General features: G+C 45.3%; 53 protein-coding genes and 1 riboswitch. Of the genes, 17 read left to right on the top strand and 36 right to left on the bottom strand.

Going from position 1 to position 54,108, the window contains the following annotated elements; genetic code table 11:
• Nucleotides 1–523 precede the first annotated feature (523 nt).
• Complete coding sequence (locus R7P64_RS22625) at nt 524–979, top strand: RNA-binding protein (RefSeq protein ID WP_017636066.1); 456 nt, start codon at nt 524–526, stop codon at nt 977–979.
• On the opposite strand, the gene murI is transcribed toward R7P64_RS22625, so the two are convergent.
• Genes murI through btuB form a run of 3 tightly spaced genes read right to left on the bottom strand, consistent with a single transcriptional unit; the run spans nt 942 to nt 4,364 of the window.
• Nucleotides 942–1,745, bottom strand: a complete 804-nt coding sequence (gene murI / locus R7P64_RS22620; RefSeq protein WP_005389694.1) for a glutamate racemase — start codon at nt 1,743–1,745, stop codon at nt 942–944. The two genes, R7P64_RS22625 and murI, sit on opposite strands and share 38 nt — an antisense overlap.
• Nucleotides 1,746–1,776: 31 nt before the next feature.
• Nucleotides 1,777–2,469, bottom strand: a complete 693-nt coding sequence (locus R7P64_RS22615) for an ATPase (RefSeq protein WP_005389693.1) — start codon at nt 2,467–2,469, stop codon at nt 1,777–1,779.
• A gap of 59 nt (nt 2,470–2,528) precedes the next feature.
• Nucleotides 2,529–4,364 carry a TonB-dependent vitamin B12 receptor gene (gene btuB, locus R7P64_RS22610; RefSeq protein ID WP_005389692.1) on the bottom strand — a complete coding sequence of 612 codons (1,836 nt, stop codon included), beginning with the start codon at nt 4,362–4,364 and terminating at the stop codon, nt 2,529–2,531.
• 55 nt (nt 4,365–4,419) lie between these two features.
• Nucleotides 4,420–4,620: riboswitch (cobalamin riboswitch) on the bottom strand.
• 184 nt (nt 4,621–4,804) lie between these two features.
• On the opposite strand from btuB, the gene trmA reads away from it, so the two are divergent.
• Nucleotides 4,805–5,914, top strand: a complete 1,110-nt coding sequence (gene trmA, locus R7P64_RS22605) for a tRNA (uridine(54)-C5)-methyltransferase TrmA (RefSeq protein ID WP_053304467.1) — start codon at nt 4,805–4,807, stop codon at nt 5,912–5,914.
• A gap of 62 nt (nt 5,915–5,976) precedes the next feature.
• Here the strand turns inward: trmA and R7P64_RS22600 are convergent, their stop codons facing one another.
• Nucleotides 5,977–6,342: a YijD family membrane protein gene (locus tag R7P64_RS22600; protein WP_005378634.1), complete on the bottom strand. Its 366-nt coding sequence runs from the start codon at nt 6,340–6,342 to the stop codon at nt 5,977–5,979.
• Nucleotides 6,342–6,983: an HTH-type transcriptional repressor FabR gene (gene fabR, locus R7P64_RS22595; protein WP_005378632.1), complete on the bottom strand. Its 642-nt coding sequence runs from the start codon at nt 6,981–6,983 to the stop codon at nt 6,342–6,344. Before fabR ends, R7P64_RS22600 begins: the two co-directional genes overlap by 1 nt.
• Before the next feature lie 263 nt (nt 6,984–7,246).
• Here fabR and sthA point away from each other — a divergent pair, with 263 nt between their 5' ends.
• Nucleotides 7,247–8,677 carry a Si-specific NAD(P)(+) transhydrogenase gene (gene sthA / locus R7P64_RS22590; protein ID WP_132937312.1) on the top strand — a complete coding sequence of 477 codons (1,431 nt, stop codon included), beginning with the start codon at nt 7,247–7,249 and terminating at the stop codon, nt 8,675–8,677.
• A 57-nt stretch (nt 8,678–8,734) separates the two neighbouring features.
• On the opposite strand, the gene dinF is transcribed toward sthA, so the two are convergent.
• The 3 genes from dinF to lexA all read right to left on the bottom strand — a co-directional run bounded on the left by dinF (nt 8,735) and on the right by lexA (nt 11,739).
• The gene (gene dinF, locus R7P64_RS22585) at nt 8,735–10,084 is read right to left on the bottom strand and encodes an MATE family efflux transporter DinF (RefSeq protein WP_318123999.1); all 1,350 of its coding nucleotides are present in this window, start codon (nt 10,082–10,084) and stop codon (nt 8,735–8,737) included.
• A 55-nt stretch (nt 10,085–10,139) separates the two neighbouring features.
• On the bottom strand, nt 10,140–10,934 hold the full coding sequence (locus R7P64_RS22580) for a class I SAM-dependent methyltransferase (protein WP_005393777.1): 795 nt from the start codon (nt 10,932–10,934) through the stop codon (nt 10,140–10,142).
• Nucleotides 10,935–11,118: 184 nt separating this feature from the next.
• Nucleotides 11,119–11,739 carry a transcriptional repressor LexA gene (gene lexA, locus R7P64_RS22575; protein ID WP_005378682.1) on the bottom strand — a complete coding sequence of 207 codons (621 nt, stop codon included), beginning with the start codon at nt 11,737–11,739 and terminating at the stop codon, nt 11,119–11,121.
• A 368-nt stretch (nt 11,740–12,107) separates the two neighbouring features.
• Between lexA and plsB the strand changes: the two genes are divergently transcribed.
• The gene (plsB, locus tag R7P64_RS22570; RefSeq protein WP_262580197.1) at nt 12,108–14,534 is read left to right on the top strand and encodes a glycerol-3-phosphate 1-O-acyltransferase PlsB; all 2,427 of its coding nucleotides are present in this window, start codon (nt 12,108–12,110) and stop codon (nt 14,532–14,534) included.
• A gap of 64 nt (nt 14,535–14,598) precedes the next feature.
• On the opposite strand, the gene ubiA is transcribed toward plsB, so the two are convergent.
• Together ubiA and R7P64_RS22560 are read right to left on the bottom strand one after the other, a co-directional pair.
• Nucleotides 14,599–15,453 (bottom strand): 4-hydroxybenzoate octaprenyltransferase, encoded by an 855-nt coding sequence (gene ubiA / locus R7P64_RS22565; protein WP_137282439.1) that lies wholly within the window; start codon nt 15,451–15,453, stop codon nt 14,599–14,601.
• Complete coding sequence (locus R7P64_RS22560) at nt 15,454–15,993, bottom strand: chorismate lyase (RefSeq protein WP_005378686.1); 540 nt, start codon at nt 15,991–15,993, stop codon at nt 15,454–15,456.
• A 161-nt stretch (nt 15,994–16,154) separates the two neighbouring features.
• Between R7P64_RS22560 and R7P64_RS22555 the strand changes: the two genes are divergently transcribed.
• Entirely contained in the window at nt 16,155–16,565 is a 411-nt protein-coding gene (locus R7P64_RS22555) for a flagellar basal body-associated protein FliL (RefSeq protein WP_137282440.1), read from the top strand.
• Nucleotides 16,566–16,628: 63 nt separating this feature from the next.
• Here the strand turns inward: R7P64_RS22555 and glpG are convergent, their stop codons facing one another.
• The 6 genes from glpG to ftsY all read right to left on the bottom strand — a co-directional run bounded on the left by glpG (nt 16,629) and on the right by ftsY (nt 22,194).
• Nucleotides 16,629–17,471, bottom strand: coding sequence for a rhomboid family intramembrane serine protease GlpG (gene glpG / locus R7P64_RS22550; protein ID WP_031781355.1), 843 nt, complete (start codon nt 17,469–17,471; stop codon nt 16,629–16,631).
• A complete protein-coding gene (glpE, locus tag R7P64_RS22545) occupies nt 17,471–17,791 on the bottom strand; it encodes a thiosulfate sulfurtransferase GlpE (protein ID WP_005378691.1) in 321 nt (106 codons plus the stop codon). The genes glpG and glpE overlap by 1 nt, the downstream gene beginning before the upstream one ends.
• A gap of 493 nt (nt 17,792–18,284) precedes the next feature.
• Nucleotides 18,285–19,142 carry an RNA polymerase sigma factor RpoH gene (gene rpoH, locus R7P64_RS22540; protein ID WP_005378693.1) on the bottom strand — a complete coding sequence of 286 codons (858 nt, stop codon included), beginning with the start codon at nt 19,140–19,142 and terminating at the stop codon, nt 18,285–18,287.
• Between the two features lie 176 nt (nt 19,143–19,318).
• Nucleotides 19,319–20,287 carry a permease-like cell division protein FtsX gene (ftsX, locus tag R7P64_RS22535; RefSeq protein WP_005378695.1) on the bottom strand — a complete coding sequence of 323 codons (969 nt, stop codon included), beginning with the start codon at nt 20,285–20,287 and terminating at the stop codon, nt 19,319–19,321.
• Nucleotides 20,277–20,951, bottom strand: coding sequence for a cell division ATP-binding protein FtsE (gene ftsE / locus R7P64_RS22530; protein ID WP_005378697.1), 675 nt, complete (start codon nt 20,949–20,951; stop codon nt 20,277–20,279). The genes ftsX and ftsE overlap by 11 nt, the downstream gene beginning before the upstream one ends.
• A gap of 22 nt (nt 20,952–20,973) precedes the next feature.
• The gene (ftsY, locus tag R7P64_RS22525; protein ID WP_318123995.1) at nt 20,974–22,194 is read right to left on the bottom strand and encodes a signal recognition particle-docking protein FtsY; all 1,221 of its coding nucleotides are present in this window, start codon (nt 22,192–22,194) and stop codon (nt 20,974–20,976) included.
• Between the two features lie 230 nt (nt 22,195–22,424).
• On the opposite strand from ftsY, the gene rsmD reads away from it, so the two are divergent.
• Together rsmD and R7P64_RS22515 are read left to right on the top strand one after the other, a co-directional pair.
• Complete coding sequence (gene rsmD, locus R7P64_RS22520) at nt 22,425–23,024, top strand: 16S rRNA (guanine(966)-N(2))-methyltransferase RsmD (protein WP_318119249.1); 600 nt, start codon at nt 22,425–22,427, stop codon at nt 23,022–23,024.
• Between the two features lie 25 nt (nt 23,025–23,049).
• Nucleotides 23,050–23,316, top strand: coding sequence for a DUF1145 domain-containing protein (locus R7P64_RS22515; RefSeq protein ID WP_005378704.1), 267 nt, complete (start codon nt 23,050–23,052; stop codon nt 23,314–23,316).
• Nucleotides 23,317–23,373: 57 nt separating this feature from the next.
• Here the strand turns inward: R7P64_RS22515 and R7P64_RS22510 are convergent, their stop codons facing one another.
• From R7P64_RS22510 to R7P64_RS22495, 4 genes are all read right to left on the bottom strand, one after another.
• Nucleotides 23,374–23,958, bottom strand: a complete 585-nt coding sequence (locus tag R7P64_RS22510) for a YhgN family NAAT transporter (protein WP_005389671.1) — start codon at nt 23,956–23,958, stop codon at nt 23,374–23,376.
• Nucleotides 23,959–24,064: 106 nt separating this feature from the next.
• The gene (locus R7P64_RS22505; RefSeq protein WP_005378711.1) at nt 24,065–24,286 is read right to left on the bottom strand and encodes a YecH family metal-binding protein; all 222 of its coding nucleotides are present in this window, start codon (nt 24,284–24,286) and stop codon (nt 24,065–24,067) included.
• A gap of 69 nt (nt 24,287–24,355) precedes the next feature.
• Complete coding sequence (locus R7P64_RS22500) at nt 24,356–24,976, bottom strand: lysoplasmalogenase (RefSeq protein WP_005389670.1); 621 nt, start codon at nt 24,974–24,976, stop codon at nt 24,356–24,358.
• Nucleotides 24,977–26,057: 1,081 nt separating this feature from the next.
• Nucleotides 26,058–26,426 (bottom strand): hypothetical protein, encoded by a 369-nt coding sequence (locus tag R7P64_RS22495; protein ID WP_005378717.1) that lies wholly within the window; start codon nt 26,424–26,426, stop codon nt 26,058–26,060.
• Between the two features lie 328 nt (nt 26,427–26,754).
• Here R7P64_RS22495 and R7P64_RS22490 point away from each other — a divergent pair, with 328 nt between their 5' ends.
• Nucleotides 26,755–27,084 carry a DUF2500 domain-containing protein gene (locus R7P64_RS22490; RefSeq protein ID WP_005389668.1) on the top strand — a complete coding sequence of 110 codons (330 nt, stop codon included), beginning with the start codon at nt 26,755–26,757 and terminating at the stop codon, nt 27,082–27,084.
• Here the strand turns inward: R7P64_RS22490 and R7P64_RS22485 are convergent.
• From R7P64_RS22485 to rhtB, 7 genes are all read right to left on the bottom strand, one after another.
• Nucleotides 27,081–28,094: an acyltransferase gene (locus R7P64_RS22485; RefSeq protein ID WP_017636080.1), complete on the bottom strand. Its 1,014-nt coding sequence runs from the start codon at nt 28,092–28,094 to the stop codon at nt 27,081–27,083. The genes R7P64_RS22490 and R7P64_RS22485 overlap by 4 nt on opposite strands.
• Nucleotides 28,095–28,377: 283 nt before the next feature.
• Entirely contained in the window at nt 28,378–29,595 is a 1,218-nt protein-coding gene (gene arsJ, locus R7P64_RS22480; protein WP_017636081.1) for an organoarsenical effux MFS transporter ArsJ, read from the bottom strand.
• A gap of 254 nt (nt 29,596–29,849) precedes the next feature.
• A complete protein-coding gene (locus R7P64_RS22475) occupies nt 29,850–30,344 on the bottom strand; it encodes a cyclin-dependent kinase inhibitor 3 family protein (RefSeq protein ID WP_005383629.1) in 495 nt (164 codons plus the stop codon).
• Nucleotides 30,345–30,357: 13 nt separating this feature from the next.
• Nucleotides 30,358–31,359, bottom strand: a complete 1,002-nt coding sequence (locus R7P64_RS22470; RefSeq protein WP_005383630.1) for an ArsJ-associated glyceraldehyde-3-phosphate dehydrogenase — start codon at nt 31,357–31,359, stop codon at nt 30,358–30,360.
• Nucleotides 31,360–31,401: 42 nt separating this feature from the next.
• Nucleotides 31,402–31,737, bottom strand: a complete 336-nt coding sequence (locus R7P64_RS22465) for a metalloregulator ArsR/SmtB family transcription factor (protein ID WP_005378730.1) — start codon at nt 31,735–31,737, stop codon at nt 31,402–31,404.
• A gap of 154 nt (nt 31,738–31,891) precedes the next feature.
• The gene (locus tag R7P64_RS22460) at nt 31,892–33,115 is read right to left on the bottom strand and encodes an EAL and HDOD domain-containing protein (RefSeq protein WP_053304474.1); all 1,224 of its coding nucleotides are present in this window, start codon (nt 33,113–33,115) and stop codon (nt 31,892–31,894) included.
• A 24-nt stretch (nt 33,116–33,139) separates the two neighbouring features.
• Complete coding sequence (gene rhtB, locus R7P64_RS22455) at nt 33,140–33,757, bottom strand: homoserine/homoserine lactone efflux protein (protein WP_054729573.1); 618 nt, start codon at nt 33,755–33,757, stop codon at nt 33,140–33,142.
• Nucleotides 33,758–33,822: 65 nt separating this feature from the next.
• On the opposite strand from rhtB, the gene R7P64_RS22450 reads away from it, so the two are divergent.
• Entirely contained in the window at nt 33,823–34,833 is a 1,011-nt protein-coding gene (locus tag R7P64_RS22450; RefSeq protein WP_213973545.1) for an alpha/beta fold hydrolase, read from the top strand.
• 244 nt (nt 34,834–35,077) lie between these two features.
• Complete coding sequence (locus tag R7P64_RS22445) at nt 35,078–35,902, top strand: Cof-type HAD-IIB family hydrolase (protein WP_213973546.1); 825 nt, start codon at nt 35,078–35,080, stop codon at nt 35,900–35,902.
• 50 nt (nt 35,903–35,952) lie between these two features.
• On the opposite strand, the gene R7P64_RS22440 is transcribed toward R7P64_RS22445, so the two are convergent.
• Nucleotides 35,953–36,423: an EVE domain-containing protein gene (locus R7P64_RS22440; protein WP_047103997.1), complete on the bottom strand. Its 471-nt coding sequence runs from the start codon at nt 36,421–36,423 to the stop codon at nt 35,953–35,955.
• A gap of 47 nt (nt 36,424–36,470) precedes the next feature.
• Here R7P64_RS22440 and R7P64_RS22435 point away from each other — a divergent pair, with 47 nt between their 5' ends.
• Nucleotides 36,471–38,021, top strand: coding sequence for a COG3650 family protein (locus R7P64_RS22435; protein WP_213973547.1), 1,551 nt, complete (start codon nt 36,471–36,473; stop codon nt 38,019–38,021).
• Nucleotides 38,021–38,617: a tRNA-uridine aminocarboxypropyltransferase gene (locus R7P64_RS22430; protein WP_031780839.1), complete on the top strand. Its 597-nt coding sequence runs from the start codon at nt 38,021–38,023 to the stop codon at nt 38,615–38,617. The genes R7P64_RS22435 and R7P64_RS22430 overlap by 1 nt, the downstream gene beginning before the upstream one ends.
• Nucleotides 38,618–38,699: 82 nt before the next feature.
• Here the strand turns inward: R7P64_RS22430 and R7P64_RS22425 are convergent, their stop codons facing one another.
• The 7 genes from R7P64_RS22425 to lptM form a co-directional block, all read right to left on the bottom strand.
• Entirely contained in the window at nt 38,700–41,186 is a 2,487-nt protein-coding gene (locus R7P64_RS22425; RefSeq protein ID WP_318119251.1) for an EAL domain-containing protein, read from the bottom strand.
• Between the two features lie 138 nt (nt 41,187–41,324).
• Nucleotides 41,325–42,041 carry a 5-amino-6-(5-phospho-D-ribitylamino)uracil phosphatase YigB gene (gene yigB / locus R7P64_RS22420; protein ID WP_053350826.1) on the bottom strand — a complete coding sequence of 239 codons (717 nt, stop codon included), beginning with the start codon at nt 42,039–42,041 and terminating at the stop codon, nt 41,325–41,327.
• A gap of 8 nt (nt 42,042–42,049) precedes the next feature.
• Complete coding sequence (gene xerC, locus R7P64_RS22415; protein ID WP_182039483.1) at nt 42,050–42,982, bottom strand: tyrosine recombinase XerC; 933 nt, start codon at nt 42,980–42,982, stop codon at nt 42,050–42,052.
• A complete protein-coding gene (locus R7P64_RS22410) occupies nt 42,948–43,679 on the bottom strand; it encodes a DUF484 family protein (RefSeq protein WP_017636089.1) in 732 nt (243 codons plus the stop codon). Before R7P64_RS22410 ends, xerC begins: the two co-directional genes overlap by 35 nt.
• Nucleotides 43,673–44,503 carry a diaminopimelate epimerase gene (gene dapF / locus R7P64_RS22405; protein ID WP_005383396.1) on the bottom strand — a complete coding sequence of 277 codons (831 nt, stop codon included), beginning with the start codon at nt 44,501–44,503 and terminating at the stop codon, nt 43,673–43,675. Before dapF ends, R7P64_RS22410 begins: the two co-directional genes overlap by 7 nt.
• A 10-nt stretch (nt 44,504–44,513) precedes the next feature.
• Nucleotides 44,514–45,767, bottom strand: coding sequence for a diaminopimelate decarboxylase (lysA, locus tag R7P64_RS22400; RefSeq protein ID WP_033907276.1), 1,254 nt, complete (start codon nt 45,765–45,767; stop codon nt 44,514–44,516).
• Between the two features lie 61 nt (nt 45,768–45,828).
• A complete protein-coding gene (gene lptM / locus R7P64_RS24855; protein WP_005378746.1) occupies nt 45,829–45,945 on the bottom strand; it encodes an LPS translocon maturation chaperone LptM in 117 nt (38 codons plus the stop codon).
• Between the two features lie 74 nt (nt 45,946–46,019).
• Here lptM and cyaY point away from each other — a divergent pair, with 74 nt between their 5' ends.
• Nucleotides 46,020–46,334 (top strand): iron donor protein CyaY, encoded by a 315-nt coding sequence (gene cyaY / locus R7P64_RS22390; RefSeq protein ID WP_005383391.1) that lies wholly within the window; start codon nt 46,020–46,022, stop codon nt 46,332–46,334.
• A gap of 69 nt (nt 46,335–46,403) precedes the next feature.
• On the opposite strand, the gene R7P64_RS22385 is transcribed toward cyaY, so the two are convergent.
• Nucleotides 46,404–48,932, bottom strand: coding sequence for a class I adenylate cyclase (locus R7P64_RS22385; protein ID WP_213867412.1), 2,529 nt, complete (start codon nt 48,930–48,932; stop codon nt 46,404–46,406).
• 346 nt (nt 48,933–49,278) lie between these two features.
• Between R7P64_RS22385 and hemC the strand changes: the two genes are divergently transcribed.
• The 4 genes from hemC to R7P64_RS22365 are packed head-to-tail and all read left to right on the top strand — an operon-like array spanning nt 49,279 to nt 53,358.
• Entirely contained in the window at nt 49,279–50,217 is a 939-nt protein-coding gene (hemC, locus tag R7P64_RS22380) for a hydroxymethylbilane synthase (protein ID WP_005383388.1), read from the top strand.
• Nucleotides 50,218–50,219: 2 nt separating this feature from the next.
• Complete coding sequence (locus R7P64_RS22375; protein WP_005383386.1) at nt 50,220–50,948, top strand: uroporphyrinogen-III synthase; 729 nt, start codon at nt 50,220–50,222, stop codon at nt 50,946–50,948.
• Between the two features lie 17 nt (nt 50,949–50,965).
• Entirely contained in the window at nt 50,966–52,177 is a 1,212-nt protein-coding gene (locus R7P64_RS22370; protein WP_005378751.1) for a uroporphyrinogen-III C-methyltransferase, read from the top strand.
• Nucleotides 52,177–53,358 carry a heme biosynthesis protein HemY gene (locus tag R7P64_RS22365; protein ID WP_017635979.1) on the top strand — a complete coding sequence of 394 codons (1,182 nt, stop codon included), beginning with the start codon at nt 52,177–52,179 and terminating at the stop codon, nt 53,356–53,358. Before R7P64_RS22370 ends, R7P64_RS22365 begins: the two co-directional genes overlap by 1 nt.
• Nucleotides 53,359–54,108 lie beyond the last annotated feature (750 nt).

Raw genomic sequence — 54,108 nt, 5'->3', positions numbered from 1 at the left:
CATTACATAAAGTAATGTTTGAATTGACTGTGCTGAATCTTTCGATTCAATGGTCACTTCGTTTCATTGAAACCTAATTTGATACCGAAGTATCTAATTGGATTATCATCAACGAGTGCCCACACAGATTGATAGGTTCTTATTTTTAAAGAGCTTTTCTAACATTTTCAGCAACTTAGTTGCTCGTCGTTAGGGGTGCGTATCTTACTTCACACCGTGAGAGAGTCAAGCATTTTTTCAAATTCTTTTTTCTCTCTTCCCGACTCGCTGTGTGACTTTCGTCTCACTCCGTGTCGGTGGATGCGCAGTATAGGGAGTTGAGAAATTAGTACAAGTGTTTTTTGCAAATAAAAAACCAACCGGTCACAAATTAGCCAAAAGTGCGATATTTGCATATTTCTTCGTCACATTTGAGACATATCACAGCAATTGGTTGGAAAAACACCAACCATATACGTAAGATTCATGTGTCTATTCTGTTAATGGACAATCGATCTCTTTATCACTATGTGTAGTAATTAAAATGACGTCTAAAAAAAATCTGATTTTATGTGTTGGGCTGGCCATCGTTGGGGGAATCATCTTCTCTCAATTCATCATCCCACCAGCCTTGAGCTTCCTCATTGGTGTTATCGCTACTGCTTTTCTTTTTTCATTTTCTAGCAAAACACCTGTTCTTCAATCTTCGGATCCTGATCCTTCAACTAAAACGCTGTATGTCGGCAACCTTCCTTATAAGGCCAATGAGAGTCATGTTCGCGATTTGTTTGCTGAATATGGACAGGTCTATGCGGTACGCTTAATGAAAGATAAGCGTACTGGAAAAAGAAGAGGGTTTGGTTTTGTAGTGATGGCTGCGGCAGATGCCAAGCCAGCTATCGCTAAACTTAATGAAAAGGAATATATGGAGAGAACGCTAAAAGTGAGAATTGCGAACGATCCTAAACATCCGGATGGTGGTAAACCTGAACAGGATTAAAACCTAGCTTCTTTAAACAAATGTTCAGTGCATCTTCCTGCCAAGGAGTTGCACTGGCATAAATCGACTTACTTCCCTCTTCTGTATCCTCAATTTCATCACTTAATAGCAATGCTTTTACTCGACGTGCAATCGCTGCGCCTGAATCAATTAAAGTAACGTCCCCACCCAAAGCTTGATGAATCTCCTCTTTGATTAAAGGGAAGTGAGTACAACCGAGCACCGCAACATCGACTTTATCGCGAAGGGGAAGCAGGATATTTGTCAGTTCGTCGAGAGAAACGCTGTTGCCTCGCAACTTCTCTTCGGCCATATCTACCAAGCGAGTTGATCCCACCAGCTCAACTGGTTTACCTTGCGCAAAGTCCCGTATTAACTCGTGAGTATATTGGCGTGTTACTGTCGCCGGAGTGGCGATCAGCCCTACCCCTTTTGATGCTAAAAGCGATGCGGGTTTAATCGCAGGGACAACACCAACAACGGGAATCGATAAATTTTCGCGTAAGGAAGGAAGCACTATGGTGCTCGCCGTGTTGCAAGCAATGACAACAATGTCGACTTGGTGTTCTTCGACTAATGAAGAGACCAGTTGGTTAACTCGTGAAATGAGTACAGCCTGATCGAGTTCACCATAAGGGTAAGCCTGATTATCGAATAAGTATAAGTAGTCTAGCTGGGGCAATAGGCGATGTATCTCTTGGAATACAGAAAGGCCACCAACACCGGAGTCAAAAACTAGGACTTTTTTCTTACTTGCTACTCGCACGAGCCTTACCTAAAGAACAGAAACGTTGCGATCATACTGCGTAGATTTGTTTTGGCAATGCTTTAGCATGGTATCTTTGATGGCTGAATCTATCTCCAGATTCTACATCTCGCTTCGTCAACTCGATATGTCCTTGAAAAGATGGCGAAGACGTGACCAATGTGTGAAATTCACCATTTTCCCCACAGGGATCAATTTGACTTGGTAATGACTCTATTAGGGCTTTGTCATACCAGCGACCACACCATTCTGGAGGGAGAACTCTTCCGTCGATGGTGATTAACATCGTTTGAATACCACGCTCTATGATTTCCATCGCTAGTTTTTCGCTGCTCTCCCCTAATAGAGGAAAGACGCATTCCCAGCCAACAGGTTCAATATAGCTGCGTCGGTAATCGGCAATGCCATTGCAAAACATATCACCAAATGCGACAGCTTCTATGTTCAGACCACTACTTTGTAATGCATTAACGATGGTTGATTGATAAATTTCGTTACTCGGAAAGACTTCAGGCAGTTCGATAGTAATGAGCGGAAGCGCAAGTAAGTCTGCTTGCATTTGTACAACCTCAAGCGGAGTTGCTTGAAAAGGGACTTCTTTTCCTACGTAAGTCGTGTACAAACCGACAACTTGATAATTTGGATTCTCGTTAAGGCGCTCAAGCGTTAATGTCGAATCTTTACCGCTGGACCAACTGATCACCACTCGCTTGGGTTTCTTCATTCGATTTTCCACCACAAAATATTAAAAACCGCCCGAAGGCGGTTTGTGCTCATTCACGATTAGAATTCGTAGCCAACGTTGAGATAGTACGCTCGCTCTGCAGCAGGGTAACCTTTTGCCATCTCATACTCTTCATCAAGTAGATTATCGATACGAGCGCTAATAGAGGTCGACTCATTCGGATAGTAAGTCACCGCCGTATCAACCAACGAGTAAGAAGAAAGTGTAATATCTTGTGAAGGCCAAGTGCTGTAATCCACATCTGGACGCTTACCGACGTACTGATAGCTAACCGACCAATCCACTTTATCGAAGCTCACTAAAGCATTCCACTTATACATTTCTTTAGCGCGGCGCTGCAACTGATGCCCTTTATCGTCTTCGGCATCTTTGTAATCTGCACTCAACTGGTGCTGCACAATCCCTGTATCAAACTCAGCAACAAGCTCCACACCTTGGATATGTGTTTCACCATCGACATTCAAATATTTGTATGTGGTTGGATGGTAATCGATAAGATTCGTGATTTTATAGTCATAACCCGTTACGGACCAAAAAACGCCTTGGACATCACCGCTGAATGCTAACTCCCAAGCATCTGACTCTTCCGGCTTCAGATCTTTCTCACCGTATGTTGGGTCATACTGTTGATATAGGTTTGGAGCCTTAAACGCAGTACCAAAAGAGGCTTTAACCCCAAACTCTGGTACAAACTGGTAACCAGCCGCTAAACTGTAAGTGAACTCACTACCGTATTCTTCGTTATCATCAAGGCGAGCACTGCCCTCAAGCATTGCTTTATCAATACTGGTGGTTGCCATACCAAACAGAGCGCCATTGGTACGATCAAACGTTTTATTCGCACTCTTGTCTTTATAAGACTCGTTGCGCCAATCAATACCACCAGCCAACGTCGTATTGTTGTTTAGCAAGTAACTGTTGGTCCACTGGACATTTTGCTGCTCAAGTTCATCTTCAGTACCTGAGTGTTTGCCTTTTGCTTGCTCATAGTTCCAAGACTTCTGTTTCTGTGCTGTTACTTGTAGTTCTGACATCACATTATCAGACTGATACTTACCGCCCAGAGTGACAGAAAGATCGTCTTTTTCTGCTTCGTAGTAACCGCGACTGCCGTAGCTGCTGTCATATTGATAAACATTTTCGTAAGCACGTAGGTTACCAAATGCAGACCACTGGTCATTGAAGTTGTGCACGTAACCTAGCAGACCATTCTTTGTATCAAAGCCATGGCGATCGCCGTCATTAACTCCCGGTACAGGACGAACGTTATAACCATCATCACTTTCACTACCAAGCGCGATATTTAGCTGGCCGCTCTCTGTGACTTTAATACCAGATGCCACACTCAATTCCTGGTAATCTAAGCTGCCTAAACCCGCACTTAACTTCGTTCCTTCTTCGTCAGCACGCGCAATGGTGATGATATTGATCACGCCACCAATCGCTTCTGAGCCGTAAAGTGACGCACGCGCACCACGCACGTACTCAATACGTTGAACGTAAGTAAGTGGGATTTGGTTAAAGTCCACAGCGCCCTTCGCTGCTCGTGCAAAACGTACGCCATCAACCAGTACTAAAACTTGGTCGGAACTGGTTCCACGAACAAATAAAGACGCTAACTGACCACGACCACCATTTTGTGAAACTTGAATTCCGGTAAGGCGACGCAATACATCTGGTAGGGTTTTCGCTTGAATGCGATCGATGTCTTGTCGAGTAACTACTTCGACATCTGCCAACGTACGGCTTTCGGCTTGCTCAAAACGGTTTGCAGTAACAACGATGGTTTCGTCAGTGGAGGTTTCTTGGGCCTGTAGATAAGAGACAGGTGAAAGCAGCGATGCCAAAGTGATCGCCAGTGCGGATTTTCTCATTGTCTTGTCCTAAATCGCGTAATTCCTTCCGAGCCCTGTCATCATGACAGTCCAGTGCTGTGGCTCAGTTGTTGGCAGGTATTCGGACTCAAGAGCACGGGTGTACCGCCTACTTGCTCGACTTCCCACATAAACTAATGCAGTGTCTGATGAGCGTTCGTTCTCTTTTACCGCTGCGCGTCAGTTCTGGATTCACACCAGATTCCCATTTCAGCCATCTAGATTGCTAGATAGCACCAACTTGAGGCAAATATTATTCAGCTATTGATTATTTGTCCAGCCAATATTGCCCTTAGAAGTTGTAACGTTTTGATTGATTTTGCTTTCTACTCTGCCTGTACGCACTATCTTTAAATCAATTCCAGTACAAAACTGGACATCCTATTGAGATTGAATAAAATCTGCGCTCTTAAATTGAATGCACCATAAAAGGTAAGATCATGGCTACTCTTGATGTCAACCCACAACGCTACCAAGAACAACTGGCTGAAAAAGTCGAACGTCTCACGGATATGTTCGCGCCATACAACATGCCAGAACTGGAAGTGTTTGAATCACCAGAGCAGCACTACCGCATGCGTGCTGAGTTCCGTGTTTGGCATGAAGGCGAAGATCTTTACTACATCATGTTCAACCAAGAAACTCGTGAGAAATACCGAGTTGACCAATTCCCTGCAGCAAGCCGTCTGATCAACGACCTGATGCCGCTATTGGTTGAAGCGATGAAAGACAACGACTCGCTACGTCGTAAACTGTTCCAGGTGGATTTCCTGTCGACGCTAAGCGGTGAGATTCTGGTTTCACTCCTTTACCATCGCCAACTTGATGAAGAGTGGATTGAAAACGCGAAAGCCCTTAAACAGCGTTTAAATGATGAAGGCTTTAACCTAAACATCATTGGTCGCGCTCGTAAGATGAAGATTGTCCTAGACCGCGACTACGTGATCGAGAAGCTCGATGTAAATGGTCAAAGCTACATCTACCAACAAGTGGAGAACAGCTTCACTCAGCCGAACGGCAAAGTCGCAGAGAAGATGCTGGAATGGGCGGTCGACTGTACCCAAGAAAGCACTGGCGACCTACTAGAGCTTTACTGTGGTAACGGTAACTTCTCGCTGGCGTTGGCACAGAATTTCGACCGCGTACTGGCAACTGAGCTAGCGAAGCCATCGGTTGTATCTGCACAGTACAACATCGCCGCCAATAAGATTGATAACGTACAAATCTTACGTCTATCAGCCGAGGAATTTACTCAAGCGATCGAAGGTAAGCGTGAATTCCGTCGTCTACAAGATGCAGGTGTAGATCTGAAGAGCTACAACTGCAATACGATTTTTGTCGACCCACCACGTGCTGGGATGGATGTCGATACTTGTAAGATGGTGCAAGGTTACGAGCGCATCATGTACATCTCTTGTAACCCTGAGACTCTAAAAGAGAACTTGGACATTCTATGCGAAACACACAACGTGACGCGTTTTGCTCTGTTTGACCAATTCCCTTATACCCACCACATGGAAGCGGGAGTGCTATTGGAACGCAAAGTGTAACCCACGGCGTCAAATACAAAAAGCGAGCTCAATGGCTCGCTTTTTAATTTGATTCGTTTTGCTTATTCCGCAGAAGTCTTCTTGCTGACAAAACCTAGCTTCTTACCAATCCATGCGAGTAAGATCATTGAAACCATGATCGCAAAGAAGTTTGAGCCTGCTTCTGGGTATTGCGCTTTAATAAACGCAGAGTGACCAAACGCACCTACGAAGAAACACGCCAAGCCAACTAATGGGATATCTTCTGATACCGGATTATTTAGGTACTCTTGGTAAAGAGCTTGTACAGCCAGTACGAGTGCAATCAATGGGAAGATTGAAAAAGACACTTCACTCATGGTCAACCATGACAACAAAGCATCACCACACATACCTGCAACCAGTGCCAAAATCAGCGTTTTCTTTTCAGATTTATTTCCATTCGACATTATTCTATCCCGCCTTTTAATCGGTTACGTTCACGTTCTTTGCGATACCAATAGGCCCCTTTGGCTATCATTCGCAATTGCATGATCAATCGCTCGGCGAGTTCATCGCGCTCACGTCGATCTAAATCTAAAGCTTCAGCTCCCGAACTGAAAACCAAAGTCACAGACGCTTCTGCTTGAGTATACGCCTCTTCTCTGGTCACGCCGGTGCTCATTAAATACTCGGTTAATTCTGCCGCAAAATGCTGGATTTCTCGAGCAACAGCGGTACGAAATTCAGCAGAAGTGCCGGAGCGCTCACGCAACAACAAACGAAAAACGTTCGGACTACTTTCAATGAATTCCATAAAGGTTTCGACCGAGGTACGAATTACGCTACCTTCTTTCACAATACGTTGACGCGCCTGACGCATCAGTTGACGTAGTAGCAAACCGCCTTCATCAACCATGGTTAAGCCTAGCTCATCCATATCTTTGAAGTGACGGTAAAAAGAAGTCGGTGCAATCCCTGCCTCTCGGGCGACTTCTCGCAAGCTAAGGCTGGAAAAGCTGCGATCCGCACTTAATTGACTAAATGCCGCATCGATCAATGATCGACGTGTCTTCTCTTTTTGCTGTGCGCGGATTCCCATCGATTTCATTCTTAACTTGCTCTTTTTCTGTAGGGTACAAGAGCCTCAATATAACGCAATTTGCTCCTACGGAGAAAGATATGTTGCTTCGCTCGCTCTGAGCGCCGAGAACGTTACTATTGGCATGCATCTAATTGCAATGTTCTCGATGCAATTTATAGACATACAACATACCAAATCACCCTTTTGGTCGATTCTGCGTGATCACTTCCACTCTCTAACAGGCATTACGTGTACCAATAGAGTAAATGAGTTAAAATCGCGCTAAAGCAATGTTAAGCAAATATAACAAGGAAGGCATCATGGCGCATGTTAATCACTATGACGTGATCGTAATCGGTAGTGGCCCTGGCGGAGAAGGGGCTGCAATGGGATTAACCAAAGCGGGACTGAATGTTGCCATTGTCGAGAAAGAAAGCAGTGTCGGCGGCGGTTGTACTCACTGGGGAACTATTCCATCTAAAGCACTGCGTCATGCCGTTAGCCGCATCATCGAATTTAATAGCAACCCGCTATTTTGTCGAAACAACACTAGCGTTCATGCAACATTTTCTGACATTTTAGGTCATGCTAAATCGGTCATTGATAAGCAAACTCGACTTCGTCAGGGCTTTTATGACCGTAACTCATGCACACTTTTGTTCGGAACCGCGCGATTTATCGATAACTACTCAATTGCAGTGATGCAAAGCGACGGTACAGAAGAAATCTATTCAGCGGATAAGTTTGTCATCGCGACGGGTTCTCGCCCGTATCAGCCTGACGACGTAGATTTCTTGCATGAGCGCATCTACGACAGTGATTCCATTTTGAGCCTGAAACACGACCCTCGCCATATCATCATTTACGGTGCGGGCGTTATCGGTTGTGAATACGCTTCTATCTTCCGCGGCCTTGGAGTGAAAACCGACCTTATCAATACCCGCGACCGCTTGTTGGAGTTTTTGGATAACGAAGTGTCAGATGCGCTGTCTTACCACTTCTGGAACAGTGGTGTGGTAATTCGTAATGATGAGACCTATGAAAAAATCGAAGGCACAGAAGATGGCGTGATTATTCACCTACAATCTGGCAAGAAGATGAAGGCAGACTGCTTGTTGTATGCGAATGGTCGAACAGGTAACACCGATAAGTTGAATTTGGGTGCAGTGGGTCTGGAAGCGGACTCTCGCGGACAACTAAAAGTAAACCGTAACTACCAAACCGATATCGAACACATTTACGCTGTAGGCGATGTCATCGGTTACCCTAGCCTTGCAAGCGCCGCTTATGACCAAGGGCGATTTGTCGCACAAGCCATTACGAAAGGTCAGGCAGAAAACTACCTGATTGATGATATTCCAACGGGTATCTACACCATCCCAGAGATTAGCTCTGTGGGTAAAACCGAGCAAGAGCTAACAGCTGCGAAAGTACCGTATGAAGTAGGACGCTCTTCGTTCAAGCATCTAGCTCGTGCACAGATCGCAGGGAAAGACATCGGTAGCTTGAAGATATTGTTCCATCGTGAAACCAAAGAAATCTTAGGGATTCACTGTTTTGGCGAACGTGCCGCGGAAATTATCCACATCGGTCAAGCCATTATGGAGCAAAAAGGCTCAGCGAATACCATCGAGTATTTCGTCAATACCACCTTCAACTATCCAACAATGGCCGAAGCGTATCGTGTCGCTGCGTTGAATGGTTTGAACCGCTTGTTCTAATCGATGCTTCTTGATAGCAGACAGAAAAACAGCAGGCTTGGACCTGCTGTTTTTATATCAACATTGTGCTAGGAAGGTATCCTTGTGCCATTGGTAGAGAAAGATAACTCCTAAACCAATACCCCGCATCAACATAAAGCTCGTCATTGCAAACCACAGCGCGTGATTTTCCCACTCGGCGAACAAGTAAAAGACAACGAAGAAACTGCTGGTCGCGACAAACATACTATTGCGCATGTCTTTGCCTTTGGTTGCACCGACAAAAATGCCATCCAATAGAAAGCACCACATCGACGCAAGTGGCATCACCACCAGCCAAGGTAGATACACCGCTGCTTGCTGTTGTACCGCCTCAATTGAAGTGATCATGGCGATCAACTGCGATCCCGCCAAACCAAAGAGCGTGGTCAGTCCTAAGCAAATAACCAAACTCCAAAAGAAAGTGCCGACAAGCGATGCACTCAATTGTTGCCTATCTTTGGCACCAATCGCCTTCCCGACCATGGCCTCCATTGCGTAAGCAAAGCCATCCATGCCATACGAGATAATCATCAGGAAGCTCATCAGAACCGCATTTGCAGCGACAACCTCATCACCAAAGCTCGCGCCTTGGAACGTCATAAAGCTAAAAGCCGCTTGCAGACACAAAGAGCGTAAGAAAATATCACGATTCAATTTCACGAAGCGCCCTAAACCGTGTTGAGTGCTGGTTAGCAACTTTTGAGGTGATGGTAATTGCCTCTCTCGCCAGGTTTTCCAAACACACATGAGACCAAAACCCATGCCTGAGTAGTCAGCAATCACCGATGCCAGCGCAGCGCCTTCTACTTTCCACCCCAAACCAATCACAAACAACAAATCGAGGGCGATATTAGTCACGTTGGTGATGATCACCATCCACATTGGTGCTTTGGAATTTTGCGTCCCGAGCAGCCACCCCAACAACACAAAGTTCATTAGCGCAGCGGGGGCACTCCACACACGGATAGAGAAATATTGCATGCCGTAGTGTTTTACCTCTGCGCTGGCGTCACTCCAGCCAAAGATCAAATCAGCAATCGGGTTATGGGCAATAAGGAAGACTAACGCAAACAGCAGCGCCATAAGTGAGCCTTGCATAAACACCAAGGCAAGTTGCTTTCGGTCTTCACCGCCATAGGACTGCGCCGCCAACCCTGTAGTCGACATACGCAAAAAACCAAGCAGCCAAAACGTCACGCTGATCATGGTGCTGCCCAACGCAACACCGCCCAAATACCAAGCGTGGTCTAGATGACCAATCACCGCAGCATCGACCAAACCGAGCAATGGAACAGTAATATTCGACAGCACCATAGGTATCGCTAAAGCTAAGACTTGGCGATGAACTTTTGGGTTAGATAAAGGAGAGAAGATTGAATTTGTCACAGGCACCTCATCAGTAAGATCGACGAGTGTACCTGAGCGCTTAACGACTAGCCAATTACCACTTGATATGAACGAGTACTGGCGTGAGGCGATGCTTCAACATTGGAATCTTATTAAGCCAACGCTGCCAAGCTTTCCAACGAGAACAGAATCTATCGAATGGCGAGAAAGCTTTCACCCACTGTGCCCATGGTAACCATTGCAATATCTGTTCTGCAGGCGCTTCAAAGCCATGAGCATAACGATCAGAGCCAAGCTTTTGTCCCCACTTGGTTTCCGTTAAATCTCCTGCCAGCACCATACACAGTTCAGCAGAAACAAAATGTCGACCCAAGGTTTGAATAAATTTCGCGACTTGACGCTCTGTGCAATCGAGCAGTGCCATTTCACATAAAATGAGTACCGGTGCTTGCTCTGGAATGGCTAACGTCTCTAGCCACGACATTTCATCCACACTGCCACAGCGATGTTCATAACGTTCATTTTTGTGGAACAAACGCTGACGCCATACCAAATTTTCCGTCACATCCAGCTCTATCCAATGGCAGCGTCCATTATCCAAACGATAAAAGCGGGTATCCAACCCCGCTCCAACATTGATTATCCAAGCATCGGGATACTGCTGTAAGAAGTGACTAACCTGCTGGTCACAAAGCTGAGTCAGCGTCACGTGCAGCAATTGCTTCTGCGCAATATCACCACTCAAACAATCCGGCGCCATCTTACAGCTCAAACACGCTTTAGCAGCTATCGGATCGTACACCAAGCCATTGTCGACCATGCTTTCACGGCTACGCAATAACAGTGGCTTTAATAAATGGTTAGGAACTTGATGTTTAGACTGAGACATGGGCATTTCCTGCGCCAGAGAGAAAACATAGACATTAATAAAGATGATAATGAATATCAATTACATTATCAAGCTTATAAATTGGTCAAAACAAACAAGGTCAAGATGATGAGCAAGCTTTTGGAGGAAGTAGAAAAAGAGAAAAGACAAAACAGCCCAGATCAACTGGGCTGCTTAAATACACTTACATCCAATCGGTATTACGAATAATACCAACGGCTAAGCCTTCAATCGTAAGGTGCTGAGACGTTAAGTCCACTTGGATTGGGGCAAACTCTTCATTCTCAGCATGCAGTAATATGGTTGAACCTTTGCGCTCCAAACGCTTCACAGTCACATCATCATCAACACGCGCAACGACAACTTGACCGTCTCTCACGTCTTGGGTTTTATGCACCGCGAGCAAATCGCCATCCATAATCCCGATGTCTTTCATACTCTCGCCATTTACACGAAGTAAGAAATCCGCTTGCGGTTTGAACATCGCAGGATCGACTTGGTAGTGCGCCTCTACGTGCTCTTGAGCCAGAATTGGCTCACCCGCTGCGACTTGACCAATCAAAGGCAAACCCTGCTCATCATTGGCTGCGTCTTCAAGCAGGATACGAATCCCACGAGAAGCGCCTGGAATAATTTCAATTGCTTGCTTACGAGCAAGCGCTTTTAGGTGTTCCTCTGCGGCATTCGCAGAGCGGAAGCCAAGCTCACGCGCAATCTCTGCACGAGTTGGTGGCATTCCGGTGTCATCGATTTTACTTTTGATCAAATCGAAGACTTGTTGTTGGCGTGGCGTTAACGGCTTCATGTCTCACCTGTCTTTTTATACAGTTAACTGTGAGTATATCCAGTAAATGCTCAAATGAAAACCCAATTGGTTGTTTTTTAATTTATTTGTGGGGAGCTTTCAGCTTACCGATTAAGTTCATTCTTTATTCGTTTAAAACACCGACTTTTCAGTTAATCAAGTCAAAGCAATAACTTAGGGGTTCGACTAATTTACAGCCAATAAAATTAAAAGGTTTGACCAGTTTCTGGTATCCTTGCAGCGCTTAAATTTTATCGCCTAGGCTTATTTCTATTGCCGTACTCATCTCTTTTTATAGAGAAGACATGCAAAGCGGAAACTGAAATAAGGTTAGGCCTGTTTGAATACCTATTGAGGCTGTGAACTTTATGTCTTCTGGACAATCATTTTCACGTTCATTACTAAAACTACCTTTATCGGTACTGGTAAAGGGCACCGCAATCCCGTCGAACCCGATTGAAGATCTGAACATCGACCTAACTAAACCGATTGTATATGCCCTGCCGTTCCGCTCGAACGTGGATTTGCTGACACTGCAAAAACAAGCCATGAGCCTTGGTCTACCCGACCCGCTCAGCCCGCTGGAAATCAATGGCAAAACGCTGAACCGTTTCGTCTTTATCGCTGCGCGTCCAACTGTGATGAACAACGATAATGATGTCCCAACCGATTCTGTCTCTCTGTTCACTGACTTACTGGAACTGCACAAGCTGGATAGTGAGTTGGATGTTCAAATGATCCCTGCAACCGTGCTTTGGGGTCGTAAGCCAGGTAAAGAAGAGAACCAAAAGCCTTACCTTCAACCGATGAATGGTCCGCAAAAAGCCAAAGCGGTAATGGCGGCGGGACGCGACTGCTTAGTTCGCTTTAGTCCCGTGGTATCTCTGCGTTATATGGCAGACTCTCACGGAACCGACAGCGCAATTGCGCACAAACTGGCTCGCGTGGCGCGTATCCACTTCTCACGCCAGAAACTGGCTGCTTCAGGCCCAAACCTGCCACAACGACAAGTGTTGTTTGCTCGTTTACTAAAATCTCCAGCTATTGAACTGGCGATTGCTGACGAAGCCAAGAGCAAAAACATCTCGATTGATAAGGCACGTAAAGAAGCCCACGACATCATGGATGAAATCGCTGCCGACTTCTCCTATAGTCTGGTGAAAAACGGCGACCGCATCCTGAGTTGGTTATGGACAAAACTATACCAAGGTTTGCACATCAATAACGCCTCGACTGTGCGTCGTTTAGCGCAAGACGGCCACGAAATTGTGTACGTTCCGTGTCACCGTAGTCACATGGACTACCTGCTGTTGTCTTATGTTTTATACCATGAAGGCATGGTGCCTCCGCACATTGCGGCAGGCATTAACTTGAACTTCTTCCCGGCCGGTCCGCTTTTCCGTCGTGGTGGGGCGTTCTTTATTCGTCGTAGTTTTAAAGGCAACAAACTGTACTCAACCATTTTCCGTGAGTATCTAGCTGAGCTGTTTGCCAAAGGCTATTCAGTCGAGTACTTCAGTGAGGGTGGTCGTTCACGTACAGGTCGCTTACTGCAAGCGAAAACGGGTATGCTGGCTATGACCATCCAAGCAATGCTACGTGGTTTAAACCGCCCAGTAACGCTAGTGCCGGTCTACATCGGCTACGAGCACGTAATGGAAGTGGGCACTTACGCGAAAGAGCTGCGTGGCAAACGCAAAGAGAAAGAAAACGCAGGGCTTGTACTGCGTACTCTGCGTAAACTGCGTAACTTTGGTTTGGGCTATGTGAACTTCGGTGAGCCAATTCAGCTCAACCAATACTTGAACGAGCATGCTCCTGAGTGGACGAAAGACATCGACAGCATGGGTGGTAACAAACCACAATGGATGAATCCTGTGGTGAACGACCTCGCTAATAAGATGATGACGCACATCAATGATGCGGCGGCGGCAAACGCGTTGACCTTGTGTGCAACCGCACTGCTTGCTTCTCGTCAACGTGCACTTTCTCGTGACTCGCTGATCAACCAGATCGAGTGTTACTTAAAGCTACTCAAAAATAATCCGTACTCAAGCACCTCCACTATCCCTACCGAAAGTGCTGAGGAGTTGGTCGATCATGCAATTTCGCTTGATAAGTTCGTGATTGAAACCGATAGCATGGGTGACATCATTTCGCTGGACCGTAGCCAATCGATCCTGATGACCTACTATCGCAACAACATCATCCACTTGTTCGCTCTGCCGTCATTAATTGCCCAAATGCTCATTCGTCAGCGCAACCTTTCGGTAGCCAAGATTCAAGCGAATGTCGCGCAAATCTACCCATTCTTGAAGAAAGAACTGTTCTTAAGTTACCAGGAAGACGAGTTAGATGAATTGGTCGTTAAAACACTGCATGAATTTGCCGATCAGAAAATGATTAGTCTTGATGGTGATAAGCTGGAAATCAATCAATCGAACAACCAGCCTTTGGTTCTGTTAGGTCGAACGATAACTGAAACGCTGCAACGCTACTCTATCGCGATGAACTTGCTTGTTGCTTACCCTGAACTCGGTAAATCGGACCTAGAGCAGAAGAGCCAAGATATTGCCCAGCGCCTAGGGCGTTTGCACGGTATTAATGCGCCAGAATTCTTCGATAAAGGTGTGTTTACCGCGATGTTCAATACGCTCAAACAGCAAAAATACCTCGATAACGAAGGTAACTGTGACACGAAGAAAACGCAGCAATTTGCACGGCTACTGTTCACTCTGCTTTATCCAGAAGTGAAACTGACGATCGAAGAGAGTATTCACCAACTTCGGTCGTAACCGTTTTACCTTCTTCCAATAAGAAAAAAGGCATCCAATCGGATGCCTTTTTCTATTTCTTCGCTTACCAAAATGCGACCAGTAACCCTATCGCTATCACCATGCCAACATAATTGTTGTTGAGGAAAGCCTTAAAGCACAACTCACGCTCACGGTGACGAATTAAGTGCTGCTGATAAACAAACAACGACGCTACAATCAAAAGGGTCCAGTAGTAACTTTGTCCCAATTGGTAGAACTGCCCTAACCAAACCAACATCGCGAGTGTAATCAGTTGCAACACACCAATAATAAGCTTGTCATGACGACCAAACAGAATTGCCGTCGATTTAATGCCAATCTTTAGATCATCATCTCGGTCTACCATCGCATATTGAGTGTCGTACGCAATGGTCCACAAAGCATTAATGAGGAACAAAAACCAAACAATTAATGGTAATTCCCCAGTTTGTGCAGCCCACGCCATTGGAATCGCCCAGCTAAAAGCCAAGCCTAAAAATAGCTGTGGAATATGAGTGTAACGCTTCATAAATGGATAGATGAACGCCAACACAATGCCAGCGAAGGATAGCTGAATCGTCAGCGGGTTCATGGTCAGCACTAACAAAAACGAGCTGATACCCAAAACCAAAAATAATCCAATCGCTTCTTTTGCTGTCACTTTCCCTGATGGCAGTGGACGTTGCTTAGTACGCTTTACATGGCCGTCGACTTTGCGATCTGCAAAATCATTAATCACGCACCCCGCACTACGCATTAGGAAAACACCCAATACAAACACGATAAATACATCCCAACTCGGCATCCCTTGGGCTGAGATAATTAGCGCCCAAATCGTTGGCCACATCAGTAACAGTGAACCAATCGGGCGATCCATGCGCATCAGTTGCCAATATGCTTTGGCTTTTTCTGCGGACATTTACACTGTCTCCTTAGCGTAAACTGGTGAATTAGATAAGAATAACTCGGCGACTAGCATCGGTTTGTGATTCATCCACAACCTTGAGCGTCGCGCTAACAAACGTCCTTCTGGTACGGCTACCCATCCCATTTGCAAAGAGTCTCGCTCAACGTTGTCTGCGCTGAACACCGTTAGTCCTAATGGGATATCACCTTGTTGAGCCAAATCATACTGCTGATCAACTAAGGTTGAGCGAGGAATCAATGTCCGCCCAATAACCCAGTTATTATTGTCACCGCACAAAATTACCTCTCTCAGTAAGCAATCTTGTTCGGACAATAACTGACTTTCGTCCTGTTTTAATGTCGCTGCAGTGACGATCTGATTTTGTAGCAATTCTACCGTTAACGCTTGGCAGTGCTGTTTTAAACGACGTGACAAAGACCCTTGCTCTTCAAGCCAGTGCTTGGCAAATTCATTTGGAAATTCGAATTCTTCGGGGTTTTGCCACTCTACTTCCAATAAAGAAGCAAGATAGAGTGATGTTGGCTGATTCATACTAGTATTCAATTGGAGGCTTTATGCGTACAATAAAGCAACAACTTACCGTCCATAGTAATGTATGTAACCGTAAGTTCCGTTATTTGTTATAGACGGCCCATTGTATCAAGACTGAAGCGATTCGAATATCGCGATCCAGAGAAAGAAAAGTTAGAAATATGTACAAACGTTATATAGCCCAAATTATTTTTGCGTTAACCATACTACTCGCCGCACCAAGTTGGGCTGAAACGGAAGAAGCTGGACCTAAGTTGGCATACTTTACCCTAGAGCCTGACCTCACTACTAACTTTTACACCAAAGGCAAAAAGTTAGGTTATGTGCAAGTGCGCATCGACATCATGGTAATGAGTCAACAAGATTTATCAGTTGTTGAGCATCACCAACCTTTGATTCGCGATGCAGTGATTGAATTATTGGGTAAGCAAACAGAAGATACGATTAAGTCCCTGTCTGGCCGAGAAGATCTGCGCAAAACCTTAGTGACGACCCTCAACGAAACGCTTTTGCCTGAAACAGGTAAAACCATCATTGCCGATTTATTGTTTACAAAATACCTTTATCAATAAACCCAAATCCGTTTTGAACATAAAAAAAGACCGCTCTTGAGCGGTCTTTTCATTTCATCTGCTTTAGGCTTGCTGTTGGTATTTCATCTTGCCTGAATCAAACAGCGCAATCGCCATCCCCGACAGTAGCCCAACTAAGTGAGCGGTGTTTGCAATCGCCATAAATGGCTGCACAAAACCAAGAACTAACCATACCAACATAAAGACGATAATTGGCTTGGGTAGCGTAAGGCCTAAATGTGGCAAGCGGTAACCCAATATCCACAAATAACCAAGCAGTGCATAGACCACGCCAGACAAGCCGCCGAAGTTAGCCCCTTCAACATAGAACTGGCCTGCTCCTGAAAGCGCTGCCGACACCACAAAGAGTTGCAATAGCTTACCGGAACCGAGACGACGTTCGATGTCGCCACCCAACTGCCACCACCATAGTAAGTTAAACACGATGTGAGTTACTGAAAAGTGCAGTAACGCATGACTTAGCCATCGCCACACTTGCCATTGTTGCCCCTCAAAAGCCGGGAAGTGCAACAACTTAAACACGCCATTGCCAAAGCCAAACATTTGTAACAAGTAGATGATGATACAGACTGTCATGATCAGCAAAGTCATGGGGCCAGCTTTCGCTTTGACCATGCTTATGATACTCGGGCTGGAATAATGAAATGTACTCTTACGAGTATCGGCAACGTCCCACGAGGCGGCGCTGTATTTTGAATCAGACGGGTTAGCAAGGAACAGCTTAAGTTCGGCTTCCGCTTCTATTTCATGCTGGCTATCAGTCAGCCACAGCGCAAATTGCCCATCCCCTTCAGGCATCATTTCGATGTCAATTTGGCGAGAGGCCATATAATCAATAAAGGCTTGCGCCATACGTGGATTATTTAACGTTACCAATCTCTTCATTAACTTCTCACTATCGGTAGTTCTGCTCGATGCCAGGCTTCAAAGCCACCATCTACACTGTACACCTGTTCAAAGCCTTGGTTAACTAAATATTGCGCCGCACCTTGGCTACTAATACCGTGGTAACACATCACTAGAATAGGTTGTTCGAACTCCACTTCATCCATAAACGCAACGATCGTATCGTTAGTTAAGTGATACGCGGACTCCGCATGCGCAACGGCAAACGATTGAGGGTCACGGATATCTACAAGCTTCGCATCACCCTGCTCGAGCAGCGCTTGCGCACCTTGTACATCGATATGCTTAAACTGATCCATTTACTTTCTCATTGTCTTATTAATATACCCAAGCAACCTCGAACCTAACGTACTAATCAGCACCCGTGGTACAGCATAAAATCCATATTTGAAGCTGCTTGGGTATACTGCCGCTATTGTAACCTATCCAACGGCAAACTTAGACACATGGATAATCAGGCTTTTCAAAAGTGTACACATTCCAACCATTTGTGGATAAAGCTGTGAATTGCGTTGATAAAGTGTATTTGGATCTTTTGATCCACAATATGTAGTGATGATCCTGTTCTAACTGTGTGTATATCTATAACTATCCCCAGATGGAAAAGTGCTTGAATCCCTTATTTTGTCCGGGTTTCGAACAGTTGATAAATAATTACTTCACAGAGTTATGCACAGGTAGCACATAAAATCCGGATCGCAAACGCTATCGATTTTCGATCGACAATAAAAAAGCCGAGATCACATGATCTCGGCTTTCTATGAAAATCTTACTTTCAATTAGCAGTGGAAATTAAAATTCCCCCACAGCCAATTTTAGTTTCTTCATTGCATTTTTTTCTAGCTGGCGAATACGCTCGGCAGAAACACCGAACTCATCAGCTAAGTCTTGCAATGTTGCTTTCTCATCATCTAACCAACGAGAACGCACGATGCGCTGACTACGCTCATCCAAACTCGCTAATGCATGACCCAAGCGATTGTTGGTATGCATTTCCCAGTTGGCGGCTTCAATGTTGTCGGCCACATCAGACGATTTGTCTTCTAGGTATAGCATCGGCGCTGTGTAAGCGTTTGAGCTGTCGTCTTCATCAGTTGGCATATCAAAGGTTGAATCCACCGCCGCTAAGCGTGATTCCATCTCGCGAACTTCAGAAGGCTCAACACCTAACTCGCGCGCAACGGTTTCCACTTCACCGTTGTTAAACCAACCCAAGCGCTTTTTCGACTTACGCAGGTTGAAGAACAATTTACGTTGCGCTTTAGTGGTCGCAATTTTCACGATACGCCAGTTACGTAGCACGTATTCGTGGATCTCTGCTTTGATCCAGTGGACAGCGAAAGAAACCAAGCGAACCCCTACTTCTGGGTTAAAACGCTTAACGGCTTTCATTAGACCGATGTTACCCTCTTGCACAAGATCCGCCATTGGCAAACCGTAGCCAGAGTAACCACGAGCAACGTGAACAACGAATCGTAGGTGCGAAAGAATTAGACCTTTTGCAGCCTCAATCTCACCTTTATAGTGTAATCGTTCTGCCAGCTCACGCTCTTCGTCTGCAGTCAGCATTGGGTAGCTGTTTACTGAGCGAATATAGCTATCAAGGCTATCTTGCGTGACTAGAGCCATCGGATACGCTTCTTTTGTCATTCAATTCCTCATCAATCTCTGATCTGGAGCATTACATTGCAATTTAGCTTCGATATCTTGAACTCAAAATGAACAAGTTTCAAGAAGGGGAAGCAATTATCCATAAACATTTGGTCTAAGCAAGGGTTCAAAATTAGCTAGTGCTAATGAAATCCAAGTAATAAGACCGCCATCACTTAAACTGGTTCAATTTCTTTTAAATGTCGTTGCGCAGAAAAGCGCGCCGCAATACATCCCAAAAGACTCCCAATGATGATTAGTAACAAAGATTCATCCCAACTTAGACCAATCAGGCGGAACTGGCTATCGTACAACGCAGCAAGGTCTTCCACCGCACTATTCATGACAATGGTCACTAAAGCCGTTACCAACCACGCAATAGTGGCACCTAACACGCCAAACCACATACCTGTGTACAAGTAAGGGCGCAGAATGAAACTGTCCGTCGCACCGATCAGTTTCATGGTTTGAATCTCTTCTTTATTCGCCAGCACATTAAATCGCAATGTATTGCCAACGATTAAAAATACCGCACCGAGCATCAGTACTGTCAGGGTAATGACAATAATACTCGCGAGAGTTTTGATGGCATCAAGACGCGCCAGCCAGTCTTCGTCAAGTCTCACGTCGGTCACATCTTGTTGCTCTCGAACGTCTTTGGCTAATGACTGAATATCACTTTTTAGCTCCGAATCTGGCGTAATCACCAACACACCAGGTAGCGCATAGCCACTTAAAAGGCTGATAGCTTGGTCGAACCCTGCATATTGGCTTAAATCAGATAGACCTTGTTGCGGTGAAATATATTCTACCTCTTTTACCAAAGGCCAAGTTTCAATTTGATCTTTGAGAACCATCACTCGTGCATCCGGCATGCCTTCAACTAAGTAAGCACTAACTTGTGAAGGAGAAGCGACATCTTCCGCTGCCCCCGCAACGTTTTTCCCCAATAGATACAAACAAGCTGGCATGGCAAGTGCCATGGAGATGACCGCTAGGGTCAGAATGTTGCCTAGTGGTCGTTGCCATAAGGCGCTAAAAGAGGATTTAGCTTGTTTTGCGTGGACAGAGAAAAAACCATCGGTATTCGCACGCTTGGCACTGCGGCCTTTCCCCTTCTTTTGGGAGTGCTTGTTACCTGCCATAGTCTTCTACCTCACTTAGGAAGCCTTGGTTCAATTCAAAATGACGATACTGTGGGCGAGTGTTTACTAACCCCACATCGTGCGTGGCAAGTAAGATTGTCACGCCCGCACGGTTAAATTCTTCGAATAGACGCAACACACGGTTGGATAATTCTGGGTCAAGGTTACCCGTAGGCTCATCAGCCACCAGCAACGTTGGTCGATTAACCACAGCACGGGCAATACCGACGCGCTGTTGCTCACCACCAGAAAGTTGACTAGGTAGACAACGAGCTTTATCGAGTAAGCCCGTTTTATCTAACGCCGCAGAAACACGGCGTTTGATTTCGTTTTCAGAAATCGATTCGATACGCATTGGCAGAGCGACATTGTCGTACACACTGCGATCCATCAATAGGCGATGATCTTGAAAAACAATCCCAATATTGCGGCGCAAAAAAGGGATGTCTTTGCCTGGAATACGCGTGATATCGTGGCCATTAAAATGGATTTTGCCATCGGTTGGTCGCTCTATCGCGCAGATCAATTTCAGCAAGGTACTTTTACCAGCCCCGGAATGTCCGCCTAAAAACGCCATTTCACCGCGCCTCAGGTGAAAATCGACTTTTTGCAGTGCTTGTCGACCACCTCGGTAAGCTTTGCTTACTTGCTGAAATTTGATCACCGTTGATTTCCTCTAACTCTTTTTATTCTTCACGACTAAACAGTGCGTCAATAAACTCTTGAGTTTCAAATGGACGCAAGTCTTCGATACCTTCACCCACACCAATGTAACGAATTGGAATACCGAACTGATCAGCAATAGCGAAAATTACGCCGCCCTTGGCTGTACCATCCAGCTTAGTCAAAGTAATCCCGGTTAGAGGGGCAACATCACTGAAAAGTTTCGCTTGGCTAATGGCATTTTGTCCTGTACCTGCGTCAAGCGTTAGCATGATCTCATGTGGTGCAGAGTCATCAATTTTCTTCATCACACGTACAATCTTACGCAGCTCTTCCATTAGGTTCGCTTTGTTCTGTAGACGACCTGCTGTATCAGCAATCACCACATCCACACCACGTGCTTTTGCCGCTTCAATCGCATCATAGATAACAGAGGCACTGTCTGCGCCAGTATGTTGAGCAATCACAGGAACATTATTACGTTCACCCCACACTTGTAGCTGCTCAACCGCTGCGGCACGGAAAGTATCTCCCGCTGCAAGCATCACTTTTTTGCCTTGAGTTTGGAACTGCTTCGCTAGCTTACCGATGGTCGTGGTTTTACCCACGCCATTTACACCCACCATCAAGATGACGTAAGGCGTTTTGTTGCTATCGATTTCTAGTGGCTGTTCGACTTTAGAAAGAATCTCAGCCATTTCTTCTTTCAACAAACCATAAAGGGCTTCGCCGTCTTTCAGATCGCCACGTGTGGCTTTTTCTGTCAGGTTGTTGATAATTTTTGTTGTGGTATTCATGCCCACATCAGCAATAAGCAGTTGCTCTTCTAGCTCTTCAAATAAGTCTTCATCGATTTTCTTACCGCTGAACAGACCGAAGAAGCCAGCACCAATATTTGCTTTTGTTCGGCTTAGGCTGCGTTTAAGACGAGCAAAAAAGCTTTCTGTTGGCTTTTCTTGTTCTTGAACACGAGGCGCGGCCGATACGACTTCTGGCTCCTCTGCTTCTGCTTCTGCTTCTGCTTCTGCTTCTGCTTCTGCTGGGGCAGCCTCTGATTGTTTCGCTTCTTCTTCAAGTTCTAGCGTAGCTTCCGCTTGCTCAGCAACCGCTTCGGTTTGCTGCTCTTCAGAAGGCGCTTCCACTGCTTCTTCTTTTACTGTTTCTTCAGTTTTTGGTTTTGGGCTTTGTTCTTCGTCACCAAAACCTAGCCACGAAAGTAATCCGCGCTTCTTTTTTTCCGTCATCTGGGGCTATCCTAGATTGTTCTTTTATCTATTAATGACTCTTTTTTGACAAGATTATTATCTGTCTAAAAAAGGCTAATGACAAAGTTCTGAAAACTTTCCGATTAGGTAATTCTAATCTTATTAGTGTTACACTCTGTCATCTTGAATATTCTGGGCTGTATCCAAGCTCCAAGCTCATTGCTTGGGCGATTAGATATAGTATCACTTTATTAGCGGTCAAAAAATCTATGGTAAGACGTCGCCAGCAAAACTCATCACAAAAAAAGCCAACAACGGGCTTTGTTCGCATTATTAGTGGCTTATGGAGAGGCAGAAAACTTCCTGTACACGATGCTGAAGGCTTACGCCCCACGACCGATCGCGTCAAAGAAACGCTGTTTAACTGGTTAGCTCAAGATGTACCACAGGCAAAATGTCTCGACTTGTTTGCTGGCTCTGGCGGCTTGGGATTTGAGTCAGCTTCGCGCCAAGCAGAGCAAGTGACCATGGTTGAGCTAAACCCACAAGCTTTCCAACAGTTACAAAAGAATGTTGCCTCTCTTAACGCGAACAACATCCGAGTGGTAAATACCGACGCACTGAGTTTTTTGAAGCAACCGGGTTCTGCTCACCATGTGGTGTTTATTGACCCACCGTTTCGCAAAGGTCTATTGGATGAGACCGTGGCTCTGCTAGAACAAAATGGCTGGCTCGCGGAAGATGCGATGATTTATATTGAAACAGAAAAAGAACTCAATATTGCCGACTTACCAGAAAACTGGCAATTACATCGAGAAAAAACAGCAGGCCAAGTGAGCTATCGTCTGTACGAACGTACCTCCGCATAACGCCTCGATTTAAAAGGATACTTAAATGAAAGCACTAATTATGCTGGCCAAAGCGGCTATCGCCTTTGTTTGGTTAGTATTAATCCTAAATATTTTTATGCCCTTTCCCGGCAATGCCGCGATTGCGCTTTACATCATGACCGCTTTTTTGTTCATCATGCACGGTTTACAAATGGCCATCTTCATTGGTGCATTTGGCGACAAAATAAAAATGAGCAGTTGGGAAAAATATTCAATCCTGATTTTTGGTATTTTTGCCCTACTCGATATTCGTCGTAAACACATGATGTAATCGCTAAGATACGAAAAAGCCGCTCTTGTGAGCGGCTTTTTTTCTGCGTTTCGTTCGTCACCCAATGTAACTTTTTACACCATCCAAGAACATTTGAGTGGAGATCATCACCAGTAACAAGCCCATTAAGCGTTCTACCGCCTTCAAGCCACGTTCACCCAACAAGCGATTAAAGAAGCCATAAAACATCAGTATAAAAAATGTTGCGCCCCACGCAATTACGACTGATGCTGACATTTCCAACATTTTCTCTGGATGTTGCGAAGACAGTAAAAGCAAGGCAGCAATCACTGAAGGGCCCGCGATCATAGGAATGGCCATCGGAACAATAAAGGGCTCCTCGCCTGCTGCCAGTCCAGTGATGCTGCCAGCACTCGGGAAAATCATCTTAATCGCAATAATGAAGAGAATAATGCCACCTGAAATGCTGAGCGTTTCTGGCTGGACATGCAAAAAACTTAAGATGCTTTGTCCTGCAAACAGAAACAGCATCAAAATCAGTAAGGCAAACAGTAGTTCACGAATCAATACCTTACGACGACGCTTGGGATCGATATGTTTGAGAATAGACAACACAATCGGCAAGTTACCGAGAGGGTCCATGATTAGAAACAGCATGGTCGCTGCAGAAAGAATGTCCATATTCTGGCCTCACCTCAAAAATGGCGGCCAGTGTATAGCAAACTGACAACATGAGTATATGACTGAGGGCGAAAACACCATATTCACCCTCGATCTTAGCCGCCGTTTAGTGATTGCAAACTCGCGCCATATTGACCACAAACTTACCTTCAAGCTCACGAATTTTGTCGCGCTTGAGCAAAAATGCTAGTAATGCATCTAAGTCTAGATCATTCAGTTTACAGGTGTGAAAGCGAACGCTAGCGCCAAAGTGCTGTGTGAGGGCTTCGCGATCCATTGGTGTTTCTCTAAGTAGGTTTAGCAGCTCGTGAGCATGGATTTCACTCATTATTGACTCCAGTTATTAAGAACAATGCGTTCAGTTTACTGAAATCCTCAAGAGCTGCTTTGACTTAAATTAGTAAATGATTGAGGCAACAATGAGGGCATGAGCAAAAAAGTAACTGCCACTCACCCACAAATAGGCGTGTTTCATCGGTTTTCGATAACCGTGTATCGCGTATGCCAGCGCCGAATAGATGAGAACTAAGGTTCCGCTAAAGCCGATAGCATTGGCGTAACTCGGCACTTGTAACCAAACTTCACCGGCTGCCCAAGCAAGTTGAACCAGCATCATCCCCATGATCACAACAGGGAATACCAGAGAGTCGAGTTGAGGTAGCAACAAAAAGAACGCCACGATACTCGCTGCAAGCAACAGGGCCAACAGCCACCAGACAATCTCACCATTAAGCTGCACCCAAAATGACTTGCTGTAGCATACCTGGGCAACCAGATAAGCCGTAAAATAGATTAGCTTACGAGTTTTAAACGAGTGCAGCGTATCTGCCACCATAGACACAATAAGCCCACCCGCAATCCAGTAGGTATATGTTGCGGATGCACCTTGAGTTAACACCAACACAAGAAGAAGTAGCAGAGTAAAGATTTTAAACACGAGGGATTGTGTCGGGTTAGCTTGCTTTGCTCCCAACACGGAATACACACCTGATAGCCCTATCGCCAGCCAACTCCACATGCAGTATACACCTTTTACTTAAACTCGCCGCTAGTCTAGGTAGACCAGTTTTGATGTAAAGACACAATCTACGAAAGTTGGATCTCGCTAGCGATTCGAAACATTTTGTAACCCTCAGCCTACGTAATAATAAAGCCGATGAGCCTTAATGATGCCACTAAACATTGGGGCCAAGCTTTGCTCATCAGCCGAACCCATCAAATCACACGACACAATAACCAACGCTTTCTAAAACTATTTAACTGAAAAACAGATAAGTGCTCCAGGTAAGCCGCCATTTCACAAACTGACGATTAAACCACCAGGATGTATGTAATGCAGGCAACAAGAATAAATAACAGACACAAAATAGAAAATAGTCTTGGTAGCGCCCTAAGAGAGGATAAACTACTGATGACTAGGGGTAAAAACTAAGAAAACCGACCTTAATTCAGTAAAAAAAACATCAGACAAGAAAAGTAAGTCAATGATAAATAAAACCATAATTTCAATAACAGATAAAAGTGCGGACTTCATAAACCATAAAATCACTAAACACTTTTGAAGCCCATATTTTCTCATAAGGTAAGAAAATCTCACTCCATTCTTTCGATTTGACGATGCAACCTCATAGCACATTTTTTAATTTTCTCAATTTTTGAGAAATACAGACAAAATAAACACCCAACATACCATTCGAAACAAAAAACAATTACAAAGCCAACATCACAAACCATTTAACATTATAAAATCATACACTTAAAACAAAAAATGATAGAAATAAAACAATGTGAACACTTTAAATACAGCACAAAAAACATAGTTTCATTAGTCAGAATCACGTAAAACCAGACAAGTTAAGTGTGGTTTTTGAAAAGATTAACGAGCATATGTTGATCAAACCCCAAAAACAGTGCTATATTAAATTCATCGAGTTCATCAAAGATTAAGGGGTAGTGTTATGATTTCATCTTCTCAAAAACAAGGGCTGGTTATGATTGCAGTGGTTGTGGGTTTAATGACACTGCCAATGATGTACTAACCAAATGATTTAAAATAAAAAAGGACGCAAATGCGTCCTTTTTTATTTATCTGTATAGCTCTACTGAATGTGCTTAGACAAAATATCCCAGTGCATATAGTAGAAACCAAGAGCGGCCAACGTAATCAACGTCATTAGCAAAATTGCTGTACGCCAAATAAAGCGAGAGCTTCTTGGTGTCAGCTCTTTTTCACAAGCATCACATGCCGCCATAAAGCCTTTACGATCATCCAGCTTGTAATCGTCTTCGTGCACCACTTTGTTACGCACGGTTGCGATGAATCGAAGCTTTGCTATCACGTCATGCGGTAAACGTTCTTCACAACTATTAATAAGTTGGTGCAACCCTTTCCCTTCTGCATGGTACTGAGTACGCAAAAGTTTTTCGATCGTTCGGGTACGCATGACTACTTTTTCAATATCTGACATCGTAACCCTCCTTACCAGACCCTTCCTATGTTCATTATTTTTATTCTTCTATAAATTTAGAGCTTTTTCGAGCCGTTAAGTGCAATTTTACTTTCAATTTGTGCCCTTGAGCGCATATAGCCAGACAAGTGAAAGCTGCTTAGTTCAGCTTTAGTGACGTAGCTTGCAGATGAAGCAACGATTTCATCGCGTCCCCATTGAGATAAACCGTGAAGTGCGCCGAATAAAATTCATGTCCCTTTCATTAGATTATGAATAAGTTACCTCAACTCATCGTTTCGTCAGCGAGTTCTGTAGAATGGGACCCGATACAACATTGGAGGTTAATATGCCAATCTCACTTATTGTCGCCCTATTCGCCCTTATTGCCTTGGGCGCGTGGGTGTTTTTCCGTTTTTATAGTAAGCACTATGTGGGCGAAGACGCTCCAGAGCAAAGCGCGCAGGTAACGGTTTTAGATAAACAAGCGATAGACATACCAAACGCACCACCAGGTCAAGACGATCAAGAGTATTGGATTTACGTTCAACGTGGTTCTATCGGTCCAAAGCGTGAATTCCAAATTGGAGTGCATTACTACCATGCACTCAACCCTGGAGATAAGGGAACACTGACCTATCGCGGCAACAAGTTCCTTCACTTCGCTATCAAACGTTAAGGCAGTAACCAACGAGTCTTGGCAGAACGAGAAAAGAGATAGCTCATCGCCAAGGCTCCAGCTCCACTTAGAACGATCCAGACTGGAATCACCCACGCAGGATGTCCTGTGTACCAACCGAACTCTTTCATCGGCCATAAGAAAATAGGGTGAAGTAAGTAAATCCCTAAGCTGTGCTGACTGATCACACTAACCACTTTTTGTACTTTTGGTGATAAGCCTTCACCAAAGTAACGCCCGATCATAAAAATCATCGAAGCCGCTAGAATCACATTCAGTGTTTTATAAGAGAGCCAGCGCCCAACCGTATACTTCTCCGCCTCTAAGCTATTTGTCACAACCATCGTAAAGGTCACTGCCAACGCCACGAGTCCTAGCCCAACAAATAAGGTCACCATAGAGCGATTCAAAGGTACCTTTTGAAATAAAACATACCCCAGTGGAAGGTAACCCATATAAAGCCACATCTGATTACTCCACGGGCCATCAATCTTGAACAAGAACAGTGTGCTGGTGAAAAGCCAAAATGCGAGATAGGTATACAAGACGTTATCATCCACGTTGCGTACCATCCATTGAAACAGCGGAATCACAAAATACAGTGGTATAAAGTAATAGAAAAAGCCGAGATGGTAATACGTTGCGTGGAATGGGCTATTGCTTAATACCTCTTTTACGGTTTCAAAATCAAAGCCTTGAGAAGTCCAACCTGAAAGGTATGCATAAAACATCGACCAAATAAGAAATGGAACTAAAACTTTGCCCAAACGCCTTTTGATATAATACTTACCGTCAAATGGTCGAGTGTCACTGAGCATTAGCGCTCCGGTGATCAAAATAAAAACTGGCACTGCCCAGCGGGTTACGCTATTCACGCCTACCGCTGTCAGCCATTGGTCAAATGGAATCACTCCTAACTCATTTCGATACGGTGCCAAGACGTGAATGGCGATCACTGCTACCGCTGCGAAGCAGCGCAATAAATCAAAAAACAGAACCCTTTCTCTCATACCTTTCCCTACGTTGAGTCGCTTATCGTTTATAGCATAGGGTAAATCTCAACCAGTGAAATGGTTAACAATCTGTTTTTGCTTATTTTTAACTCAACAATGACCTACAACGGGGATTTCATCACCACTCTAATCACTTAACGAGAACCAAAAACCAAGCATCAGTATTCACTCTCGATGCCAAACCGACACAATCTGATTACAGCAAACGGCGCATAAGAAACAAAAATGGCTCCGATTTGGAGCCATTTATACCATCTACAGATAGCGATACTGGGGATAGTTACGCAGTAGCAACATCAGCTTTTGGCAACTTAATTGAAATCAGCGTCGTCAGTGCCAAGAAAGCAAAAGAAACCCATAAGCACGCTGCAAGACCAGCCTCTTGGTAGATCCAACCCGATAATACCGTGCCAATCAAGCGTCCCATCGCATTGGCCATGTAGTAAAAACCAACATCCAACGAGACGCCATCGCCTTTAGCGTAGCTCACTATCAAGTACGAGTGAAGCGAAGAGTTAATGGCAAACACAGCGCCAAAAATCATCAAACCTACCACAATCACCAATTCAGGCTGCCAACCGATTTGCACACCATAAGCAATACCAGCCGTAATTAACGCTAGGACTCCTGCCCACACCAATGCTGCACTACCATCAGGCACACGACCTTGCGCTTTGCCAGTAATACGCGGCGCAAAGCCTTGCACAAACCCATAAGCAATGACCCACGTAGCGAGAAAGCTACCAACCCACAAGTGATCCCAGCCAAACACGCTACCAAGATAAATAGGCAGAGCAACGACAAACCACACATCACGAGCACCAAACAAGAACATGCGTGCTGCGGATAAAATGTTTATCGATTCAGACTTGGAGAATATTTGGCGAAACTTAGGTTTACTCTTAGCTTTACCCATGTCCGCTTCTAGCCAGATCATGCTGCAAACAAACACTAATGTAAGTACACCCGCCATAATAAACATCGAGTTTTGAAAACCCACCCAAGATAGCAGCAAGCCACCAACAAAAAAGCCCGCTCCTTTGAGTGCATTCTTCGAGCCAGTTAAAATCGCTACCCATTTGTAGAGCGCCCCTTGCTGCTCGTCTGGTACTAGCGTTTTAATCGCGCTCTTAGCACTCATTTTGTTCAGATCTTTGGCAATCCCCGACAGAGCTTGCGCTGCCATCACCCAAGGAATGGTCAGCCATGCATTTGGTACTGCGAGCATCAACAACGCAAACACTTGCATCGCTAAACCAATGTTCATGGTTTTATTAAGGCCTAACCTTGCGCCCAGCCAACCACCAACCAGGTTTGTCACCACACCAAAAAATTCATAGAAAAGGAACAGTGAGGCAATAGCTAACGTGGAATAACCTAAGTCATGAAAATAGAGCACCACTAGCATACGCAGTGCGCCATCGGTCACCGTAAAGTTCCAATAGTTAAACGTCACTAACATGTACTGACGAATACTTTTGCTTAATTGAGAAATCATATTGACCTCATATGTACAGCGATAGAAGCATTTAGATCATCATGTTCTAAATACTTCCTAACCTGTACAGCAACATTGACCAATACAATGTTACTGTGATTTTCAAAAAATGCCCCAACATCAATAAAGAGAAAAATACACTTTAAAAACAATTGATTAGTTAATATTAATGGCATTTTTTGTAAACAGTCGTATCCTGAAGAAGCTCGAATTTAGCTTTTGGATCATGATGAACCAAAAGCTATTTAAGCTGATCAAGCGTCTTGAGCCACACGTTCGATGTACTCAACTTGCACAGGTTTTGTAAATGCACCAGGGCGCAATGCCTGCACTTCTCGCACGATATCTTCTAACTGCCATTCCTTTTCTAGGAGTAGGTGAGCAGCGAACAAACCTGTGCGCCCCGAACCACCCATGCAATGCATCGCAACTTTGCCACCTTGAGCAAGAATCGCGTGCAGTTCCGGACTGGCTTGTTGCCACTTCGTCGCAAATTCTTCATTTGGTGCGCAGTCGTCTTCAATCTCGATCTGGAACCATTTCATACCCAGTTGCTGAGTGGCTTCACCCAATGCAGAGACATTCTTCGCGGCTAATTCACTATCATCTAATGCAGTAACGACCGCTTGAACACCCTGCTCTTTCAACTGTTCTAACGACGCATGCAAATCGACACCTTTCGTTCCTGGGCACGGTGTTAAGATTAAAGCACCGGAGTCCAAATCTAATTGCCATGTAGGATGAGACATTGTGACCCCCTTTTTAAGCCAAACCAACGTTACGAACCAGCTCTGCTGTGCGCGTTGCATAACCCATTTCGTTATCGTACCAAGCGTAAATCTTAACCATACGAGAACCCACAACCATGGTTGATTGCGCATCAACGATGGTTGAACGTTGGTCGCCTTTATAATCGATAGAAACTAAAGGACGCTCTTCGAAGCCAAGGATGCCTTTCAAATCACCTTCAGATGCTTCTTTTAACAGTGCATTCACTTCTTCTGCTGTGGTATCACGCTTCACATCAAAAATGATGTCTGTTAACGATGCGTTTGCTAGAGGTACGCGAACCGCATGACCATTAATTTTGTCTTTTAATTCTGGGAAAATTTCGACAATCGCCTTCGCGCTACCCGTCGTAGTCGGGATAAGGCTCATGCCGCATGCTCTTGCACGGCGTAGATCTTTGTGTGGCGCATCTAAAATAGTTTGCGTATTCGTCAGGTCGTGAATGGTCGTAAAAGAAGATTGTTCGATACCCAATTTCTCATGAATGACTTTAACTACAGGTGCGATACAGTTAGTCGTACACGAAGCTGCTGTCACGATACGATGTTTTTCAGGGTCGAAAATATGGTCGTTCACGCCCACCACAATGTTCGCGATACCTTCTTCTTTCACAGGTGCGCTTACCACGACACGTTTCACGCCTTGCTCTAGGTATTTATTTAGGAATGATGTTTTGCGATGTACGCCTGTCGCTTCAATCACAACATCACAATCAGACCAGTTCACCGCATCGATATCGCGTTGTTGAGTCGTGGCGACACGCTTGCCGTTGATGACGAGCTCACTGCCTTCGACCTGAACTCCATGATGCCAACGACCTTGCACTGAATCGAATTCTAATAAGTGACCAAGCGTAGCTGCGTCACCTGCGACATCGTTGATTAACACAAACTCCAATTCTGGCCAATCAAATGCCGCTCGCAGCGCTAAGCGACCAATTCGGCCAAAGCCATTAATTCCTACTTTAATTGTCATAGTTTTACCCTCTAATCTTCTACCTTGAATCTCTATTCGCTGTTAACAGCAAGCCTCACGACTTTTATCGTGTAAGCGTGTGATGTCGTCTTGGTATTCCTGCTTCAAACAGTTTGATGCCACTAAGTCTTCAATTAACTTTCGCATCCAACCTGGTAATTGCTGTGATAACTCGTAATACACCCATTGTCCTTGGCGTTTATCCACCAAGATGCCACTGGATCGTAACTGAGCAAGATGACGAGAAACTTTCGGCTGGCTCTCTTGTAGAGCAAACGCCAAATCACCAACGCAAGTTTCACCTTCACGGGCCACGAGCATTAAACAACGTACGCGTGTTTCATCGGATAACAGCTTAAAAAACTGATGTGGAAGCATAATGAACATACCTATATATGGATATGCGTATATGTTTATTTAATTAAGATATATCGTCAAGAGGAAACCGTCCATCGTCATAAAAGTTTCACATCTAACGAACAGCTTGATTGTAAAGAGAGAGATTCAAAGAGATAAAAGATAAAACCAGAAATTATGCAGTCGCGATGCTTTGACTCCAGCGAACCGCTTCACCTAAGGAGAGCTTCACTTCCTCTAAAGGCAACCCCAATTGCATCGTGATTTTTTCAACCCCTGACCAATCGGCACGCTCGTAGCACTCTTCGAGGGAAATAAGTGCACCATAAACCCCTTTGCGATGTAATAGCGCTTGTTGTACTGAATGACTAAGCGGTAACTGCCTAACTAAAGATTCCACCGAAAGATCCAACAGCGCATCTAGAATCGACAGCAAACCAACCATGAAACCTTGTTCGTTGAGATGAGAGAATGGCTGATAGCGCGACATCAATTGGCAAAATTGAGCTCGTTGCAATGAAAGGTGATACAGCTCTCGAGGCTTGTTACTGGAGATATACGATGCCACAACCAAAGAGACAAACTGCTTAAGGTTATCCTGGCCAAGATAAATCAATGCCTGACGAAAAGAGCTGATTTCGACAGCCAAATTCGGCGCTTGCGTATTTACAAAACGCAATAATTTATATGACAACGCGACATCTTGCGTAATGATGGACTCGATACGAGTAAAGTCAGGCTCAGGAGCACAAACTTCACGAAACAGTTGCAATGCCAACACTTGCTCAGGACTGACGTATTTAGTCTGCGAGACGAGTGGCTTGCTAAAAAAATAACCTTGGAAAAATTTAAAGCCAGCCGCTTTCGCTTGCTCAAACTCTTCTGCGGTTTCAACACGTTCTGCTAAAAAGTGGTATTTGACGCGTTTGGCAAGGTGTGTTTTGACCAGTTCACAGGCCTTTTCGAGCCCCATCGCCATAATGTCGAGCTTCACAATATGCACATATGGCAAAAAACGACGCCATTCTGGTGTTAGGGTGAAGTCATCCAAAGCGATCAAGTAACCTTCTCGATAAAACTCACGAATCGCATCAAGAAGCTCATCCGTAGGTTGGCACGTTTCCAACACTTCGATGACAATTTTGTTTTTCGGCAAACTGCGCGGCAAACGTCGCACCAAGCTTTGATGAGGAAAGTTAATAAAGCATCTTGAAGAGGCAATCACTGGGTTAGTGCCCAGTGATAGGAAGTTTTCGACGATCAGTCGGTATGTCGCTCGATTTGAATCAATATGTGAAGGGTATGCGTTACTCTCCCCGTCTCGAAACAACAATTCATAACCCAGCGTCTGTCTTTTTCGATTAAAGATCGGCTGGCGAGCGACATACGTTGTATTCATGCTAAAGAAGGACCTATAAATGGCTTATGACTTTGCAGCTGCTAATAATGCACCACAACCCATGAACATTGAACCGAATACTTTGTTTATTTTTCCCATGATTTTATCGGAGCGAATAAAGCGTCCCATTTGTGCTGCCAAGCTCGTGTAACCCAACATTACACACGCATCAATCACGACCGTAGTGACGCCAAGCACCAACAGTTGCGTGATTTGGTCTTTTGCCGGGTCAATAAACTGCGGGAACAACGCCACCAGAAAAACAATCGATTTAGGGTTGGTGAGGTTAATCAACACTGCCTTGTACAACAGCGCCGTGCCTGACATCTCGTTGTGGTTTTCAGCTGCGACTAAGCTTGATGTGTCGCGCCATTTCTGAACCCCCAGCCAAACCAGATAAGCGGCACCAACCCATTTAATGACAGAAAATGCGGTTGCTGACTGCGCGACAAGCGCACCAATACCCGCCCCCACCAGCGCGATGTGGATAACTAAACCAATTTGTAAGCCAATAATGGCACCCAGTGATTTACGGGTACCGTAACTCAAACCATTACTGATTGAGTTCACCGTGCCAGAGCCCGGAGCCAAACTAAAAACGATTGCTGTTACTACATAAGCTAACCAGACATGGGTATCCATTGCATTTCCTCACTAATTCTTCGATGATACATCGCGTAAACAACGTATCTTCAGGTAATCAACTAATGGCGACTAACCATTCACCTTTGACTTATACTCAAGAGACATTATTTGAGCAAGCAATTGGTGGTCCGATCGCAGCACTTTGGCAAACTCGCCAAGAGGGCTTTGTTAAAGGGACTGAGAAAAAGAACATTTACTGGTGCAAGCTAACCAACCCAGAGCATAAAAAAGCCGTGCTCATCGTAAATGGACGCATTGAGTCTTCCTGGAAATACCAAGAGCTGTTTTACGATCTCTACCGCCAAGGTTTCGATGTCTATTCCTTTGACCACCGCGGACAAGGTTTATCAGATCGTTTATTATCTGACTCAGATATGGGCCACGTCTATGACTTTACTGATTATATTGATGATATGGACATCGTCGTAAAAAAACACGACCTTAGCGAATATCAACAATGCTTCATCATCGCGCACTCTATGGGCGGCGCGATCGCCACACGTTACCTGCAAACTCACCCAGAACACCCTTTTACTGGTTTGATTCTAAGTGCGCCCATGTTTGGCATTAACCTGCCATGGTACCTATCACCAATAGCGATTCCGGTCACACAAATTATGTCAGCGGTATCGACTTTGCCACGCTATGCACCAGGACATCAGGCCTACTTCCCTAAGCCCTTTGAAGATAACCCACTTAGCCAAAGTTACGGCCGCTACCAATGGTTCCGAAACCTATATACGGAAAAACCGGAACTGCAAGTCGGTGGGCCAAGCACTCGCTGGGTTTGGCAAGGGCTCATGGCCGCTAAGCAGTGCTTTTTATTAACTCGCCAAGTCAAAATACCAGTCATCCTAATCCAAGCCGGAAACGATCGGATTGTTAGCAATCTCGCGCAAAAGCGTTTTATTGATAAATTGCGGAAAACCAACCCGCACGCGGAGCTGCTTTCTATCGAAGGCGCACAGCATGAAATCTTGTTCGAGACCGACAAGTATCGTAATCAAGCGCTCGATGCGATTTTCCGCTTTATGAATAACCCTAAATCGCCATCAAACGAACAAGCACAATAAGAACTCTAGGCGACCATTTCACGACTAAGATTAAAGAGGAAATGTCTACACATCGATTTACCCTCTTTTTCATCCTCATTTTGGCGTACACTGCTTGAACTTGGCTACTTTGACACAGTGTTTAACCGCATAGTGCTACGGGCCCAAGTTCCCCCGCATTCGGAGCAGTACGATCTAGTCAGTCTGCTGTACTCCGTTTGCAATTCACCTGTTCCACACTATCCAAACCGTTTACGAGGACTTCATGAGCACATCGCTACCTTGCAAAGAGATCACCAAAATCGTTGCCTCTGATCTGGATGGCACGTTACTCGCACCAAACCATCAGCTCAGTGCTTACTCAAAAGAGACGCTAAAAGCGCTGCATGAAAAGGGTTATACCTTTGTCTTTGCAACCGGCCGTCACCACGTAGACGTTGCGAGCATCCGTCGCCAAGTTGGCATTCCAGCTTATATGATCACGTCGAATGGTGCCCGAGTGCATGACCAGGAAGATCAGCTAATGTACAGCGAGAATGTCCCTGCGGAACTGGTACAAGGCGTGATCGACACGATCAAACATGATCAAGAAATACTTATTCACATGTATCAAAATGATAGCTGGTTGATGAACAAGGATGATGAAACGTTACGTGACTTCCACGATGAATTCACTTACGTCTTATTTGATGAAGACCACGCCCCAACTGACGGTATTGCGAAAGTTTTCTTCACGCATCCAGGAGAAGACCACGAGCGTTTGGTCGTATTTGAAAACAAACTACGTGAGCAGTTTGGTGATAAGCTGAACATCGCATTTTCAACGCCTTGGTGTTTGGAAGTAATGAGCGCTGGCGTGTCTAAAGGTCATGCTCTTGAAGCGGTAGCGAAAAAACTCGACCTCACGTTAGAAAACTGCGTAACATTTGGTGATGGCATGAATGACGTAGAAATGCTGTCGATGGCAGGTAAAGGGCTAGTTATGGGTACATCACACGAAAAAGTGATGAAAGCTCTACCAAATAATGAAGTAATTGGCAGCAATGCAGAAGATGCGGTTGCACACTACCTACAAGAACACTTGCTGTAAGCTTCAATACTCCAAATAATGAAGGGCTGCACATTCGCAGCCCTTCTCTTTTATCGCTGACTTGGCAGCTTCTCTTTGCCAAGAATCGCGTCCCATTCTTCTTCTGTCACGGGCATAATCGACAAGCGATTTCCACGTTTCACCAACGGCATGTTCTCAAGTTCTGGCATCGCTTTCATCACCGACAACGGAATCACTCGCGCCGTTTTACGTACAAACTCTACATCCACCATAATCCAACGCGGGTTGTCTGGGTCTGACTTTGGATCGTAATAATCGCTTTCGGGATCGAATTGGAAATGATCGGGATAGGCTTCTCTCACAACCTTAGCAATACCTGCCACGCCAACATGTTTACAAGAAGAGTGGTAAATCAGGACTAAATCGCCCAGCTTCACTTGGTCACGCATCATATTGCGCGCCTGATAATTACGAACTCCCTCCCAACATGAAACCTTTTGGGTTCGAAGCGTGTCAATAGAAAAGGTATCTGGTTCAGTTTTAAATAACCAATATGCCATAATGCCATCCGATGCCGATTGAGTAACAATAATGAGGAAGATATAACATGAAGGCTTTGAAAAACCCAGTGGCGCTTGCCACCCTGCTGGTTCTGCAAGCATGTAGTTCACAGTCGCCACAATCTGGTGCCGCTGACCCAACCTCTCCACCAGCAACCTTAGATAAGCCTGAAACCATTCAACCTCAAACTTTTATGCTGCGCGGAAAAGTGATCGTCGGTCACGAGAGCCAATACATCATGCCTTGTGGCAGCGACAAGCAATATTGGTTGCAACTATCACCACAACAAATGCAACGAGCAATTCAGTTAAATAACGAGCCTTACCAGACTATGTATGGAGAGGTTATCGGCCACCTCAACCCACCGGGCATCGATGGGTTTTCTGCTGATTTCGATGCTAACTTTGTCGTGGAACAAGTGAACTTCCTCACAACGGAAAACCCAAACCGTTGTCAGCAACCAAACAAACCAACTCGCGTGTTTGGTAATGAGCCTTCTTGGTCGGCAAGCTTTGAGGCTAATGGACTAACATTCCAGCAAATCGGCAAACAAACCACAAAATTAGCGATTAACAGCAGTCAGCTTCAACCTCGCCAGCGCACTTATCAACTACAAGATGGTGAGCTTCGCTTAACAGAAAACCTCTGCTCAGACACAATGAGCGATTCTTTGTATGGCTGGAAAGCAACACTAAAACATGAAGGCGAGACGTATCAAGGTTGTGGTATGGCTGCAAACGTCGATGCAACGCTTGGCTGGGCTAATACCTATGTCGCGACCTCAACTCAATCACAAGGTTTTGAAGTACAAATGACCTTAAACCCAGACCATAGCGCCACAACAAAATACCGTTACGCCAATGGACAAGCACCATTAATCGAGCGTGGTTACTGGCAACAGTTAAGTCCGTCTCAGGTTCAAGTTGTCATGACGCATCATCAACAGCAAAGGCTAATGTCAGAGCGACTGTTTACTCGAGAAGGCAATCAGCTCAAAGCGACCAAAGAAAAAGTCGGTAACTTGGTATACCTAATCGCCGATGGTGGTTTAGTCCTTTATCCTGCCACCGTTCGTGATGAAGGCATCATGCAACCAGCCGAAAAACGCACCAACAACCCCATCGGTAGTGCTGACGTCCCTTCTAGTGCAGAGTTTGATTCAAAAGTAGATGCCGCGGTGCGCAACTACTTCTTTATCCATCAAACCACCCCCAACAATAACCAATACCGTTGGCTAACTTACGATCTCAACAGCGATGGTAACGAAGAGCTATTGGTACAGTTGGATTGGTGTGGTTCCGGAGGCTGTACATTGCTGATATTTGAACATCACGAAAAGGAATGGCGATTTAATAGCCGCATTACACTAGTGCAAAGCCCGATTATGCTCGGCCAACAAACCTCTCATGGTTGGCGAGATCTGATTTTTAATGTCAGCGGTGGCGGAGCTAAAGCGGCTCCACACGTGATGCAATACACTGGGGTTAGCTACCCACTCAACCCAAGCATGGCGCCAACGGCAACGCCGAACCAAGTCAGTGGCGTGCGTCTGTTCTCTGATGGGATAAGCCCGGTGCGAGAAGGAGTTCGTCTGTAATGTCACAACCGTGTCCAACCTGCGGTTTTCAATTCAATTGTATGTGCTCGCTAATGCCGAAACTTAACAGTGAGCACAACATCCTGCTGTTAATGCATCCGAATGAACTGAAGCGTGATACTAATACCGGCCAGCTACTAGAGCAGTGCCAACTCAGCATTGAGCGAGTAATCTGGGATCGCAAACAGCCACCAGCAGAATTGCTCACTCTATTAGCTGATCCGTCGCGGTATCCGGTGTTGCTCTTCCCCTGTGAAGAAAGTATCACACTCGAACATGTGGTACTCCAAAGCCAGCAACAAACCAAAACTCCGCTGTTTATTATTTTAGATGCCACCTGGCAAGAGGCGCGCAAGATGATCAATAAGAGCCGTTGGTTAGAAGGTATCCCTACTATGGGATTGTCTGCGTCGGCGGACTCACAATATCAGCTGCGACGCAACCAACAACAAGGTAATTTGTGTACGTTTGAAGTCGCTGCACATTTGCTCGGGCAACTTGGAGAACAAAACAACCAACAACAAATGCAGCGCTTTTTTGCCCATTACCTCGCTCTGTTCCAAGCTGAAAAGAGTGGACACGCTCTTAAGCGTTAACCATTAAGCTCAGTAGAAGAACCAAACAAAAAACGCAGCCTACGCTGCGTTTTTACGACAAGAAGTTTCACGTGAAACATCATTAAAACAGTCGAGTCGGCTCGCCAAGATAGTAACCCTGCAAATAATCCACCCCCATGTCTTGTGCAATGGTGCACACCTCCTGATTGTGGACGAACTCCGCCACCGTCTCCGCGTTAAACACCTGGCACAAACGCACCAACTGGGAAGCGATCTTGCGCTGTTTTAAGTCTTTATCAATATCACGAATCAAGCTGCCATCGAGCTTTATGACTTCTGGCTCCAACTTTAGGATTTCATCGATATTCGAATAGCCGGACCCAAAGTCATCAACAATGATACGCGCCCCTAAGCTTCTAAAATGACTGCACACTTCTATCATTCGGCCGTAGTCTTTGATCTGCTCAGATTCCAGCACTTCTAAACCAATTCGCCTTGGGTCATTTAGCTGGCTAATTTCATGCTCTAAAAGCATTAAAGTTTTATCACTGAGCAAATCTTGCGGCGATAAGTTTATAGAAAAGTCACCTTGCTTATCTCGCATGTAATGCAACGTAGAATGAATCATGTGCCGACTTAATCGAGTGTAAAGATGCGTATCAGAGATAATTGGCAGAAAACGCCCTGGCGCAATCACCGTTCCATCGGCTTCCAGAATACGAACCAAACATTCTTGGCTTGCTAATTTGTGGCTACCCGCATGCACAATAGGTTGGCTATAAGTGATGATATTCTGTTTGAGAATGGCTCTACTGACGCAACTTAGCCATCCAAGTTGCTCTTTACGCACATCCTCACTGACTTCAATATCTTTCGCATTACAGATATGAGTATTACTGCGTACACCGGAGCGCCTCGCTTCGATGCCTTTGAGTAAGAGCTCATCTACTGAAGCGGATGGAAAGTCTCGACGACTCACTAAGCCGCCGCATAGCGAGATAGAAAGATAATCTATTTCACGTAGGCCAATTGGCTCAAAATTAGTTTGTTCTACCGCGTCAGCAAAACGCGTAAAGTGCTGTTTGATGGTTTCGCTGCTTTGGTCAGCTTTAAATATGAATGCCCATTCACCAACCCCAATACTATAAAGCTGTAAAGCCGTTGGCATGCCAAAACGCTTTCGTAGTCGATTCGTAAAGTGCATTGAGAGATCTTTGAGTAATTGATCTCCCACTCGGTAGCCGTATTTTTCGTTGATATGACTAAAGTTAAGTAGCTTTAGAGTCAACAAATGCTCATCCAAATCGATGTTACTCAGCCGCTCTTGCAATGCGACCCGGTTTTGTAATCCCGTGCGACTGTCGCGTCGATAGCTTTCTTGTAACTTGCGCGTTTGGCGATCGAGTTGATACCCCATATGCGCGTTCATATGGTTGAGATCGCCGATCGCATTTCGAATCAAGCTAAACAGCGGTGAAATAGAGGAGCTAACGGGCGACTTAGGCAAGTTCAATGTTTGCACTTCGTCTCCCTCTCGCATCGCTAAATACGTCAGGCTGTGATGAAGAATTTCGGGCTGACCAATACCACCATGCAGTTCCCCCATACAGTAACTACCAAACGTCGTCGCAATATCTTTGAAGGCTTGGACTTCGTCGCTGCTGTCAATAAAGTCTAACCGTGACGCGCAGTTAAAAATCATAACGACTTCAGGTTGGTGCATGGCTAACTCAACCACACCATGCCGCACTTGCTCGAGCGTTAACGAGGGATGGTTATAGCAAAATTGCACTTCGTCACCAAGACACCAGGGCCTGTCGAAGCTCATACTGCCATCAGCGTGTAGCTCCGTTACCGTACAAACTTCCTTTCGCCCTAAGCTTTCTCGATACAAAGGAAAGCTGAGCAGTTGACTCAGCGTCACGTCATGGCCATCCGCCAAGTAACGCTTGTATACTTCCAGCGCTTTCTTCTCACCTAAACAATACAAGCGCGTTCCTTTTGCATGAGTGACTTTGTGTGGCATGCCAATCGGGTTCCATTCCGAATACGCATTAGTCCATAGCTTCAAAGTATCACTGTGCAAAGCTACGGCAACCACAGCGTTATCGTAAACTCGGTTTTGATATAGCACCCAGCAGCCATCATCAATACTCTGCGCCAACCCTCCAGAAATCACTACTTCTTCACTGGCGAAGGTTTGAAACAAGGGATAGTCACGTCGTTCAATTTGCACAGCAAAGCTGAGGATCACCTGTGAATTATGCTGCATTAGAAGAGAGCGCTTGAGCTCCCCGCCATCAATGTCAGGGGAGTAAGAGTATGTTTGTACCGCAGAAGTCAGCGTGGTTTGCTCAAATTCAATCACACTCACTAGGCAACCAGAGGTAAATATCTCCCCTTCCAGAATCACATTACGCGTACTATGCCCCATAACATGAGCATTCGGCAGCGACGACAAAACGGCGTCTGCAAGTGTGGTCGTAATTTCGCGCGATTGCGTCGACAATATTTGTACTAAATATTGTTTATCTGAGGAAGTCGGAAAAGTGACTAAAAAGTCATTCAGTTGACTGACATCGTGAACCAGTTTTGAAAAAGCTCGCATGGACCTACCACTGCCGTAACACTATCTTCACCACGACGTGTGGCGTTACTATTTTTATTTAATAGAGAATAATTTACGTGGCTTTGCGCTGCTTTTCTAGACACAAAATGAGATTAGAATGGATTAATGCGAAAGCAATTAAAAAAGTGTGAGTAACGGCTGCAAACTATTGATTTCAATATCAGGTAAAGTACGTGTTTTTGAATGGTTAATGACATTTTTATTCATATCATTAAACCAACAGGCTGCAAAACCAGCCAACTTTGCACCATGCACATCCGTGGTTAGATGATCACCGACATGCAGAATATTCTCCGCAGGAATATCCAAGAATCGCTTCGCTTTAGTAAACATATCGGTTGCGGGTTTCGCCAATCCATCTGGTCCTGCTTTAAGTACCTGTTGGAAATAAGGCGTAAGACCGATGCGGTCTAAATCCACATTACCGTTGGTGATTGCCACCAACGGGATGTGCTGCGCGAGTTCCTCCAATACATCGAGGCTTTGCTGCGGCACTTCAAAACGGTTACGCCAGTCCAACGCAACGTCTACTGCGGCTTTCGCGGCGGCATGTGCTGCGTCTTCGTCGTAGCCTACTTGGGAGAAGGCTTGCTGAAGTTGCACTAAACGCCATAAAGTGACATCGCTCTTCAGCTCGGGTTGTTGCTGCACAACACGCTGCTTGAGAGCAAACCAATCCGCTTTGTTCATATGAGCAACCGCTGGATGATGGTGCTTGAGCCAAGATAGCAACTCACGCTCCATGCGAACGATCACAGGATAGTTGTCATAGAGGGTATCATCTAGGTCAAAGGTCATTGCCTTAATAGGCTCGATACGGCGATAAAATTTCATACTTCGGCTCACTCCCCGTTCTTTTTACGTGCGCGTGGGTGGGCTTGGTCGTAGGCTTGCGCCAAATGTTGGAAATCCAAGTGCGTGTAGATTTGGGTCGTCGAAATGTTCTCGTGCCCTAAAAGCTCCTGCACCGCACGTAAGTTATTGCTTGATTCGAGCATATGTGTCGCAAATGAGTGACGCAATTTATGCGGACTAATATGGCTTGCGACAGACTGTTTCTGCCCCCATTCAGCCATGCGCTTTTGCACGCTACGATGCGAAATACGCGTTCCAAGCTTAGATACAAACAAGGCGGGCTCACCTGGAGCGGCTAAATCACCACGAACGCGTAACCATTTCCCGACCCACTCGGTTGCCATCCCAGAGAACGGCACTTTACGTTCTTTATCGCCTTTACCAATAACACGAAGCTCACCACTACGCAGTTGTACGTCACGTACATCCACACCCACCAGTTCAGCCAAACGTAAGCCGGCGCCATACATCAGCTCCATCATGGCGCGATCGCGCACAGCCAGCGGGTCGTCCTCGTTGACTTCAAGTAATTGGCTCACTTCGTCAACATCGAGGTTTTTGGGCAACGGGCGTTTTTTGCGAGGTGCTGAAACCCCTTTGGCTGGGTTAGCCGACATCTCGCCACGCAGAATAAGGAAATCGAAAAAGCTACGCAGCGATGAGAGGCGCGTTGCCAAACTGCTGGCTTTCATGCCTTCTCGCATGCCCTTACCTGCTAATTGGCGCACCCAACCAGCATCCACTTGAGACCAATCTTTGAGCCCCATTTCAGCTAAGTGCTGCGCCATTGTTTCTAGCTGCTGTTTGTAATTGCGCTGAGTATGTAGGCTAAGCCCCTTTTCGCTTCGTAAGAATTCATAGAAGCGCTCAAGAGGCTTTTGCAGACTATTTGGCAGAGGAATGTTGGGAGTTGTCGTCATCGTAACTTTGCCATACCAGTGTTTGAGCGAGATGTGCCACTACTAATGATAGGTGACGCAAAAACAAGGTATCCATATCTGGCTGAAAATGGCCGCCATCTTCACTAGAAAAAGCAAGCACGCCCAGTGTTTGCTGTTTCACTAGCGGCAGTACCACATAGGACCCCATTTCCGGCACTTCCATGTTGCCAAACAAAGCTTCACGATCCACTTTGCGAAGACGTCCTAAGTACGCATCTTTGCCATTTAAGTGAGTGGTCGCAAAGCGTTGATAACTTTCCTTACTCAATTGAATCGATGCGTCGCATTGACTAAACAATCGAACAAACGCACGTAAGCCCAATGCTTTGGCTTTATCTTCGATAGAATGAATGACTTGTTTAAAGTCACCACACTTTAGAATCTGCCCCTGCAAATCCATAAATTCGTAAAAGGTGCGATCATTGTTCGCCGCAAGCGACATTAGTGTAGTGATCTCTTCCTCTAACTCTTCAATGCGCTGACGTTGGCGATTCATTTGGATGTGTACCAAAGATACCGCGCCTAAGTCTGAGTGTGGGAAAGATAAACGATCCACAAGCTCCGGACGTTGCACAAAAAAGTCTGGATGATCTTTGAGGTACTCGGCCACTACTTCAGCCGTTAAGGCATCTGCTTCTACTTGAGACAAACCGTTTCCTTTTTCTTCAACTAGCAAGATAATTGACCATCAAATACATGCGTTGTAGGACCGGTCATAAACAACGGCTTGCCAGGACCTTGCCATGCAATTCGCAATTCACCACCAGGTAGAGAAACCTTAACGTTTTCATCCAACAAACCCTGCAGAATCCCAACCGCGACTGCCGCGCATGCACCACTACCACAAGCTTGTGTCTCTCCTGCGCCTCGCTCGTAAACTCGAAGACGAATATGGTCACGACTCACCACCTGCATAAAGCCAGCGTTGACGCGCTCTGGGAAACGCTCATGCGACTCAAGCAGCGGACCGAGAGTTTCCACTTCTGCCGTATCCACATCGTCGACCACGGTCACTACGTGCGGGTTACCCATGCTCACAGCACCACAAAACAAGGTATTGTCGCCTGCTCGCATGATGTAAGTTTTCTCTTTTTGCTTCGCTTTGAAAGGAATTTTGTTCGGTTCAAACTCTGGCACGCCCATGTTGACCGTCACTTCCCCATCATCTTCGATGTTGAGAATCATCTTTCCTTTCTTGGTGCTCACGCTGATGCTGTATTTATTGGTCAGCCCCTTCAAGCGAACAAAGCGGGCAAAACAGCGTGCACCGTTACCACACTGTTCAACTTCACTTCCATCGGCATTAAAAATCCGATAATGGAAGTCGGTTTCAGGGTCGTAAGGGGCCTCTACCACAAGCAATTGGTCAAAACCAACGCCAGTATGACGATCCGCCAAGCGGCGGATCAGGTCTTGCGAGAAAAACACGTTCTGGGTAATACAGTCGACGACCATGAAGTCGTTGCCCAAACCGTGCATTTTGGAAAAGTGGAAATGCATTTGTTGTGTGTTACTCCGGTAGAATCTGTTCCAGCTGCCACAAACTGGTCAGCTCCTCACGCTGGCGAACTAAGTGGCTTTGTTTACCGTCCACCATCACTTCTGCTGCTCGGGTACGAGTATTGTAGTTCGAAGACATCACAAAACCATAGGCACCTGCTGAACGAACCGCGAGTAGATCACCTTCTTGCAAAACGAGTGCGCGATCTTTACCCAAGAAGTCGCCGGTTTCACAAATAGGACCAACCAAGTCGTAAGTCTGAGCTTCACCCTTTCGCGGTGAAACTGGCACAATATCTTGCCATGCTTGGTATAGCGCAGGACGCATCAAGTCGTTCATTGCAGCGTCGATAATCGCAAAGTTTTTATGCTCAGTATGTTTTAAAAACTCAACACGCGTTAGCAAGATACCTGCGTTCGCAGCAATTGCACGGCCTGGCTCAAAGATCAGCTCCAAGTCTTGGTGATTTTCAAGACGGCCTAGTAACGCTTTGGCGTAATCAGAAGGCTGAGGTGGTAATTCATCACGATAGACCACACCCAAACCGCCGCCGACATCAAGGTGACGAATGTTAATGCCTTGTGCTTTTAAATCATCAATCAGAGCTAATAAACGGTCTGTCGCGTCGATAAATGGGTCTATATTGGTCAGCTGAGAACCAATGTGGCAGTCGATGCCTTGCACATTCAAGTTCGGCAGGCTTTGCGCGAATTTATAAACATCTGGCGCACGATCAAACGCAATGCCGAATTTATTGTCGCGAAGACCAGTCGAAATGTAAGGGTGTGTTTTCGCGTCGACATCTGGATTGATACGAAGAGAAATTGGTGCAATCACACCAAGCTCACCCGCAACCTTGTTCAAACGTTCTAGCTCTGGCTCAGATTCAACGTTGAAACATTTGATACCTAGCTCAAGAGCGCGCTTCATCTCTGCCGATGTTTTACCAACACCAGAGAAAACGACTTTTTTCGGATCACCGCCTGCGGCAATCACACGCTCAAGTTCACCACCCGACACGATGTCAAAACCCGATCCCAAACGCGCTAGCGTGTTCAATACGCCTAAGTTTGAGTTGGCTTTCACCGCGTAGCAAACTAGGTGAGGATGCTGACCCACAGCACTATCAAACGCCTTCCAATGGCGCTCTAGCGTGGCTCGAGAATATACGTAAAGAGGAGTGCCATATTGCTCTGCAAGAGCTTGAAGTGGGACGTCTTCGGCCCAAAGCTGGCCATCATCCTGATAGTTGAAGTAATCCAAAATTCGCTTCCCTTATTTTATTCGACTGCTGAACCCTAATTTCACCCTAAGGTGCGGTTATTTATTGTGATTGCTCATTCTGTTGAGTGTCATCTGGAATGTATAGTGAGCCAGACTGACCACACCCCGCTAAGGTCGCGGCAACCATCACAAACAACACAGTAACTAATTTTTTCATTTCGCATATCGTGATTATTGAATCAATGCCCCCTATAATCGCACCACACTCAGGAAAAGCAATAGGATAGACGGATGAACGATACTGAATTTCATCAACTGGTGGATGCGCAGATGCAAATCATCGAAGAATCCATCGATGATTCAGGCGCAGACATTGATTACGAAGTCACTGGCAACGTAATGACATTGGAATTTGAAGACCGCAGCCAAATCATCATTAATCGCCAAGAGCCGATGCATGAGATCTGGCTAGCGTCCAAATCTGGTGGTTTCCACTTCAAGCTTATTGAAGGTAAATGGACCTGCTCAAAAACGGGTATGGAGCTATTTGAAATGGTGAAGCAAGAGTGTGAAAAGCACGCAGGCGAAGCCATTGACTGGGCATAATTCTGGTCAATCGTCACCAAAACAAAAAGAGCACCGAAGTGCTCTTTTTGTTTATTGATACGGGTTTAATTACGCATTCACAGTTTTGGTCGGGCGACTCGGTGAACAACCGTCATTACGGTAAGGAATGATATACGCATTCCCCTCTTCAGGGTGAATAATTTGATAGTACTGAGGCAGGTTAAAGTTAATAAACTTAGACGCGACGCGACTATCGTCTTTTACCGACGTGTAGAAGCTGTTTACAGACGAAATCATTTCATCTTTGGAGCCACTAAATTGGTGATACACTTCCACTTGATTTGACTCATCCAAAACATAAATATTGAAGCCATCTTCGTTATCTTCAAAGAAGAACTGCACCAGACCTTCACTGGCAAACCCATCCACCGCTTCCGGCATTTGATATTCTTGCTCACGATCGAGCATTAACAGCGGCGAGCCTTTGAGTTTGTTAGTAGAAATGCTGCGGTAGAAATCGATGGAATTTTCTAGCTTCTGCACCGACACACCACGACGTTCAAAGAACAACCCATAAGTCTGGTTACCAAGACGCATCGCTTTAAAGCGGCGGCGTTTCTCTTGCTCTACTGGTTTCAAGCGTAAGTCGATACATTCAGCTAAAAGCTGGTAAACCATATTGCGCATCACACCACGCATATTCTTCGCATAGCAGAACACATCCACTGATTCTGGTGGCAACGCATCTTGGTGCATTTTGCCCAAAATGGTTTTCAGTGCATCCAGCATCGCCGTTTCCCCTTTGAAATGCAGCGTACGCACTTCATGCCAAGAGTTACGGTAAACAAGGTCAACACTGCCGACTAAATTTTTATGTTCTGGACCAAAGCTAAAAATATCGGTGTTCTTAACATCCACTTTCAACGAACGACCAGAAAGTTCAGACGTCGGATCATTTTCGAAGTTGATGAACATCGCAAGCTGGCTTATTTCACAAGGACTCGCTAGCGCCTGCATAGATGGACGACGCTTACGCAACGCAAAAGTATTTCGTAAGTCACTCACCATTTGGTAAAACTTATCAATATCTAGCTGCGCTTCACGTACCACAGCATGTAAACGAGTCGATTCAGTGATCAAGCCATTGAAGAATGCCCAAGCAACCAACTTACTCAAGTATTCATGATGCTCTAGATATGGTTGCCCCAAAATGCGGTGCGCAATAAGCGGTTGTTTATAGAGGTACCAACCAGACTTGTTCACTCCCCCTTTTTTCACTTCGATAAAGCTCAAGTCAGGCTCGTGCAGATCAGGTGAAATCTGTGGGTTTAGTAACGTTACTTTGCCCGGCAATACTTCAAAAGCAGCGTAGAGTTTACGGGCCAAAATACTGATGTCTTGCGGACTGATAGCAGAAGTGATGTCGTTACGACGCGCAAATTGAATCAAGTTACGGTAGCTTTGCATCAACGCATCCAGCAATGCATGATGTACCACCTTTACTTGTTCAACCTTCCAATTACGGCGGTCATCGAGCTCTGCAACGACATTGGCATCCCAATTCCATTTTGCAATCATATCGCTCAGCGCTTCACGACGCCAAGCTACTGAGCCAACATTCGGCTCACGAGATAATTTTTCATGGGTTTTGAGATAGAAACAGCGACGCACCAAATCCAAACGTGTATCGTCTTGAATTCGCTCTAAGTAACGGGTTACTTTTTCCAACATTAAGTAGTACGCATCCATGCCATAGAGATCAGGCTCATGGGCAAAGAAACGACGTTTAGTGTCGATGCTTAACAATTGAGTATGCGGGTATTCCCACGAGTAAGCTTCTAGCAAGATGGCTTTTAATACCGATTTGTAGGGAGAGTCGATGCTTTTGTATAACTGCCACAAGTTCGATCCGAAGTATTCTTCAGCAGGAATGCAGTTCAATTTACCAAAGTCGATCCATTCACTACAGTCGATGTAACCATCACTGCAAAGTTGAGAAACGTACTCGTCGTAACACTCTTCCATTTCTGGCGGCACGATTTGCCATAACAAACGCTGTCCGGCGATACGCACCGCACTACGATAGAATTCATCTAGCAAAAGTAAGTGCTGAGATGAACCACAGTTATCACCTGTCATCTCCTCAGAATGATTGCTTCTAAAGCGCTCTTTATCCATTAAGAAAAAGTTCGCTTCCACGCCTTTGCTTTGTGCCCAATCCGTGATGAGTAGGCATTTATTGGTCAATAACTCGCGTTCGTCACAATCCATCTCTGGTGAGATACACACCCAAATATCCAAATCACTGGAAGTACTTTGACCAATCGAGGAGGTACTGCCCATGGTGTACAAACCCAATATAGCGGGCTTTTCTACCGTCTTGAGCGGCTGACCAATGGCAAGTTGAATATCATCTATGAATTGTTGCTGAATGCTATTTAGTTCAAGCCCATGTACACCAAACGGGACATCGGCATCATAATAGCCAGGAATTACAGGATGGTTGTAGTTCAACAAGGCAGGAATCAAATGGAAGACTTGCTGGCTTTGAGAATCCATAAGCGCCAGCGCGCGATCAACTCGCTGCTGATTCAAATTATCTAGTCGCTGGATGATTTTTTGGGTGTAAGCCTGCAAGGGGAATTCCTTGGTTGAACAATCACGAAAATCTGCTGACGTTTTAAACCAAAATGGCTTAAAAACGTGATCAATTTAACACTTTTATTGGTGCGGGTAAAGCTTCACGCCCGCGTATCACTCTGGATACAAAACCATACTTTAGTCACAAAATTAATCGCGCGGTAGTGTCGCTCTTATTACCTATTACTAATAATAGTCCTTAGTCTAATTGAGAATCCAGTCACACTATTTTCATAACGTCATGTAATTCCATTCATAGCCTTCAGAGATAACGAACTAACAGTAAGCATTTCTTGATGAGAATGGTAGGATAAACCCAAATCCAAACAGCATTGAGAAGATCATGACACAATCCACACCGATTCGCATTGCAACTCGAAAAAGCCCTCTTGCTTTATGGCAAGCTTACTTTGTTAAAGACGCCCTTCAAGCCGCTCACCCTGGCTTGGAAGTCGAGTTAGTAACCATGGTGACCAAAGGTGACGTGATTTTAGATACACCACTAGCAAAAGTTGGCGGCAAAGGCTTGTTCGTAAAAGAGCTTGAAATCGCGATGCTAGAAGGACGTGCAGACCTCGCCGTTCACTCAATGAAAGACGTACCCGTCGATTTCCCAGAAGGCCTTGGCCTCGTGACCATTTGTGAGCGTGAAGATCCTCGTGATGCCTTCGTCTCTAATACCTATAGCCACATTGATGAGCTCCCTCAAGGTGCCGTGGTTGGTACTTGCAGTTTGCGCCGTCAATGCCAACTGAAAGAATATCGTCCGGACATCATCATCAAAGAGCTTCGCGGTAATGTGGGCACTCGCCTTGGTAAGTTAGATGCGGGTGAGTATGATGCAATCATTCTTGCTGCGGCAGGCCTTAAACGATTGAAGCTTGAAGAGCGCATTCGTAGCTTTATCGAACCAGAGCAATCACTACCAGCGGTAGGGCAAGGTGCTGTCGGTATTGAGTGCCGCCTTGACGATGAAAGACTGCTTAAGCTGCTTGAGCCACTTAACCACCAAGACACCGTAGACCGCGTTTTGTGTGAGCGCGCAATGAACCTTACGCTAGAAGGCGGCTGTCAGGTACCTATCGGCAGCTATGCCCTGCTAGACGGCGACAACATTTGGCTACGCGCATTAGTTGGCGAACCAGATGGCAGCGAAATTGTGCGTGGTGAAATTCGTGGCCATCGTAAAGACGGCGAAGCATTAGGAGTGCAGCTAGCCAATGAGCTGCTAGATAACGGCGCTCGTGAAATCCTAACTAAGCTGTACGCAGATCACGAATAACCATGGCAGTGTTGGTCACTCGGCCGGGAGAGCAAGGCAACGCGCTTTGCTCTCTGCTCGAAAGGCACGGCATTTCCGCATATCACCATCCTCTGATCGACATTGTCGCCGATCTCACGGACACGCACCTCTCTAAACATCTACATCAAGCTCAAATTGTTATCGCTGTTAGTCGACATGCAGTGCAATGTGCACAGCAAATCTTAGCCAGCAACGGGATGTCATGGCCGAAACAAGCTATTTACCTTGCCGTTGGTCAAAAAACAGCACACTATTTAAGCAAATGTACCCAACAGAAAGTACACTATCCCCAAGTCAGTGATAGTGAACACTTATTGCGACTGCCAGAGCTCAACAATGTGGCACAACAACAAGTTCTTATCCTTCGTGGTAACGGCGGAAGAGAGCTGATCAAAGATGCATTGGTGAGGCGTGGCGCAAAAGTTCACTATAGTGAGACTTACAAGAGAGAATTCATCCCATTCGATCCAGTAAGCTGTATCTCACTATGGAAAAACCTACAAATTAACCAGATTATCGTCACCAGTGGTGAACAACTGGATTATTTGTGCAGCCAATTGACGTCGGAGCAATTGACTTGGCTTAATCAACAAGAGTTGTATATCCCCAGTCAGCGTATCGCTGACATCGCAATTCAAAGGGGGTTCACTCGCGTGAGATGCACGGGAAGCGCATCCAACCAAGAATTACTGGCGGCTCTCCAGCCCTAGCTACACAGGATATAGGCATGACAAGTAAAAATAACGACCAAAAAAATAACGATAAAAACCTTTCCGAAGAAACCTCATCGGCACCGCTAGTCGAAAAAACCACATCGCAGCAGGATGCGGACCTTAAAAAAGAGCAACCACAAGCGGCCGAGCCCCCAAAAACAGCAGAGCCAACCAAAGTCGAGTTTGAAGAAAAACAAGGTAAACGTGGTGTCAAACTAGGCACGGTCGCTATCATCTTATCGATTATTTTTGGCGGTGGCCTCGCGTACAAGCTGCATCAACAGCAAGCCGATTACCAAGCGCAGATCGCCCAACTAAAAAGTCAGCTAGAAAGCACTCAAGCTTCCATGAAGCAAGAACTCAGCCGGGTACAAGAAGAAACCATCGAGAAAGCAACAACCGTGACACACAAAGCGGAAGTGGTACTTGGACAGCAACAGAAGAGCATTGAAAGCTTACAGCTCGCCGTTGCCGATGTGAAAGGTCGTCGACCAAACGACTGGCTATTGGCGGAAGCCGATTACCTTGTCAAATTAGCTGGTCGTAAATTGTTCTTAGAGCACGATGTAGAAAGCGCGACTCAACTGATGGAAAGTGCAGACCAACGCATTGCAGCACTGAATGACCCTAGCCTCGTCAAACTACGTAAAGCAATGGCGAACGATATCACCAAACTTCGCACGATCCCGCTAATTGACCGTGATGGATTGGTACTACGCTTAACTGCCCTACAACAGCAAGTAGACAAGCTCCCTCTCGCCAATGCACTGCTACCTGAAGCTGAAGCCGTAGAAAACACTGAAGTGTCTGAAGATATCGCAAACTGGCAAGATAACTTAATGACCTCTTTGAAGGACTTTTCAGAAAACTTCATTACCTTCCGCACGCGCGATGGTAACGTCATTCCACTGCTTTCTCCTGAGCAACACTTTTACCTGAAAGAAAACATCAAAGCCAAATTGGAAACGGCAATAAAAGCGGTGTACCAAGAACAAGGTGAAATTTACACCACATCTCTAAAAACAGCCGACAAATGGGCATTAGCTTTCTTCAACCAAGACGATAATTCCGTTAAAGAGTTCAACAAAACGGTTAACCTGCTAAGTCAGCAAAATATTCAAGTGGAATACCCAACAAAACTGCAAAGTCAGTCTCAACTATCAGATGTCATCCGTGAACGCCTACGTCGTGAAGTCACAACGATGACAGGCATGGAGGATAAGTAATGTTTCGTCTTATTTTCCTATTTGTTGTACTAGGCGCAGGACTATTTGTTGGCACCCAGTTTTCTGGTCAGCAAGGCTATGTACTCATCTCCATTGCCGAGAAAACGATCGAGATGAGCGTAACGACATTAGTGGTTTTCGTTATCGCTGCACTCGCAGGCCTTTTTCTGCTTGAGTACCTGATTAAGAAGTTAGTTTATGCTAGTTCTACAACATGGAACTACTTCAGTGTTCGCAAAATGCGCCATTCCCGCCGATACACCAATGAAGGCATTATTAAACTTCTAGAAGGTGACTGGAAAGGTGCTGAGAAGAAAGTAACTCGCTGGGCAAATCATCACGATATGCCGCTGCTTTGCTACTTGGTTGCGTCTGAAGCCGCACAAGGCCAAGGTGATAAAGCAAAACGAGATCACTATCTAGAGCTAGCGAGCCAACAAGAGAACGCCCATCTCGCAGTAGAACTGACTCGAGCGAAACAATTTATCCGCGACAACGAGTTCGAGTCCGCTTTCGATACCTTGCAATCGTTAAAAAGTCAGTATGCGAGTAACTCTATTGTATTGAACTTGCTGAAAACAACGTACATGCAGCTAAAGTTGTGGCAACCTCTTATTGACCTCTTGCCACAACTAACCAAAGCAAAACTCATCACGGAAGAAGAACATGCAGAGCTGATTCAAAAGGCGCAGTGCGGCTTACTCCATGAAGTAGCGCAACAACAAGGTAGCGAAGGGCTTATCTCTCATTGGAATAGTCTCTCACGTAAAGTGAAACAAGACACAAACCTCGTTGCCTGTTTTGCTCGAGAACTCATCACACGAAAAGCTGATGCAGAAGCCTTTACCGTGCTAAAAGAAGCATTAAAAAAACAACCTGCCCCAGAGCTTTATCAACTTCTGCCAGATCTAAACCTGCCAGATACCCACCCTGTCGTGGTCTTCTTAGAGGGAGTAGTGAAGAAAGAACCGGATAACGCCGCTGCCCATAGCGCATTAGCGCACTTCTATTTCCGTCAAGAGAAGTGGCAAGAAGCCCAGGATCACTTTGAGATCGCCTTAAAGCTTCGCTCTGACGTCTCTGACTATGCATTCCTAGCAGACACACTAGAGAAGCAAAATCTAACCAAAGCTGCTCACGAAGTCTCTCGTAAAGCTCTCACGCTCGTCCAGAATGACTAACTTAAGATGACCTAACTAAGCCGACAGCTTACCTGTCGGCTTTTTTATTGCCTGCTATTAACCCTTTAGTCCTTACATCAATATGTTTATCAAATTCATTGGTTCCCAAGTAATTTCCAACTTCCTAGCAACTCACTATCGCTTCACTTTCACTCTTCTCTTTTGACTACTCTGATCCTGTCATTCCAGCAGAATCCAAAACAATTTTAAAAGATGCAGGAATACGTAACTTTAGCCTGTAGAAGTATGGTTTTAAGACGTAGCTAGATTTAGGCAATAGAGCACACGCATCGCTCGACTGAGCAAAACAAAAAGACACATCAGTGAAACAGTGGCTATTTGAGTATGCTTATTTGTTCGGTCTATCCAGTAAAAGGGGCTAGAGAAGCAATGGTAGTGCTTTAAGAGAACGATAAGGCAATAAATGGTTCAACACCTTAACAAAGCATCTCCAACAACCTTATCGGGACAGCATGCAGTGATGAGGATGAACAGCTTTAGAGGCAACTGCACTTCTTAGCAAAAATCAAAACGTCACAACCAATACCGATACCAATATTACTTTGTCGAAAAGTAGATCGCATATGGAATTGATTTTTGGCAAGCATAGATAGAGTAATAAAGATGTGCGGAAATGAAAAAAGCCTCGCTATTTCTAGCGAGGCTTCTTAATAGTGGCGGAGAGATAGGGATTTGAACCCTAGATACGCTATTAACGTATGCCGGTTTTCAAGACCGGTGCTTTCAACC

Origin of the sequence: Vibrio sp. 2304 (assembly GCF_033339475.1) — a bacterium.
In the GTDB taxonomy this organism is placed as follows: domain Bacteria; phylum Pseudomonadota; class Gammaproteobacteria; order Enterobacterales; family Vibrionaceae; genus Vibrio; species Vibrio alginolyticus.
This window is presented reverse-complemented; position numbering and strand designations above follow the sequence as displayed.

What these genes read in the sequence shown, in the direction of transcription:
- R7P64_RS22625 (WP_017636066.1), top strand. Translation starts at nt 524, where the DNA reads ATGACGTCTAAAAAAAATCTGATTTTATGTGTTGGGCTGGCCATCGTT.
- R7P64_RS22615 (WP_005389693.1), bottom strand. Translation starts at nt 2,469, where the DNA reads ATGAAGAAACCCAAGCGAGTGGTGATCAGTTGGTCCAGCGGTAAAGAT.
- btuB (WP_005389692.1), bottom strand. Translation starts at nt 4,364, where the DNA reads ATGAGAAAATCCGCACTGGCGATCACTTTGGCATCGCTGCTTTCACCT.
- trmA (WP_053304467.1), top strand. Translation starts at nt 4,805, where the DNA reads ATGGCTACTCTTGATGTCAACCCACAACGCTACCAAGAACAACTGGCT.
- R7P64_RS22600 (WP_005378634.1), bottom strand. Translation starts at nt 6,342, where the DNA reads ATGTCGAATGGAAATAAATCTGAAAAGAAAACGCTGATTTTGGCACTG.
- fabR (WP_005378632.1), bottom strand. Translation starts at nt 6,983, where the DNA reads ATGAAATCGATGGGAATCCGCGCACAGCAAAAAGAGAAGACACGTCGA.
- sthA (WP_132937312.1), top strand. Translation starts at nt 7,247, where the DNA reads ATGTTAAGCAAATATAACAAGGAAGGCATCATGGCGCATGTTAATCAC.
- R7P64_RS22580 (WP_005393777.1), bottom strand. Translation starts at nt 10,934, where the DNA reads ATGTCTCAGTCTAAACATCAAGTTCCTAACCATTTATTAAAGCCACTG.
- lexA (WP_005378682.1), bottom strand. Translation starts at nt 11,739, where the DNA reads ATGAAGCCGTTAACGCCACGCCAACAACAAGTCTTCGATTTGATCAAA.
- plsB (WP_262580197.1), top strand. Translation starts at nt 12,108, where the DNA reads ATGTCTTCTGGACAATCATTTTCACGTTCATTACTAAAACTACCTTTA.
- ubiA (WP_137282439.1), bottom strand. Translation starts at nt 15,453, where the DNA reads ATGTCCGCAGAAAAAGCCAAAGCATATTGGCAACTGATGCGCATGGAT.
- R7P64_RS22560 (WP_005378686.1), bottom strand. Translation starts at nt 15,993, where the DNA reads ATGAATCAGCCAACATCACTCTATCTTGCTTCTTTATTGGAAGTAGAG.
- R7P64_RS22555 (WP_137282440.1), top strand. Translation starts at nt 16,155, where the DNA reads ATGTACAAACGTTATATAGCCCAAATTATTTTTGCGTTAACCATACTA.
- glpG (WP_031781355.1), bottom strand. Translation starts at nt 17,471, where the DNA reads ATGAAGAGATTGGTAACGTTAAATAATCCACGTATGGCGCAAGCCTTT.
- glpE (WP_005378691.1), bottom strand. Translation starts at nt 17,791, where the DNA reads ATGGATCAGTTTAAGCATATCGATGTACAAGGTGCGCAAGCGCTGCTC.
- rpoH (WP_005378693.1), bottom strand. Translation starts at nt 19,142, where the DNA reads ATGACAAAAGAAGCGTATCCGATGGCTCTAGTCACGCAAGATAGCCTT.
- ftsX (WP_005378695.1), bottom strand. Translation starts at nt 20,287, where the DNA reads ATGGCAGGTAACAAGCACTCCCAAAAGAAGGGGAAAGGCCGCAGTGCC.
- ftsY (WP_318123995.1), bottom strand. Translation starts at nt 22,194, where the DNA reads ATGACGGAAAAAAAGAAGCGCGGATTACTTTCGTGGCTAGGTTTTGGT.
- rsmD (WP_318119249.1), top strand. Translation starts at nt 22,425, where the DNA reads ATGGTAAGACGTCGCCAGCAAAACTCATCACAAAAAAAGCCAACAACG.
- R7P64_RS22515 (WP_005378704.1), top strand. Translation starts at nt 23,050, where the DNA reads ATGAAAGCACTAATTATGCTGGCCAAAGCGGCTATCGCCTTTGTTTGG.
- R7P64_RS22510 (WP_005389671.1), bottom strand. Translation starts at nt 23,958, where the DNA reads ATGGACATTCTTTCTGCAGCGACCATGCTGTTTCTAATCATGGACCCT.
- R7P64_RS22505 (WP_005378711.1), bottom strand. Translation starts at nt 24,286, where the DNA reads ATGAGTGAAATCCATGCTCACGAGCTGCTAAACCTACTTAGAGAAACA.
- R7P64_RS22500 (WP_005389670.1), bottom strand. Translation starts at nt 24,976, where the DNA reads ATGTGGAGTTGGCTGGCGATAGGGCTATCAGGTGTGTATTCCGTGTTG.
- R7P64_RS22495 (WP_005378717.1), bottom strand. Translation starts at nt 26,426, where the DNA reads ATGTCAGATATTGAAAAAGTAGTCATGCGTACCCGAACGATCGAAAAA.
- R7P64_RS22490 (WP_005389668.1), top strand. Translation starts at nt 26,755, where the DNA reads ATGCCAATCTCACTTATTGTCGCCCTATTCGCCCTTATTGCCTTGGGC.
- R7P64_RS22485 (WP_017636080.1), bottom strand. Translation starts at nt 28,094, where the DNA reads ATGAGAGAAAGGGTTCTGTTTTTTGATTTATTGCGCTGCTTCGCAGCG.
- arsJ (WP_017636081.1), bottom strand. Translation starts at nt 29,595, where the DNA reads ATGATTTCTCAATTAAGCAAAAGTATTCGTCAGTACATGTTAGTGACG.
- R7P64_RS22475 (WP_005383629.1), bottom strand. Translation starts at nt 30,344, where the DNA reads ATGTCTCATCCTACATGGCAATTAGATTTGGACTCCGGTGCTTTAATC.
- R7P64_RS22470 (WP_005383630.1), bottom strand. Translation starts at nt 31,359, where the DNA reads ATGACAATTAAAGTAGGAATTAATGGCTTTGGCCGAATTGGTCGCTTA.
- R7P64_RS22465 (WP_005378730.1), bottom strand. Translation starts at nt 31,737, where the DNA reads ATGCTTCCACATCAGTTTTTTAAGCTGTTATCCGATGAAACACGCGTA.
- R7P64_RS22460 (WP_053304474.1), bottom strand. Translation starts at nt 33,115, where the DNA reads ATGAATACAACGTATGTCGCTCGCCAGCCGATCTTTAATCGAAAAAGA.
- rhtB (WP_054729573.1), bottom strand. Translation starts at nt 33,757, where the DNA reads ATGGATACCCATGTCTGGTTAGCTTATGTAGTAACAGCAATCGTTTTT.
- R7P64_RS22450 (WP_213973545.1), top strand. Translation starts at nt 33,823, where the DNA reads ATGGCGACTAACCATTCACCTTTGACTTATACTCAAGAGACATTATTT.
- R7P64_RS22445 (WP_213973546.1), top strand. Translation starts at nt 35,078, where the DNA reads ATGAGCACATCGCTACCTTGCAAAGAGATCACCAAAATCGTTGCCTCT.
- R7P64_RS22440 (WP_047103997.1), bottom strand. Translation starts at nt 36,423, where the DNA reads ATGGCATATTGGTTATTTAAAACTGAACCAGATACCTTTTCTATTGAC.
- R7P64_RS22435 (WP_213973547.1), top strand. Translation starts at nt 36,471, where the DNA reads ATGAAGGCTTTGAAAAACCCAGTGGCGCTTGCCACCCTGCTGGTTCTG.
- R7P64_RS22430 (WP_031780839.1), top strand. Translation starts at nt 38,021, where the DNA reads ATGTCACAACCGTGTCCAACCTGCGGTTTTCAATTCAATTGTATGTGC.
- R7P64_RS22425 (WP_318119251.1), bottom strand. Translation starts at nt 41,186, where the DNA reads ATGCGAGCTTTTTCAAAACTGGTTCACGATGTCAGTCAACTGAATGAC.
- yigB (WP_053350826.1), bottom strand. Translation starts at nt 42,041, where the DNA reads ATGAAATTTTATCGCCGTATCGAGCCTATTAAGGCAATGACCTTTGAC.
- xerC (WP_182039483.1), bottom strand. Translation starts at nt 42,982, where the DNA reads ATGACGACAACTCCCAACATTCCTCTGCCAAATAGTCTGCAAAAGCCT.
- dapF (WP_005383396.1), bottom strand. Translation starts at nt 44,503, where the DNA reads ATGCATTTCCACTTTTCCAAAATGCACGGTTTGGGCAACGACTTCATG.
- lptM (WP_005378746.1), bottom strand. Translation starts at nt 45,945, where the DNA reads ATGAAAAAATTAGTTACTGTGTTGTTTGTGATGGTTGCCGCGACCTTA.
- cyaY (WP_005383391.1), top strand. Translation starts at nt 46,020, where the DNA reads ATGAACGATACTGAATTTCATCAACTGGTGGATGCGCAGATGCAAATC.
- hemC (WP_005383388.1), top strand. Translation starts at nt 49,279, where the DNA reads ATGACACAATCCACACCGATTCGCATTGCAACTCGAAAAAGCCCTCTT.
- R7P64_RS22375 (WP_005383386.1), top strand. Translation starts at nt 50,220, where the DNA reads ATGGCAGTGTTGGTCACTCGGCCGGGAGAGCAAGGCAACGCGCTTTGC.
- R7P64_RS22370 (WP_005378751.1), top strand. Translation starts at nt 50,966, where the DNA reads ATGACAAGTAAAAATAACGACCAAAAAAATAACGATAAAAACCTTTCC.
- R7P64_RS22365 (WP_017635979.1), top strand. Translation starts at nt 52,177, where the DNA reads ATGTTTCGTCTTATTTTCCTATTTGTTGTACTAGGCGCAGGACTATTT.